37 protein-coding genes and 3 tRNA genes (1 of these 40 cut by a window edge) are annotated in these 42,825 nt (G+C 68.9%); 17 read left to right on the top strand and 23 right to left on the bottom strand.

What is annotated here, in order from left to right; translation table 11 throughout:
• Window positions 1-6: 6 nt before the first annotated feature.
• The 3 genes from K344_RS0116295 to clpB form a co-directional block, all read right to left on the bottom strand.
• Entirely contained in the window at window positions 7-249 is a 243-nt protein-coding gene (locus tag K344_RS0116295; protein WP_028081564.1) for a FeoA family protein, read from the bottom strand.
• 110 nt (window positions 250-359) lie between these two features.
• Window positions 360-2,759: a TonB-dependent receptor gene (locus tag K344_RS0116290; RefSeq protein ID WP_028081563.1), complete on the bottom strand. Its 2,400-nt coding sequence runs from the start codon at window positions 2,757-2,759 to the stop codon at window positions 360-362.
• A 116-nt stretch (window positions 2,760-2,875) separates the two neighbouring features.
• Complete coding sequence (gene clpB, locus K344_RS0116285; protein WP_028081562.1) at window positions 2,876-5,473, bottom strand: ATP-dependent chaperone ClpB; 2,598 nt, start codon at window positions 5,471-5,473, stop codon at window positions 2,876-2,878.
• A gap of 241 nt (window positions 5,474-5,714) precedes the next feature.
• On the opposite strand from clpB, the gene K344_RS0116280 reads away from it, so the two are divergent.
• The 3 genes from K344_RS0116280 to K344_RS0116270 all read left to right on the top strand — a co-directional run bounded on the left by K344_RS0116280 (window position 5,715) and on the right by K344_RS0116270 (window position 9,441).
• On the top strand, window positions 5,715-6,278 hold the full coding sequence (locus K344_RS0116280; RefSeq protein WP_043114726.1) for an HNH endonuclease: 564 nt from the start codon (window positions 5,715-5,717) through the stop codon (window positions 6,276-6,278).
• A gap of 155 nt (window positions 6,279-6,433) precedes the next feature.
• On the top strand, window positions 6,434-8,656 hold the full coding sequence (locus tag K344_RS0116275) for a DUF1631 family protein (protein WP_169729311.1): 2,223 nt from the start codon (window positions 6,434-6,436) through the stop codon (window positions 8,654-8,656).
• Window positions 8,657-8,700: 44 nt separating this feature from the next.
• Window positions 8,701-9,441, top strand: coding sequence for an LOG family protein (locus K344_RS0116270; RefSeq protein WP_028081559.1), 741 nt, complete (start codon window positions 8,701-8,703; stop codon window positions 9,439-9,441).
• 18 nt (window positions 9,442-9,459) lie between these two features.
• On the opposite strand, the gene K344_RS0116265 is transcribed toward K344_RS0116270, so the two are convergent.
• Complete coding sequence (locus K344_RS0116265; RefSeq protein WP_028081558.1) at window positions 9,460-9,681, bottom strand: hypothetical protein; 222 nt, start codon at window positions 9,679-9,681, stop codon at window positions 9,460-9,462.
• A gap of 176 nt (window positions 9,682-9,857) precedes the next feature.
• Between K344_RS0116265 and K344_RS0116260 the strand changes: the two genes are divergently transcribed.
• The 6 genes from K344_RS0116260 to K344_RS0116235 all read left to right on the top strand — a co-directional run bounded on the left by K344_RS0116260 (window position 9,858) and on the right by K344_RS0116235 (window position 14,504).
• Complete coding sequence (locus tag K344_RS0116260) at window positions 9,858-10,271, top strand: secondary thiamine-phosphate synthase enzyme YjbQ (protein ID WP_028081557.1); 414 nt, start codon at window positions 9,858-9,860, stop codon at window positions 10,269-10,271.
• Window positions 10,272-10,332: 61 nt separating this feature from the next.
• Window positions 10,333-10,408: transfer RNA gene (locus tag K344_RS0116255), tRNA-Ala, on the top strand.
• A 148-nt stretch (window positions 10,409-10,556) separates the two neighbouring features.
• Complete coding sequence (locus K344_RS0116250; protein WP_028081556.1) at window positions 10,557-11,417, top strand: alpha/beta fold hydrolase; 861 nt, start codon at window positions 10,557-10,559, stop codon at window positions 11,415-11,417.
• A gap of 266 nt (window positions 11,418-11,683) precedes the next feature.
• Entirely contained in the window at window positions 11,684-12,895 is a 1,212-nt protein-coding gene (locus K344_RS0116245) for a GTP-binding protein (protein WP_043114794.1), read from the top strand.
• A gap of 132 nt (window positions 12,896-13,027) precedes the next feature.
• Complete coding sequence (locus tag K344_RS0116240; RefSeq protein ID WP_043114724.1) at window positions 13,028-13,432, top strand: MerC domain-containing protein; 405 nt, start codon at window positions 13,028-13,030, stop codon at window positions 13,430-13,432.
• Entirely contained in the window at window positions 13,425-14,504 is a 1,080-nt protein-coding gene (locus K344_RS0116235) for a CobW family GTP-binding protein (RefSeq protein WP_028081553.1), read from the top strand. The genes K344_RS0116240 and K344_RS0116235 overlap by 8 nt, the downstream gene beginning before the upstream one ends.
• Here the strand turns inward: K344_RS0116235 and K344_RS0116230 are convergent.
• From K344_RS0116230 to K344_RS0116195, 8 genes are read right to left on the bottom strand one after another with little or no spacing between them, the layout of a single operon-like run.
• Window positions 14,494-14,769 carry a hypothetical protein gene (locus K344_RS0116230; RefSeq protein ID WP_028081552.1) on the bottom strand — a complete coding sequence of 92 codons (276 nt, stop codon included), beginning with the start codon at window positions 14,767-14,769 and terminating at the stop codon, window positions 14,494-14,496. The two genes, K344_RS0116235 and K344_RS0116230, sit on opposite strands and share 11 nt — an antisense overlap.
• Before the next feature lie 54 nt (window positions 14,770-14,823).
• Window positions 14,824-16,743, bottom strand: coding sequence for a heavy metal translocating P-type ATPase (locus K344_RS0116225; RefSeq protein WP_028081551.1), 1,920 nt, complete (start codon window positions 16,741-16,743; stop codon window positions 14,824-14,826).
• Complete coding sequence (locus tag K344_RS0116220) at window positions 16,740-17,747, bottom strand: SPFH domain-containing protein (protein ID WP_028081550.1); 1,008 nt, start codon at window positions 17,745-17,747, stop codon at window positions 16,740-16,742. Before K344_RS0116220 ends, K344_RS0116225 begins: the two co-directional genes overlap by 4 nt.
• Window positions 17,744-18,742 (bottom strand): protease modulator HflC, encoded by a 999-nt coding sequence (gene hflC, locus K344_RS22140; RefSeq protein ID WP_051362314.1) that lies wholly within the window; start codon window positions 18,740-18,742, stop codon window positions 17,744-17,746. Before hflC ends, K344_RS0116220 begins: the two co-directional genes overlap by 4 nt.
• Entirely contained in the window at window positions 18,739-20,694 is a 1,956-nt protein-coding gene (locus K344_RS0116210; RefSeq protein ID WP_028081549.1) for an SPFH domain-containing protein, read from the bottom strand. The genes hflC and K344_RS0116210 overlap by 4 nt, the downstream gene beginning before the upstream one ends.
• Before the next feature lie 7 nt (window positions 20,695-20,701).
• Window positions 20,702-21,673 carry a DUF3299 domain-containing protein gene (locus K344_RS23185; RefSeq protein ID WP_051362313.1) on the bottom strand — a complete coding sequence of 324 codons (972 nt, stop codon included), beginning with the start codon at window positions 21,671-21,673 and terminating at the stop codon, window positions 20,702-20,704.
• Window positions 21,673-22,917: an FtsX-like permease family protein gene (locus tag K344_RS0116200; protein ID WP_028081548.1), complete on the bottom strand. Its 1,245-nt coding sequence runs from the start codon at window positions 22,915-22,917 to the stop codon at window positions 21,673-21,675. Before K344_RS0116200 ends, K344_RS23185 begins: the two co-directional genes overlap by 1 nt.
• Window positions 22,914-23,804, bottom strand: a complete 891-nt coding sequence (locus K344_RS0116195; protein WP_211234563.1) for an ABC transporter ATP-binding protein — start codon at window positions 23,802-23,804, stop codon at window positions 22,914-22,916. The genes K344_RS0116200 and K344_RS0116195 overlap by 4 nt, the downstream gene beginning before the upstream one ends.
• 41 nt (window positions 23,805-23,845) lie before the next feature.
• Between K344_RS0116195 and K344_RS22130 the strand changes: the two genes are divergently transcribed.
• The 3 genes from K344_RS22130 (at window position 23,846) to K344_RS0116180 (ending at window position 26,791) form a co-directional block, all read left to right on the top strand.
• The gene (locus K344_RS22130; protein ID WP_084197549.1) at window positions 23,846-24,331 is read left to right on the top strand and encodes a Fur family transcriptional regulator; all 486 of its coding nucleotides are present in this window, start codon (window positions 23,846-23,848) and stop codon (window positions 24,329-24,331) included.
• 61 nt (window positions 24,332-24,392) lie between these two features.
• On the top strand, window positions 24,393-24,692 hold the full coding sequence (locus K344_RS24195) for a hypothetical protein (RefSeq protein ID WP_157623026.1): 300 nt from the start codon (window positions 24,393-24,395) through the stop codon (window positions 24,690-24,692).
• 56 nt (window positions 24,693-24,748) lie between these two features.
• On the top strand, window positions 24,749-26,791 hold the full coding sequence (locus tag K344_RS0116180) for a TonB-dependent receptor (protein WP_051362311.1): 2,043 nt from the start codon (window positions 24,749-24,751) through the stop codon (window positions 26,789-26,791).
• 330 nt (window positions 26,792-27,121) lie between these two features.
• Here K344_RS0116180 and K344_RS0116175 read toward each other — a convergent pair.
• From K344_RS0116175 to K344_RS0116130, 10 genes are all read right to left on the bottom strand, one after another.
• Window positions 27,122-27,198, bottom strand: a tRNA-Met gene (locus tag K344_RS0116175).
• Between the two features lie 50 nt (window positions 27,199-27,248).
• The gene (locus tag K344_RS0116170) at window positions 27,249-28,442 is read right to left on the bottom strand and encodes an SAM-dependent methyltransferase (protein ID WP_211234562.1); all 1,194 of its coding nucleotides are present in this window, start codon (window positions 28,440-28,442) and stop codon (window positions 27,249-27,251) included.
• A gap of 199 nt (window positions 28,443-28,641) precedes the next feature.
• A complete protein-coding gene (gene ychF / locus K344_RS0116165; RefSeq protein ID WP_028081543.1) occupies window positions 28,642-29,736 on the bottom strand; it encodes a redox-regulated ATPase YchF in 1,095 nt (364 codons plus the stop codon).
• Window positions 29,737-29,745: 9 nt separating this feature from the next.
• On the bottom strand, window positions 29,746-30,348 hold the full coding sequence (gene pth, locus K344_RS0116160) for an aminoacyl-tRNA hydrolase (protein WP_028081542.1): 603 nt from the start codon (window positions 30,346-30,348) through the stop codon (window positions 29,746-29,748).
• Window positions 30,349-30,496: 148 nt separating this feature from the next.
• Window positions 30,497-31,186, bottom strand: a complete 690-nt coding sequence (locus K344_RS0116155) for a 50S ribosomal protein L25/general stress protein Ctc (protein ID WP_028081541.1) — start codon at window positions 31,184-31,186, stop codon at window positions 30,497-30,499.
• A 182-nt stretch (window positions 31,187-31,368) separates the two neighbouring features.
• Window positions 31,369-32,322: a ribose-phosphate diphosphokinase gene (locus K344_RS0116150; protein ID WP_028081540.1), complete on the bottom strand. Its 954-nt coding sequence runs from the start codon at window positions 32,320-32,322 to the stop codon at window positions 31,369-31,371.
• Between the two features lie 145 nt (window positions 32,323-32,467).
• A tRNA-Gln gene (locus tag K344_RS0116145) sits at window positions 32,468-32,542 on the bottom strand.
• A 119-nt stretch (window positions 32,543-32,661) separates the two neighbouring features.
• Window positions 32,662-33,537 (bottom strand): 4-(cytidine 5'-diphospho)-2-C-methyl-D-erythritol kinase, encoded by an 876-nt coding sequence (gene ispE / locus K344_RS0116140; protein ID WP_028081539.1) that lies wholly within the window; start codon window positions 33,535-33,537, stop codon window positions 32,662-32,664.
• A 46-nt stretch (window positions 33,538-33,583) separates the two neighbouring features.
• The gene (lolB, locus tag K344_RS0116135) at window positions 33,584-34,192 is read right to left on the bottom strand and encodes a lipoprotein insertase outer membrane protein LolB (protein WP_028081538.1); all 609 of its coding nucleotides are present in this window, start codon (window positions 34,190-34,192) and stop codon (window positions 33,584-33,586) included.
• Window positions 34,193-34,209: 17 nt separating this feature from the next.
• Entirely contained in the window at window positions 34,210-35,901 is a 1,692-nt protein-coding gene (locus tag K344_RS0116130; RefSeq protein WP_028081537.1) for a tetratricopeptide repeat protein, read from the bottom strand.
• A 149-nt stretch (window positions 35,902-36,050) separates the two neighbouring features.
• Between K344_RS0116130 and hemA the strand changes: the two genes are divergently transcribed.
• From hemA to K344_RS0116105, 5 genes are all read left to right on the top strand, one after another.
• Window positions 36,051-37,313 (top strand): glutamyl-tRNA reductase, encoded by a 1,263-nt coding sequence (gene hemA, locus K344_RS0116125; RefSeq protein WP_028081536.1) that lies wholly within the window; start codon window positions 36,051-36,053, stop codon window positions 37,311-37,313.
• Window positions 37,314-37,391: 78 nt separating this feature from the next.
• Window positions 37,392-38,474, top strand: a complete 1,083-nt coding sequence (gene prfA, locus K344_RS0116120; RefSeq protein WP_028081535.1) for a peptide chain release factor 1 — start codon at window positions 37,392-37,394, stop codon at window positions 38,472-38,474.
• 2 nt (window positions 38,475-38,476) lie between these two features.
• A complete protein-coding gene (gene prmC, locus K344_RS0116115; protein WP_157623024.1) occupies window positions 38,477-39,304 on the top strand; it encodes a peptide chain release factor N(5)-glutamine methyltransferase in 828 nt (275 codons plus the stop codon).
• Between the two features lie 6 nt (window positions 39,305-39,310).
• Complete coding sequence (locus K344_RS0116110) at window positions 39,311-40,051, top strand: HesA/MoeB/ThiF family protein (RefSeq protein ID WP_028081533.1); 741 nt, start codon at window positions 39,311-39,313, stop codon at window positions 40,049-40,051.
• Complete coding sequence (locus K344_RS0116105; RefSeq protein ID WP_028081532.1) at window positions 40,048-40,383, top strand: MPN domain-containing protein; 336 nt, start codon at window positions 40,048-40,050, stop codon at window positions 40,381-40,383. Before K344_RS0116110 ends, K344_RS0116105 begins: the two co-directional genes overlap by 4 nt.
• A 14-nt stretch (window positions 40,384-40,397) precedes the next feature.
• Here K344_RS0116105 and K344_RS0116100 read toward each other — a convergent pair whose 3' ends face one another.
• Window positions 40,398-42,825 carry the 3' portion of a TRAFs-binding domain-containing protein gene (locus K344_RS0116100; RefSeq protein WP_028081531.1) on the bottom strand. The gene runs 8 nt beyond the window's last position, so only the last 2,428 of its 2,436 coding nucleotides appear in the window; its start codon lies off the right edge, out of view; the stop codon is at window positions 40,398-40,400.

Raw genomic sequence — 42,825 nt, 5'->3', positions numbered from 1 at the left:
GCGCGTTCATGCGGCTTCCTGCGCAACCCGCACCCGCGCCGCCTCGGCGCGGCGCAGGGCGAAGCGCGTATAGCCGATCTGCACGAGCAGCGGATCGCCCTGCACCGGTCCGTGCGCGACGATGCGCACCGGCTCGCCGTCGACGAAGCCGAGGTCGCGCAGACGCCGCGCGATGACATCGCCGGGGCCAGCGTCCTCGACCGCGCGAACGATCGCGGCGACGTTGTGCGGGAGTTCGGACAGGCGCATCGAAATGGGAACGGACACTCGGCGTAGATAAGAATCGTTATCGTATCACGCCGGCCACGCGCCGGCCGCCGTGGCGACCGGCGCGTGGCCTGGCGCGCCGGGCGGTCGGTCTAGAGGTCGAGGATCAGGTTCGCCGACAGCACGCGACCGCGATCGGCGCGCGCCGCCGCGTAATTGCCGGGCGCCAGCGGCTCGTCGAGGACCTGGTCGGTCGAGGCTTCGTGGGTCAGATTGCGGGCTGCGAAGGCCAGCGTCCAGCCGCCGCGCTGCGAACCGAGCACGATGCGCGCGTTGACCTCGGTGGTCTGCGGCTGCAGCTTTTCCGGCGCGAGATCGACGTCGACATAGCGCTGGCTGCGGTAGAGCACGTCGAGCGCCACGGTCATCAAGGTGCCGCCGGGCAGGATCGTGGTGAAGGACGGGATCGCCGCCGCCGTCCACTTCGGCGCGTTCGACAGCGTCTTGCCGGACAGGTCCTGCGTCGACTGGTCCGAGGTGGCCGGCGCCGGCGCGTCGGGATAGCTCGTGTAGTAGGCGTTGGCGTAGCCGGCCGAGCCGTAGAAGGCGACGCCCGGAATCGGCGTCAGCCAGTGCACTTCGAGCTCGCCGCCGCGCGAGCGCGCGCTCGCCGCGTTGAGGAAGACCGGCGCGGCGGCGCCGTTGCCGCTGCTGAACGTCGAAACCTGCAGATTGTCGAAGTCGGTCGAGAACAGCGCGGCGCTGACGCGCATCGAACCCTGCAGCAGGCGCGCCTTGGCGCCCAGTTCGAGGCTGGTCGCGCGTTCGGGTTCGAACTCGAGGTTCTTGTCGTTGAGCGGCAGCGCATTGAAGCCGCCGCTCTTGTAGCCGCGCGTCCACGTCAGGTAGACGTTGGTGTCGGTCTGCGGCTGCCACTTGATGCCGGCCTTCGGCGAGAACTCGTTTTCGCTGTGGTTGCGGCTCTCGCTGAAATCGTTCTGGTCGGCGACCAGCGGGATCAGCGCGCCCTCGGCCTGGCTGGAGAACTGGCCCTGCTTGTGCTCGTAGCCGACGCGGCCGCCGAGGATCAGCGCCCAGCGCTCGATGATGAAATATTCGATCTGCCCGAACAGCGCCGCCGTGCTGGTGCGCTGGTCCAGCGTCACCGTCGCCGCCTGGCGCTCGCCGATCACCGGGCGCAGCGCCGGTTCGAGCAGGTCGGCGAGGCGGCCGACCGGAATCGCCAGCCGCGTCAGCGGCACGCCGCCGATGCGCAGCAGGGCGTTGCCGTTCGGATTGCCGGCCTGCGCGGCGGTGAGGTAGGCGAGCGCGGCGCCGAGGTCTTCGAGCTGGAACAGGTCATTGGCGTTGAAGGTCGAGTCGTAGTAGTAGGCGCCGAGCACGAAGTCGAGGCCGGCGCCGAAGCCGGCGATGCTGTCGTCGTGGCCGGCGAGGCGGATTTCCTGGCTGTACTGGTCGAAGGGCGCCGGCCGGCTCAGGGTGTCGCGGATCACCGGCACCGGCGAGAAGTCACCGTCGATGTCGCGCGCCTTCAGCAGCTGCCGCGCCCAGGCGCTGACCGAGGTGAGGGCGACGCTGTCGATGTCCCACAGGCCGTCGAGCTTGTAGTCGACCGTGAGGTTGGCGCCGGAGAAGTCGGTCTCGCCGCGCGAGGGTACGTTGGCCGAGTTGCGGAAGTCGAAGCGATCCTCGAAGTCGGGGTCGTAGTGCTGCATGACCACGCGCATCGGCTCGGAGACGTGCGTGAGCTGGAAGTTGTTGGCGTTGAGGCTCTGCTCGGAATAGAAGCCGCCGAGGTCGACGCGCAGCGGGCCGCCGTCGTAGCGCAGGCGCAGGCGCAGGGTGTCCTGGTCGACGTCGACTTCCGGGCGGTCGAGATCGGTATTGGTGAGCTGGCCATCGTCGCGCGAGAAATTGCCGACCAGGCGCGCCGACCAGCGCTCGCCGAGCGCGAGATTCAGCGTCGGCCGCGCGGCGCGCTCGCCGTCGTCGGCGACGTAAAGCTCGCCGCCGAAGCCGAAGCGGTCGGCCGGCGCGCGGGTGACGAGATTGAACACGCCGGCCGTGCTGTTCTTGCCGAACAGCGTGCCCTGCGGGCCGCGCAGCACTTCCATGCGCTGCACGTCGTTGAAGAACACGGAGAGGAAATTCGAGCGGCCGTAGAACACGCCGTCGACGACGGTGCCGACCGAAGGTTCGAAGCCGGCATTGGTCGACAGCGTGCCGAAACCGCGGATGAAGAAATCGCCGCCGGTCGGCGAGATCGACAGGCTGACGTTGCCGACGTAGGTCTGCAGGTCCTGGAAATTGGTGGCGCCGCTCTGCTGCATCAGCTCGCCGTCGATCGTGCCGACCGAGACCGGCACCTGCTCGACGGATTGCGCGAACTTCTGCGCGGTGACGATCACTTCGGGAAGCACGTCGGGCAGCGACTCCTCGTCCTCGGCGCGGGCTGGCGCCGGCGACACGGCGCCGAGCGCGAGCAGAGCCAGTGCGACGATGCGCGACGATGCCGGTCGCGTACGATCCATGCGCAATCCTCAAGTTGTTTTAATTGTCGGCGCATTCTACGCGCCGCCCCGCGCGAACTGCGGCGCCGCCATGCCATCGCCGGCCGGCGCGCGGGCCAGCCGGCGATGGCCGCATCTCAGCGCTTGTCGAACTGCAGCGCGCCGTCGCGCACGTCGATGCGCACGCTGTCGCCGGCCGCGAAACGGCCGTCGAGGATCAGGCGCGCCAGCGGGTTCTCGACCAGCGACTGGATCGCGCGCTTCAGCGGCCGCGCGCCGTAGATCGGATCGAAGCCGGCTTCCGCCAGCTTGTCGAGCGCCGCGTCGCTGAACTCGACGGCGATGCCGCGCTCGACGAGGCGCTTGACGACGTGCTGCGTCTGGATGCGCGCGATCGAACGGATCTGCGTCGAGCCGAGCGGATGGAAGACCACGGCCTCGTCGATGCGGTTGATGAACTCCGGGCGGAAGTGCTGGCCGACCACGGCCATCACCGCTTCCTTGATCGCGCCGTAGTCCTCGCGCGTCGCCGAGTCCTTGCTCATCATGTCCTGGATCAGCGAGCTGCCGAGGTTGGAGGTCATGACCACGACCGTGTTGCGGAAGTCGACGGTGCGGCCCTGGCCATCGGTGAGGCGGCCGTCGTCGAGTACCTGCAGCAGGATGTTGAAGACCTCGGGGTGCGCCTTCTCGACCTCGTCCATGAGGATCACCGAGTACGGCCGGCGGCGCACGGCTTCGGTCAGATAGCCGCCTTCGTCGTAGCCGACGTAACCCGGCGGCGCGCCGATCAGGCGGCTCACGGAATGACGTTCCATGAACTCGCTCATGTCGATGCGCACCATCGCCTCTTCGGTATCGAACAGGAACGCGGCGAGCGCCTTGCACAGCTCGGTCTTGCCGACGCCGGTCGGGCCGAGGAACAGGAACGAGCCGATCGGCCGGTTCGGATCGGAGAGGCCGGCGCGCGAGCGGCGGATGGCGTTCGAGACGGCGCTGATCGCCTCGTCCTGCGAGATCACGCGCTGATGCAGCGCGTCTTCCATGCGCAGCAGCTTCTCGCGCTCGCCTTCCAGCAGCTTGGAGACCGGAATGCCGGTCCAGCGCGCCACGACTTCGGCGATTTCGTCCTCGCCGACGCTGGTGCGCAGCAGCTCGAACTTCTGCGGCGTGGCGCTGCTGGTCGGCGTCTGCGCGAGCTTCTTCTCCAGCTCGGGAATCTTGCCGTACTGCAGCTCGGCCATGCGCGCGAGATCGCCGGCGCGGCGCGCGCCCTCGAGCTCGATGCGCACGCGATCGAGTTCTTCCTTGATGCCGGCGCTGCCGGCGACCGAGGCCTTCTCGGCTTTCCACTTCTCTTCGAGATCGGCGTATTCCTTCTCGAGCCTGGCGATCTCGTCCTCGAGCGCGGCGAGCGACTTCCTGGCGCCTTCGTCCTCTTCCTTCTTCAGCGCCTCGCGCTCGATCTTCAGCTGGATCAGGCGACGGTGCAGGCGATCGAGCGCCTCCGGCTTGGAGTCGATTTCGATGCTGATTCGAGACGCTGCTTCATCGACGAGGTCGATCGCCTTGTCGGGCAGGTTGCGGTCGGTGATGTAGCGGTGCGAGAGCTTGGCGGCCGCGATCAGCGCGCCGTCGGTGATGTCGACGCCGTGGTGGACCTCGTAGCGCTCCTTGAGGCCGCGCAGGATGGCGATGGTGTCCTCGACGCTCGGTTCGCCGACCAGCACCTTCTGGAAGCGGCGCTCGAGTGCGGCGTCCTTCTCGATGTACTTGCGGTACTCGTCGAGCGTGGTGGCGCCGACGCAGTGCAGCTCGCCGCGCGCCAGGGCCGGCTTGAGCATGTTGCCGGCGTCCATCGCGCCGTCGGCCTTGCCGGCGCCGACCAGGGTGTGGATCTCGTCGATGAACAGGATGATGTTGCCTTGCTGCTTGGCGAGGTCGGTCAGCACCGCTTTCAGGCGCTCCTCGAACTCGCCGCGGAACTTGGCGCCGGCGATCAGGCTGCCCAAGTCGAGCGAGAGCACGCGCTTGTCCTTCAGCGACTCCGGCACCTCGCCGTTGACGATGCGCTGCGCGAGACCCTCGACGATCGCCGTCTTGCCGACGCCGGGCTCGCCGATCAGGGCCGGATTGTTCTTGGTGCGGCGCGAGAGCACCTGGATGACGCGGCGGATTTCCTCGTCGCGGCCGATCACCGGATCGAGCTTGCCGGCGCGCGCGCGCTCGGTGAGATCGATCGTGTACTTCTCCAGCGCCTGGCGGTTCTCCTCGGCATTCGCCGAATCGACCTTGGCGCCGCCGCGCACGGCGTCGATGGCTTTCTCCAGCAGTTCCTTGCGCGCGCCGGCGGCGCGCAGCGCGTCGCCGGCGGCGCCTTTCTCGTCGACCGCGGCGAGCACGAACAGCTCGGTGGAGATGAACTGGTCCTTCTTCTGCTGGGCCAGCTTGTCGGTGAGGTTGAGCAGCTTGGCGAGATCGGGCGAGACGTTGACCTCGCCGGTCGCATCCTTGAGCTTCGGCAGGCGGTCGAGCGCCTGGGCGAGCCTCGAGCGCAGCAGGTCGATGTTGACGCCGGCGTTCTGCAGCAGCGGCTGCGTCGAGCCGCCGTCCTGGTCGAGCAGGGCCGCGAGCAGGTGGGCCGGCTCGATCGCCGGATGGTCGCGGCCGACCGCCAGCGACTGGGCGTCGGCCAGCGCCTGCTGAAAGCGGCTCGTCAGTTTGTCCATGCGCATGGCGTTGGTCCTTGGATGAAGCGGGGCAGTGGGATTTGCTGCTCAAGTGCGGCCGCGGGCTTCCGATTCAAGCGCGCCAAGCGTTTCACAGGGGCAGTTCACGGAATCGAGAGTGGCTCAGAAAAGCACCCTAAGTCACTGACCGGACAGGCTTGCGCCGAACGCCTTCGGCGAGATATCGTCCAAATGTTGTCATCTTTGCGCGGTTCAATGGGCTCAAGGGCTCCAGTTGCACGGACGCATGGAAAACATTCCGGCCATCCTCAAAGTGGATTCCGGCGGGCTGCCGGTTTCCTGGATTCACTGGCACACGGCGGTGACGCTGTATGCGCGCGGTCGCGTGCGCTGGGAGGCCGGTGCCGAGCGTTTCCTGATTCGCGGCGGCGTCAATGCCAGGAGCGGCGAGCGCTCGCAGATCGAGATCGGCTCCATCATCGCCGTCACCGATCGCTCGAAGAGCCATGCCCGCGGCGTGCCGCTGCTGACCAACCGCACGCTGTTCCAGCGCGACCGCAATCTCTGCCTGTACTGCGGCGACCAGTTCCCGGCGCATCTGCTGACGCGGGATCACATCATCCCGGCCTCGCGCGGCGGCGCCTCGGCCTGGGAGAACTGCGTGACGGCCTGCCGCAGCTGCAACCAGCGCAAGGACGACCGCACGCCGGAAGAGGCGAACATGCGCCTGCTGGCGGTGCCGTACACGCCGAATCTGGCCGAATATCTGATCTTGTCGAATCGGCGCATCCTCGCCGACCAGATGGAGTTTCTGCTCGCGCATGCCGGCCGGCGGCGCGGTTTGCAGTAGTATCGAAGCGTTACGCCCGGGGGGGCTTTGCGGCACATGGTTCAGATGCGGCTTGCGCATGTCGTGGCGGGGCGCTTGGGCTACACTGGCCCGGCAGCCGCATGGCCGTGGCTGTGTTCCTTCTCCCGCAGAAGATCGTTCCGGACCGATTCCCCATGAGTGCCCAGAGCCACGCCAGCGCGCGTGCCGCCAACCCGTCTGCACCGGCGGCGGGTGGCAACCCCGTGGTGGCCGCCCTGCACCAGATGGCGATCAGCGTGCTGGCCGAGCAGCTCAACGCCATGTTCGAGAAGGCCGACGACATCCTGTTCGATTCGGCCGAGAAGGCGCGCTCCAGCGACGAACAGCGCCTCTATCTCGACACCATGCGCATCGTGCGCATGCAGCGCGCGCAGATCATCAAGGCTTTCGAGCATTCGCTGCAGGATGCGCTGTCGCGCATCGGCACGGAGGCGCCCGGCGACAACGTCGATCTCAGCGACATGACGCAGTGGTCGCTGCAGGACGGCGACCAGCTCGAGGAGCGCATCGCCGTTTCCAACATGGAAAGCAAGGCCACCTCGCTGCACGCGCACGAGCTGGTCGAACTGCAGCGGCGTATGGCGCGCCTGGCCGACATGACCGGCGGGCAGCTGTCGCCGGACGCCATCTCGCCGGCGCGCATCATCCGCGCCTTCCAGAATTCCGTGCAGAACCTGCAGGTCGATTTCCCGATCAAGCTGGTCATCTACAAGCTGTTCGACCGCGTCGTCGTCGGCAACATGTCGGCGGTCTTCGTGCACGCCAACCAGCTGCTGGCCGGGCATGGCGTCGAACCCAAGGACGGCGCCGTGCCGCCGCCGAAGCGCCATCCGGCCATGCCCGGCATGCCGGGCGCCGCCGCGACCTTGCCGGGCGCCGACAGCGGCGCCATGCCGAGCTGGGTCAGCGGCGTCGACACGCAGCGCTTCGCCCAGTACATGGGCGTGCCGCCGCCTTCGCCGGCGCCATACGGCGTCGCCAGCCCCAATCCGCCGCCTTACGGCGGCGCTGGCTTCGGCGCCATGCCGGGGCCGGCGGCCGGCTATCCGCCGTCCTGGCCGGCCTATGCCGGCGCCTACGCGGCGGCCGGCGGCGCCGCACCGTCCTACAACGATGCCTGGCTGGCGCACGACATCAGCCACATCCTGCAGTCGTACTCGCACGGCCAGCAGCCGCAGGCGCCGGCCTGGCTGCCGCCGCAGAACGTCGGCCTGGTGGCGCGCATGTTCGACGGCTACTACAACGATCCGCGCCTGCCGGAGGCGATGAAGCCCTTGCTCGCGAAACTGCAGCTGCCGGTGATGAAGGCGGCGCTCGCCGACCCGCAGTTCTTCGCCAGCAGCACCCATCCGGCGCGGCGCGCGACCAATGATCTCTACGAGCTGGCGCTGCAGCTCGGTGCCGGCGGCGCGCCGGTGCCCGAGCAGATCGTCAGCGAGCTGCAGGGCCTGGTCGACGAAATCGCGCGCAGCTTCCACCTCGATCCGGCCAAGCTGAAGAGCGCGCCGGGCATCGCCGTCGACGAACACACCGCCGACAGCTTCCTGCGCCAGCAGGACGAGACGCAGCAGAACCGCAATCGCCAGCAGATCGAACGCATCCGCCGCATCGTCGCCCACGAGCTGAAGATGCGCGTCGGCGAGCGCGTGCTGCCGACCGGCGCCATGCGCCTGATGCTGTCCGGCTTCGGGCCGCGGCTCTGCGTCGACTACATCCGCGACGGCATCGAGGGTCGCAGCTGGGTGGCGACGATGGATCTCGTCGACCGCGTGCTGCACAGCCTCGGCCCCGATCGCCGCAGTGCTGAGGAGCGCGTCGCGCTCGAGGCGGAACTGGTCGCCGAGGTGACGAACCGCCTCGCGGAAGTGGGTTTCGCAAGGCAGAAGCTCGAAGACGTCGTCGCCGGCCTGCTGCAGGCATACCTGGAGCGCAAGCTCGAGGTTTCGCTGAACGACGCGCTCATCGAGGAAGGCCTCGGCGACGTGGCGACGCGCCCCGACGCGCCGCCGCAGCGGCAGCCCACGCCCGAGCAGGAACTGCAGGGCCTGCTGTCGATCGTGCTGCTGCCGGGCGCCTGGTTTACGCTGTACGAGTCGGGCGCGCAGACCAAGCACTGGGTGCGGGTCAAGGCGTATTACCCGGCGCAGCAATCGGTCCTGCTGGGCCACTACATGGAAGAGCGCTTCATCAGCATGCGCGCCCTGGTGTTTGCGACCGAGCTTGCCGAAGGCCGCCTCGCGGCGATCGACCCGGCGCCGGAGCTGCAGACGGCGATCGCGCGCATCGCGGCGCTTCCGTTCACACGCGAGCCGGCGTCGGCTCTGGGCTGGCTGCAGAATCCTCCTGCCAGCGCCTGAGTTCGAGCGCGGCGCTGGCGCCGCATCGCGACAGAGGAGCTGGCATGCCGGACAAGGCATACAAGAACGAACAATTCCTGATGAGCGAGGAGGCGCGCGGCGTGCGCATCCTCTGCGAGTATGTCGAACCCGAGCAGCGCTTCCGGCGCACCGGCGTGCGCAACACGGTGGCATTCTTCGGTTCGGCGCGCCTGCGGCTCGGACGCGGCAGCGACGGCCGCGACTGGTACGCCGAGGCGGCGCAACTGGCCGAAAAACTGGCGCGCTGGACGCTCGAGACGCATACCGTGCAGGAGCGCTTCTACGTCTGCACCGGCGGCGGTCCGGGCATCATGGAGGCCGCGCATGTCGGCGGCGGGCGCGTCGACCAGGGGCTCAACGTCGGCCTCAACATCTCGCTGCCGTTCGAGCCGCAGCGTCTGAACGAGCATATCGACGACGCGCACGCCTTCCAGTTCCACTACTTCTTCATGCGCAAGTTCTGGCTCGTCAAGCTGGCGCGCGGCGCGGTGTTCTTCCCCGGCGGCTTCGGAACGCTCGATGAGCTGTTCGAACTGCTGACGCTGACCCAGACGCACAAGGTCTCGCGCATCCCGATCCTGCTGTACGGGCGCTCGTTCTGGGAGGGGTTGATCGATTTCGGACGCCTCGTCGAGCGAGGCCTGATCTCGCCGGAGGACGTCGAGCTGTTCCGCTACTGCGACGACGCCGATGCCGCTTTCGAGCTTTTGCGCAGCGAGCTGCGGCCGCACCCGCCGGAGGAAAGCATCGCCGCCTCGCCGTAGGCGGGCGGCGCAGGCGTTCTACAGATCGAAGTCGAGATCGTCGGCGATCAGCTTGCGCAGCCGCCGTTCCTCCTGCAGCTTCTCGACGTCGCGCCAGTCCCGCGATTTGGCGGGCAGCCCGGTCGGCCCGTCGGCAGCGGCCACGCTGTCGTCTTCGATGGCATCGGCCTCGTCGACGAACTCGTCGTAGTTCTTGCTGGCGTCGTTCGGTGCAGCTTGCTTCTTCGGCTTGCGCGGCATACCCATCTCGGCGTGGAGCCTGACAACAAATCGGGATCACTTGGCGCGCGTTTTTAGCAGGCTTTTTTTGCGCCGGAAAGGGCTGCGGACATGAGCTTTAGAATCAAACCGTTAAGTTCATTCCGCAGGTCCGGGCGCGGTGTCCCGCGCAAACCATCGGGCAGGAGAGGAGCGACATGCAGCAACAGATCATCGAACTTCGTACCGCGGGGCGCGGCTTCAGCGAGATCACCCGGACCGTGCGCCAGATCACCGCTGCCAGCGGCATCCGCACGGGACTCTGCCATCTGTTCCTGCAGCACACCTCGGCTTCGCTGTGCATCACCGAGAACGCCGCGCCGGCCGTGCGCGATGACCTGCAGGCTTGGGCAGCACATCTGGCGCCGGACAGCGCGACCGCCTATCGCCACGACGACGAGGGCGCGGACGACATGCCGGCGCACATTCGCAGCCTGGTGGCCGGCGTCGAGCTGACGGTGCCGATCGGGGATGGCGCGTTGCTGCTCGGCACCTGGCAGGGCCTCTACGTCTGGGAACACCGTCGCAGCGCGCATCACCGCCGCGTGGTCGTGACGCTCGGCGGCAGCTGAGCCGCCGCGGCGGCGGCGCTGGTGTTTTGGGTGCCGATCAGTACAATACGCGTCCTCGTGTGGGGCGGTAGCTCAGCTGGGAGAGCGTCGCGTTCGCAATGCGAAGGTCGGGAGTTCGATCCTCCTCCGCTCCACCATCCGGGATCTGAGACGTAACAGGAACCGCGCCAGGTGCGCGGTTTTTTGTTGGGCGATGCGGCCGCTTGTCCGGCGTTCTTCAGGCATGATCGAATGCGAGCCGCCCTGACGCCGCCGCGCGTCGAGACAATAGACCGGAACCTTCGAATGAGTTTGCCGCTTGAAGTACGCCGCTACGTCGTGCCAAGTGGTCTGCACATCAGCGCCGACGTTGGCGGCGATCCCGCGGCACCGCCGGTCCTGCTGCTGCACGGCGGTGGACAGACGCGGCATTCCTGGGGCGGCGCGATGCGCGAGCTGCTGCGGCGCGGCTATCACGTCATCAACCTGGACGCGCGCGGACACGGCGACAGCGACTGGGCGCCAGATGGCGACTATTCGCTCGACGCCATGGTCGGCGACCTGCGCGCCGTGATCGCGACGCTCACCCGCCCGCCGGCCCTGGTCGGCGCGTCGATGGGCGGCGCGACGATTCTCTATGCGGCGGGCGGCGCGGCGCAGCCGATCGCCACGGCGCTGGTGCTCGTCGACATCGTGCCGCGCGTCAACCAGAGCGGCGGCAAGAAGATCGCCGAATTCATGCAGAGCGGACGCGCCGGTTTCGCGACGCTGGAGGAGGCGGCCGATGCGGTCAGCGCGTACAACCCGCACCGCCCGCGCCCGAAGGACATCTCCGGCCTGATGAAGAACCTGCGCCGCCGCGACGACGGCCGGCTCTACTGGCACTGGGATCCGCGGTTCGTCGACAATCCGCGCCGCTCCGAGCCGCCGCAGTTCGCCGACCTGATGCTGCGCGCCGCCTCGCACATTCGCACGCCGACCCTGCTCGTGCGCGGCACCCAGAGTGACATCGTCACCGAGGACGGCATCAATGAATTCCGCGCGCATCTTCCCGGCCTCGAAGTATTCGACGTGCCGGGCGCGGGGCACATGGTCGCCGGTGATCGCAACGACGCCTTCAACGAGGGCGTGATCGGCTTCCTCGAACGCCACCACCCGCTCGGTTGAACCGCGCCGGCGCGCCCGGACTACGGCTCGAGCTGACGCGCGCCGCGATGTGCGCCATCGCGGTACTCGCGCTCGATCATTCGCTGTCCGTCATCATCCTGTCGGCACTCGTCGTGCCGCGCATCCGCCGCGCGCCCGCAAGGAGCGACGGCGTCGCTTCGCGGTCGATGCCGTCGATCGCCGGGCAGGGCTGCGTTCAAGCGGGCGGCGAAGTGCGGCGCGATGCCGTGTTATTGTTACAATGTAACATCAACGCGGAGATTCCCATGTCGCTCGCCCGTCTGCCCGTCACGGTGCTGTCCGGCTATCTCGGTGCCGGCAAAACCACCTTGCTCAATCACCTGCTCGCCAATCGCGAAGGCCGCCGCGTCGCGGTGATCGTCAACGACATGAGCGAGATCAACATCGACGCGGCGCTGGTCGACGGCCGGGCGGCGCTGTCGCGTACCGAGGAGAAGCTGGTCGAATTCAGCAATGGCTGCATCTGTTGCACGCTGCGCGACGACCTGCTCAAGGAAGTCACGCGGCTCGCGGGCGAGGGCCGCTTCGATCATCTGCTGATCGAATCGACGGGCATTTCCGAGCCGATGCCGGTGGCCGCCACCTTCGCGGTGCGCGACGAAGCCGGCTTTTCGCTCGCCGATCTGACGCGCATCAATTCGATGCTGACCGTTGTCGACGCCAGGAACCTGTTGCGCGACTACAGCTCCACGGATTTTCTGCGCGACCGCAGCCAGTCGCTGGGCGAGGATGACGAGCGCAACGTCGTCGATCTGCTCGTCGACCAGATCGAATTCGCCGATACCATCGTCATCAACAAGTTCTCCGAGATCGACGAGGCGCAACGGCGCGATGTGCTCGCCGTGGTCAGGGGACTGAATCCCGGTGCGCACGTCGTGACCACCGATTTCGGGCGCGCGCCGGTCGCCGAACTGCTCGATGGTTTTCGCTTCGATCCCGAGCAGGCCGAGCGCAATCCGGGCTGGGCCAGGGAACTGCGCGGCGAGCACACGCCGGAAACCGAGCAGTACGGCATCACCAGCTTCGTCTATCGCGAGCGCCGGCCGTTCCACCCGCAGCGCCTGCACGATTTCTTCCAGTCGAGCTGGCAGGGCGTCATCCGCTCCAAAGGCTGGTTCTGGATTGCCAGCCGGCCGGACTTCGTCGGCCAGATGTCACAGGCCGGCGGCATGCTGCAGCAGGGTGCGATCGGCCTGTGGTGGGCCAGCCCGCGTGCCGACCGTGCACGGCCCGAGGTGATGGATCGCCTGCGCGAAGTCTGGGATGAAACCTATGGCGACCGCCGGCAGGAACTGGTGTTCATCGGCATCGGCGCGGACGAGGCGGCGCTGCGCGCGCGGCTCGATGCCTGCCTGCTCGACGACGCCGAAATCGCCCAGGGACCTGCGGCCTGGCGTTCCTTCCCCGATCCGTTTCCGGCGTGGCGCATGGAGGCCGAGGCGACGGACGACGCATGAGCGAGGAGACGTTCGCCGAGGCGGGCCTTGCGAGCGTGCTGTCGCTCGATCGTGCGCTGCTCTTTCACGCCTGGGCCGCCGTGAACTGTTCTCCACCGGCGCGCGCGCGTCGGCGTCCGTCTGAGGTCTTGCATGTCGACATCGACTCCCGTGCGCGCCGCCGGCGATCGCACCGCCATTCTGCTGTCCGCCCTGTGCCTCGTGCACTGCCTGGTGCTGCCGATGTTCATCGCCCTGCTGCCGTGGCTGGCCTGGCTGGTGACCAACGACGATGTGGTGCATCGCTGGCTGCTGGCGGCGATCGTGCCGGTGAGTGCCTACGCGCTGATCGGCGGCTGCGTGCGCCATCGTCGGTTCGCGCCCGTGTGGCTGGGTCTCACCGCGTTCGGGCTGCTGATCGTCGCGGCCACCGCCGAGACGGTGAGAGCCCGGGAATCGTGGCTGACGGTGCTCGGCAGCGTGACGCTGTCGGGCGCCCACCTGCTGAATCTGTGGTCCTTGCGTCGCGGCAAAGAAAGGAAAGACGCCGATGAGTGATCCCGCGCATGCACCAACGGCCCGGCTGCCGGTCTGTCTGCTGACCGGCTTTCTCGGCGCCGGCAAAAGCACGCTGCTGAACTTCGTGCTGCGCCATCCGGAGATGACCGGCACGGCGGTGGTCATCAACGAGTACGGCGCGGTCGGCGTCGACCATCATCTGGTCGAGTCGGCGCCGGACGACACCGAGCTGATCGCCGACGGCTGCCTGTGCTGCACCGCGAGCGGGCGGCTCGGCGAAGCGCTGATGAGCCTGTTCCAGCGCGCCGCGCAGCGCAATGTCGCGCTCAAGCGCGTGATCATCGAGACGACGGGGCTCGCCGAGCCCGGGCCGATCGTCTCGCAGCTGCTCCATGATCCGCAGCTGTCCGCGCACTTCGCGCTCGACAGCGTGGTGACGCTGGTGGATGCCCTGAACGCAGCCTCGACCCTGGACAAGCACGACATCGCCGTGCAGCAGATCACGGCCGCCGATCGCCTGCTCTTGAGCAAGACCGATCTCGTCGGCGCCGCGACGGCGGCCGCCTTGACGCAGCGCCTGCGCGCGATGAACCCCGATGCCGGCGTCGACGTGATCCGCCACGGTGCCGCGCGCCCCGAGCAACTGTTCAGCGGCGGCCGCGACCATCCGGGCTCGGCGCGCTATCAGCTCGGCGATTGGTTCGGCCGGGCCGAGTCGATGCGCTTCACGCCGGTGATCGCCGTGCAGCCGAGCGGCCTGCTCGGCCGGTCGGCACCGGCGCGCACGCCGGCGGAGCAGGAGATCCAGACCTTCAGCCTCATTTTCGAAGAGCCGCTGCCGCCGGGGCGCCTGCTCGGCTGGATCAGCTTTCTGCGCTCGCTGTGCGGGCCGACGCTGCTGCGCGTCAAGGGCCTCGTGCATGTCGAGGGACAGGCCGGACCGACAGTCGTGCACGGCGTGCAGAGCGCCCTGCATCCGCTGCGCGAGCTGGCGGCCTGGCCGGATGCCGACCGCCGCTCGCGACTGGTCTTCATCACGCGCGGCTGGGGCCAGGACGTCGTCGCCTCGACGCTCGCCTACCTGCACACGCCGTCGCGGCCTATTTCGTGAGGATTTCGCCGCTGATGGGATCGATGCTGAGCGGCAGGCTGCGGCCGTCCGGCGTCTGCTCCGAGAACGTGACGGCGCCGTCGCCGCCGCTGCCGGCGGCGCGCGCGCTGCTGCGGTCGGCGAAGCCCTGCACGAGCTGCTGCTCCACGTAAGGCGCGAGTGCCGGTCCGTCGCTGACGCCGGGCACGTTCTCGATATCGCCGCGGGCCTGCGCGACCGCCGGCAGCAGCGCCGCGGCGAGCAGGATGATCGTTGATTTGCGCATGGTGACACTCCAGGGAGAAGAGGCCTTTCGGCGGCTCGGAAGATGGGCGATGGCTCAGGCTTTCATGTCCGCCGCCTCGTGAAATTTCAGCAGGCGGCCGGCGTTGACGATGACGATCACGCTGCTGGCCTGCTGCGCGAGTGCGGCGACCAGCGCGCCATAGGCGCCGAGCACGCCGGCGGCGGCCAGGATCAGCACGACCAGCGTCCAGATCAGGCCGACGGCCACGTTGACGTAGATCGTGCGGCGGCAAAGCCGGCTGAGCCGCACGCAGGTGCCGAGCCGCCGCAGATCCGCCGTCATCAGCACGACGTCGGCCGAGGCGAGGGCGACGTCGGTGCCCTGCGCGCCCATCGCCACGCCGATGGCACCGGCCTTGAGCGCCAGCGCATCATTGATGCCGTCGCCGACGACCAGCGGCCGATGGCCTTGCGCGGCGAGGTCGAGCACGCACTGCATTTTCTGCGCGGGCAGCAGCTCGGCCTGCACTTCCGTCAGGCCGACCAGATGGGCGACGCGCTGCGCCGCCGGCCAGCGATCGCCGCTGATCAGCATCTGGCGGCCCAGCCCGAGCCCGCGCAGATCGGCGGCGGCACGCGCGGCTTCGGGACGCGGTTCGTCGTTGAGCAGCAGCCAGCCGAGGAATCTCGCGCCGCGCGCGACACCCGAAATGGGTCCGTCATGCGCCGGCGCCGCCGGCACGGCAATGCCAAGCTGGTCGAACAGGGCGGCACGGCCCATGGCCAGCGCGTCGCCGCCGGAGCGTGCGCAGATGCCGAGGCCGCGCAGTTCGCGGATGTCGGTCAAGGGCAGACGTCCGCTTTCCGGCAGCTCGGCGGCGACCGCGCGGCTGACCGGATGGCTGCTGGCGCTGCCAAGATTGGCGGCGAGGTTGAGCAGATCGGCACGCGCCACGCCGGGCTGCGGCAGCACACCGACCAGGCGCAGCTCGCCGAGCGTCAAGGTGCCGGTCTTGTCGAACGCGACCGCATCGACGGTGGCGAGCGTCTCGAGAAAGGCCGCGCCTTTGACGAGGATGCCGTGGCGGCTCGCCACCGACAGGGCGGCGATCGAGGTTGCCGGCGCGGCGAGCACCAGCGCGCAGGGGCAGGACGCCACCATCACGGCCAGCATGATGGCGGTCGATCCGGTCGCGAACCAGCAGCCGGCCGCGAGCAGCAGGACCAGCACGAGGTACTGCTGCGCGTAGCGCTCGAGCAGGCGCGTCACCGGCGGCTTGGCCTGCTCGGCTTCGCGCAGCAGGGCGACGACGCGGCCCAGCGTGGTCTCCGCGCCGACGCGCGTGACGCGCACGATCAGCTGGCCGTCGACGTTGATCGAGCCGTTGAAGACATCGGCGCCGGGCTGCACATCGACGGGCACCGACTCGCCGGTGATCGACGCGGTGTCGAGGCTCGAGTTGCCCGATTCGACGACGCCATCGGCCGGCACGCGATCGCCGGCGCGCAGTTCGACGCGATCGCCGATGCGCAGTTCGCTCGCGGCGATCTCGGCGATGCCGCCGTCGGCTTCCAGGCGGCGCGCCTTGGTCTGCGTCAGGCGACTCAAGGCGCGGATCGCCTCGTGCGAGCCCAGCAAGGAGCGCTCTTCGAGGATGTGCCCGAGCATCATGACCAGCGGCAAGAGCGCGGCCACCACGAGGTCGCCGGCCGCCCAGGCGGCCAGCAGGGCCGCGGCGATCAGCAGGTCCATGATCCCGTGCAGGCTCGGCTGGCGCAGGCTGCGCCAGGCCGCGGCCAGCGAAGGGACGGCCACCAGCGCCGCGCCGACGCCCGCGATCAGCTCGGCGATCGCCTGCTGGTCGGGGCGCAGCAGCCAGACGATCAGGGCCACGACGAGGCAGCCGGCGGTCGCCAGCGAGAGGCTGAGGCGCACGCCCAGCGACCATTGCTCCTCGAGCCCCAGCAGCGGCGCCTCGGGCGCGGCGCCGGCCGTATTCGCGGTGCCATTCATGGAGCGGAACTCCCGGACAGGATCAGGCGCGGTTCGCCGTTCGTGGTCTGCACCGCCGCGGCCTTGCCGAGCAGCGGACCGATGCGATCGGCATAGATCTGCCGGGCCAGCGCCGGTCCGCGCAGGCCCGGCGCGCCGGCGGCGAGGGCGGCGATCGCCGCCGTTCGCGCGCGCGCGGTGGTGACATGCTCGGCGGCCTGCGCCTGCGCATCGGCGACCAGTCGATCCTTTTTCTGGTCGGCCTGTTGCGCGGTCTTCTCCGCCGCCGTGCGCGCGTTGGCGACCGCGGTTTCGGCCCCCTGTATCGCCACCGTCACCGAATCGAACGCCGCCTTGGCGTCCTGCGGAATCGACGGCCAGAGATCGACGCGCTCGATCGTCACGCCGAGGCCTGCGCCCTGGCGTTCGAGATCCGCCAGGCGTGCGTTGATGGCATTGGCGAGATCGACCCGGAAACGCTCGCGGCCGGCACGGGCGCTGCCCTCGGCGGTCTCCAGTTCCGGGCGCGCGACCAGCATGGTGTCGAGATCGCGGCTGCCGCAGACCGCCACGGCGCTCGCCATGAACAAGCGATCGAGCGCGGGTTCCACGTGGTCGGACGACAGCACATAGGCGCGCGCATCGACGATGCGATAGAACAGCGTGGCGCTCAGATGCACCACGCTCATGTCGCCCGACAGCAACAAGCCGGCGTTCAGGCGCGGATCGCGCAGCACGCCCGACTGCGCGGCGAGCGTGGTGACGATGTGCTGGTTCTGACGGTCGGCGGAAGGCAGCACGATGACGCGCTCGACCGGCTGCGGGAAGGCGAACAGCAGGCCCGGTCCGCTCACGCGCGCGACGCTGCCGAAACGCAGCACCACGGCCCGGCTGTCGGTGGGAATGACGCGCAGATTGGATGCGAACCAGCCGGCGCCGAGCAGGAACACGATGAGGAACATGAAACGGAACGCGAGCCGCAGCGACTGCGCCCAGGGGCTGTCCGGCTCGCGACGCGCATTCACGGCGCCTTCTCCACGGATTTTTTCGACGGCAGAACGGCCGCGCCCTGGCTAGGACCGTCGACCAGAACCCGGAACGGTGCGGCGTCGGTGCGCAGGATCAGGCGCGTGTTGCTGCCGATCACCGAGTCGAGCGTGTCGAGCGAACGCAGCAGCGTGTAGAGCTCGCGGTTGTCGTTGTAGGCCTTGCCGTAGATGTCCGCGGCCTCGACGCGCGACTTCGCGTCGATCGCCGCGGCGTCGGCCTTGGCCTGCGCGACGAGGACGCGCGCATCGCGGTCGGCATTGGACTGGATTTCCTTGGCCCGCCGCTGGCCGTCCGCTTCGCGCTGCGCCGCCACGGTCTCGCGTTCGGCGCGCATGCGCGCGACGGTGGCATCGAGCGTCTCCGAGGGCAGCGTCAGGCGTTCGATGCCGACCTGGCGCACGCTGACGCCGTAGACCTTGAGCGCTTCCTCGTCGATGCGCCGGCGCAGGCGCTCTTCCAGCCCCGTCAGCCTGATCGCCTTGGGATCGGTGTTGACCAGCGCGGCAAGATCGAAGCTGCTGACCGTGATCTCGAGGGACGAGCCGACGAAGCTGCGCAGCTGTTCGGCGGCGATGTCGGGTTCGTTCTGCACGGCGCGCAGGAACTGGCGCACATGGTCCGGATCGTCGGGCACCTGCCAGGCGACATAGGCCTGCACGAGGATGCGCAGGCCGTCGCGCGTGCCGACATCCTGCAGGCCGCTCGACGTCGTGCGCAGCTTCAGATCGACGGGGATGGTGTGCTCGATGGGCGCCGGAATCTTCCAGGCCAGGCCGGGCTGCGTGATGACCCGCACCGGATCGCCGAGGCGGGTCACGACGACGGCCTGTCCGGGCACCACCATGAACAGGCAGGCCGCGGCGACGGCGGCGAAGACGATCACGGCGGCCGCGGCGTAGCGCGCCTTGCGCAGCAGCGCCGCCGCCGCCGGCGAAGCGTCTTCGGACGATGGCGTGGACAAGGAGGTCATGGCTCGTCTCCGATGTAATTCGAATAAGCGCGATCGCGATCCTTGCCGGACGGCCGCAGGTCCAGGGTCGGCGTCTGCTCGTTCTTCAGGCGATGATCGACGATCACCAGCTGGCTCTTGTCGAGCGCGCGGACCACATCATCGAACCAGCGTTCGAGCAGGAAGGCCTTGCCGTCGCGTGCCGCCGCCTCGCGGTCGCCGCCGAACAGCACCGCGTCGGTGCGCGCCGTGCCGACGCGCTCGGCCGCCGCTGCGTCGGCATCGTTGCGCAGGGCGGTGACCTGCTCCTGCGCCTGCTGCTGCGAGCGCGCCGCATCGGCGTGGCTCTGCGCGACGTGGATGCCGGCGCGGATCTCGGCGGCCTGCACGTCGTGATAGGCCGAAGCGGCGCCGGGCGGCGGATGGATCGCCTCGATCGAGATCGACAGCACGTCGATGCCGCTGGCAAAGCGATCGAGCTGCGTCTGGAGGCGCTGGCGGAATTCGGACGACAGGGTCTCGCGGTTCTCGCCGAGCAGCCCGAGCAACTGATGCTCCGCCAGAAAGCGCACGAGGATCTGCCCCGACAGCGCTTGGATCAGGCTGTCGGCGTCGCTGACGCGGTAGGCCGCATCGCGGGCCGCCTGATCGGAGACGCCGACCTGATAGACCACGGCCATGTCGATGTCGACGAGCTGGAAGCTCTGCCGGCCGTTTTCCTCGCTGGCGATGAGATAGCTGCCTTCGTAGGGATGTGCGTCGTCCCACAGACGGTCGGCGCTCTCCGGCGCCGGCCCTTCCGCGAGAGCCGGCATCTCCGGTTCTTCGGTCGGCACGTCGCCGTTCTGGTCCGGCAGCATGAATTCGATCGGCAGCTGATGGACGACGCCGATCTCGACGGTCCGCAAGCTGCCGAACGGCCACGGCAGATGCACATGCAGGCCCGGACCCAGCACGCCCGACGGCACGCCCAGCCGCTGGTAGATGCCGCGCTGGTCGATGCGCAGCGTCGTCAAGCCGGTACTGAGCCAGGCGACGATGAGGATGCCGGCCGCCAGCGGCAACAACGCTTTCTGCAGGAAGGCCAGCGCCCAGCTGCGCGACAGATTGATGCCGAGCCGGTGGCGCGCCGCGACATTGATGGTGCGCCAGCTGGGCGGTCGCAGCCGCAACGCGAAACCGGCGATCGTGCTGTCCGCCAGGCCGCGGCGCTCGGCGATGGCGGGCCACGGCAGGAACAGCATCGCCATGCCGCGCAGCACGAACTCGACGGCGGCGAGAACGACGACGGCCGCCATCAGGCGTTCGATCTGCAAGGCGGCCGGCAGGCCGCTGGCCGCGGCGATGAGAGCGACCCCGGTGGCGATGCAGCTGGCCAGCGGCAGGCGCAACAGGCGTTCGAGCGCCGGCGCTTCCGGCAGCAGATCGGCCGACAGGGCGGCGTAGGTACGCTGCAGGACGACCAGCGCGAAGGCGCTGGCCAGGACGAGCGCGCCGCTGATGCGCATGGCGGCCGCCTCGCCGGCCTGCTCGCCGAGCAGCGGCCACCAGCGCACGATCTCGACGATCGCGCCGCCACCGGCGACGACGATGAGCAGCGCCTGCGGCCAGCTGCCGAGCGAGCCGACATCCGGCAGCCGCGACTGCAGGACCGGAATCAGCTGCTGGAAGTCGGCCGGCCATCGCCGCGGCGCGGCCGTGTCTTTCGCGGTCGGGCGCTGTGCGCGCCGGGGCGCGCCGGCCGCACTCAGGGCGTGGACGCGCGCGGCCGCCGTCATGGCCGCCGACAGAAAGCCGGCGACCGCCAGCCAGAGCGCCGCGGCGATCTGCGCGAAGGACGCTGCCGTCGCGATGACGGCGAGGACCGCGAGCATGGCGGCAATGGCCAGCAGGCGTTCGCGATAGCGATGCGCGAGGTTGAAGCGCGGCAGCCGTTTCAGCTCCGTCGAATCCGTGCCTGTCTGCGTGCTCATGGGCGGATCAGCTCTTGATGGTCGAAACCAGGCGCGCCGCTTTCAGGCGATAGAGAATGCCGCCGGCGTCCTTGGTGCTGAGCTCGAAGCGTCCCTCGAGCACGATCGGCGCATCGGTCATCGTCACGCCGCGCTCGGCGAACACTTCCATCGCCGTGGCCGGGCCGCCGGGCGGGTGAAAGAAACAGCTGGGCGGATTCGCCGAGAGCAGGAAGTGCGTCTGCTTTTCGTCCAGGCCGAGCGGCAACATGAATCCGGCGATGCGCACGGTCTTGCGGTCGAGCGCCTGCAGCGGCGGCGAGAAGGTCGCCGCCACCGAATCGCGCTGCACGTCGAGCCGCGCCGACATCAGCAGGTTCCAGGACGTCGTGCCCTTGAGGTCGAGCCCGCTCAGCCATTGGTCGCGCGTAGGCGCCGTGACTTCGAGGTAGAAGTCGCGCTGTATGCCGGCGCCGCTGACGGTGATGAGGTCTTCGCCGAGGCGGTCGGCGATCAAATGGAATTCGATGCCGCCGTTCTCGTCCGTGTGATCGGCCATCAGCAGATGGCTGTTGCCGAGTTTCGATTCGACCTTCACCGCGACGCCCTTGAGCGGCGTGCCCGCCTCGCTCTGCAGCGTTGCCCAGAGATAGACGACATCGCCCGGAAAGGCCGGCACGGCGAGCTTGCCGTGCTTGCGATCTTCGAACTCGGAGGTGATCTCGAGGACCGGAGGCGAATGATCCTCGACGAGCTTGCCGTTCTCGTAGCGCACCATCGGCCGCTTCGCCGACGGCGCCGATGATTCGTCCGCTGCATTGGCGGCCGCCGGCGTCGTGCTGTCGGTCGTCGACGTGTCTTCTTCGGGCACGGATGCGGCAGAGGGCGGCGCCGCGTTCGCCGCCGCCGTGGCCGTGTCATCCGGCGCCGGGGCGTCCGGGCGGCCGCAGGCCGCCACCGCCAGGGCGAGCATGCAGATGGTGATGCGGATGGATGGCATCAATGGGCCTGCGCCAGCGTCACGGCCGGATCATTGCGATAGGCGCGCCAGGCCGGCAGCAGCGCCGCCAGCGTCCCGACCAGCAGCGGCAGCACGAGCAGCCACGCCTCGTCCGGTGCCGCCGTGAGACCCGTGAGCTTGATGCCGCTCGCCTTCGGCGACAGCAGGCCGAGCGCCTCGACCGCGGCATGGCCGAGCGCGAGACCGAGCAAGGCGCCGGCACCGCTCAGCAGCATCGCCTGCAGCCACAGCAGGGCGACGAGCTTCCACCGCGAAGCGCCAAAGCTGCGCAGGACGGCGAGATCGTACTGGCGTGCCTCCATCGCCGTGTAGAGCGCGATGAAGACCGACAGCGTCGCCGCCGCGATCAGCACGCCGGCCAGTGCCTTGAGCGTCGCGAAGCCGAGGCCCATCAGTTGCATCAGCCGCGCCGTCTCGAAGGCCGGCGAAGCGGCCTGCAGCTTCGACTGCATGTTGATCATGCGCGGCAGCGACACCGCGGCGAGCGGCGTGCGGTACTTCAGCAGCAGCGCGGTGATCTCCTGCCGGGGCTGATAGCCGTCGGCGCCGGCCGCCCCTTCATCATCGTCATCGTCATCGTCGTCGTGATCGCCGTCATCGTGGTGATGGTGGGCGGCATGAATTTCCCAGACGCTTTCCAGGCTGGTGAGGACCAGGCGGTCGAGCACCGTGTGCGTCGGCGCCAGCACGCCGACGACGTGGTACGGATGATCGGCATGCGCGTGTCCGCCGGCGGTGAGTCCGTGCGCGCCGACAAAGTTGGCGCCGTCCTTGAGCCCGGCCTGCGCCACGTCGGCACCGATCACCGCTTCCATCGGCGCCTTCCAGACGCGGCCGGAGGCCAGGCGGGCGTCGTAGCGTTCGATCATCGCCGGCGTGGTGCCGACGATGCGAAAGCCGCGCACATTGTCGCCGAGCGACAGGGGAATGGCGCTGGCCACCATGGCGTTCGAGCCCCAGCGCCGGGCTTCGTCGAGCGGAATGTTGCCGGTCGGGATATCGAGGTGATAGACCGTTGACAGGATCAGCTGCAAGGGGCTTCCCTTGGCGCCGAGCACGAGGTCGACGTCCCTGGCGTCGCGGGTGAAGCGGCCGGCGATCTGGCTCGCCAGCAGCAGCAGGGCGGCGATCAGCGCCACGCCGAGCGCCATCAGCAGCAGATGCAGGCTGTTGCTGAGGCGATGCCGGCGCAGATCGGCGAGCGCAAGCGTCCAGAGATTCATGCCGCCGCCGCCAGCGTGACATGGCGTGCGATGCGCGCCTTGGCGCGGCCGTCATGCGTGGCGATCAGCAGCACCGCCTCGCAGGCCCGCGCGTGTTCCTGCAGCAGGGCGAGCACGGCGTCGGCATTGCCGTCGTCGAGGCTTGCCGTCGGTTCGTCGGCCACCAGGAGCCGTGGTCTGTTGACGATGGCCCGCGCGACGGCGGTGCGCTGTGCCTGCCCCTGGCTCAGCTGTCCCGGCAGCATCCCGGCGAGCGCGCCGATGCCCAGCGCATCGAGCGCGGCGCGCGCGCGCCGGGCATCGACCGGCAGGCCGGCGCCGTATTGCGCGGCGAGCAGATTCTGCAGCACGGTGAGCGAGCCGATCAGATGGAGCCGCTGGAAGACGATGCCGACATGGCGGCCACGGAAAGCGTCGAGCTGGCGCGCATCGAGCGCCGACAGTACCTGCCCATCGAGCCGCACCTCGCCTTCGCTCGGCCGCAGCAGCGCCGTGGCGACATGCAGCAGCGTGGTCTTGCCGCTGCCGGAAGGGCCGAGCACGAGCGCCTGCTCGCCGGCGCCGAGTTCAAGATGATCAAGATCGAGAACCGGACGGTTCCCGTAGCGATGGCGCACGGCGCGCAGACTCAGCATGATGGACGTCGCAGGGTTGCTATGTAATAACGTAACATGACGGTGCTGACAGAATCCAACGCGTGAAAGTTCAATGTCGCCGCCAGATCGCTTGTCCACTCGCACCGCCGCCGGCAGCGTGCCGTTGTCCGGGCCGCGTCTTCGCGCGGCGGCGCGCAGGGGCCGCGGCGGCCGGGCGGGGCTGAGCTTGATCGGCGCGACGATGCCGGCGGTCACCCGCATCGGCGCGACTCGCATCGGCACGCCGTACATTCGATAATGGTGGCTACCGATGGGTGAGGTGGAGGCGAGCGATGGCGGCAAAAGCGAGTGCGGCGGCGAAGCATGCCGGGGCGACGGTCGTCGCCAGGGCCGTTCAGCACGCCGCGGAGTTGTGCGAAGCGCGAGGCATGCGTTTCACGCCGATCCGTCGCGACGTTTATTCCATCATGCTGCGCCAGCGGCGCCCCCTGAGTGCCTACCAGTTGCTCGAGCTGATGCAGGCGCAGCAGAAGCGCCAGCTGGCGCCGCTGACCGTCTATCGCGCCCTGGACTTTCTCGTCGAAAGCGGTCTCGTGCACAAGCTCGAGACGGCACACAGCTTCGTCGCCTGCGAACATCCCGACGAGACACATCAGAGCCTCTATCTGTTGTGCACCGATTGCGGCAGCACGGAAGAAGTGGCGACCGACAAGCTCGCGAAGCTGATCGATCGCGAAGCCAACCAGCGTCAATTCCAGCCGAGCCGGCAGGTCGTCGAGATCGAAGGGGTGTGCTCGGACTGCTCGGCCAAGAGCTGAGTCTTCTGCCGACGCTCTGCGGACTACGGTTGGCGTTCACATCGCCTTGATGACCCGGCCATTGCTCGAGCGACTTCGCGAGAACCGGGCCGTCTGGCTGCTCGTCGCCTTTTTGGTGGTCGGTCGCGTCGGTGCGGCCGCACACGATGCACTGCACTGGCAAGTGCCGGCTGCAGATGAAGACGTCTGTCCCCTGTGCCTGGACCATGTCGACGGCGGCGCGCTGCCTGTCGAGATGCCGTTGCTGTCGTTCGGAATCGCTGCGCCGCCAGGCGCATCGCTGCCGTTCGTCGAGGCTGTTTCGGCGCTTCCGCACCGCCGACATCCCATTCGCGGTCCGCCGCAATCACTCCGGATCTGAGCCTCGTCACCACCGGTCGCAGGATCGGCTGCAGTTCATTTTCCCCGGAGTCTTCTATGCCTCGCCTTTTTCGTCCGCGCCCCTTGCGCGCGGTGTCTTGCCTTGCCTTGTTTCTCGCCGGTGCGCCGGTCTATGCCGATCAGCCGGATGAAGCCGCCACGGCCGCCGATGCCGGCCGGTCTTCGGCCGAGCCGTCGACCGTTGTCGTCACGGGTTCGCCGCTGACCAACGATCCCGATGCGCTTTCGACGGTCGTCGACAGCGTGAACCGGCAGCAGATTCTGCTGTCGGGCGGTTCCCAGCTTTCCGACGCGCTGTCGCGGGTGCCCGGCGTCACCGGAACCGGCTTCGCGTCCGGCGCGAGCCGGCCGGTGATCCGCGGCTTCGACGCCAATCGCGTGCGTGTCCTGGAAGACGGCATCGGCAGCTTCGACGTCTCCGACGTCGGTCCCGACCACGGCGTGCCGATCGACCCTCTTGCCGCCGATCGCATCGAGGTGGTCCGCGGGGCGGGGACGCTGCGCTACGGTAGCCAGGCGATCGGCGGCGTCGTCAACGCCATCAACAATCGCGTTCCGCTGGTTCTTCCGGATGCGCCGATCAGCGGTGAAGTGACGGGCAGCTATGGCAGCGCCGCCGATACGCGGCAGGGAAGCGGTGAAATCGATGGACGGATCGGGCAGCTCGCCCTGCACGCCGACGGCTTCGGCCGCCATGCCGACGACTACGACATTCCGCATGGGACACAGGACAATTCATTCTTCCGTGGCGACGGCGTATCGGGTGGCGGCTCGTACTTCTTCGGCGACGACAACGCCAGCCATATCGGCGGTGCCGTCATTCACTACGGCGCGAAATACGGCATTCCGAGCGACGACACCTATATCGACATGCATCAGACCAAGGAGCTGCTGCGTTCGTCGTTCGCGATCGGTGCAGGTCCGCTCGAAACGCTGACGGTCGACGGCGGCCACGCCGACTACAAGCACAGCGAAATTGATCCTGCAACCGGCGAGGCGGCGTCGACGTTCCGCGATGACGAATGGGATTCCCGTGCGGAGGCCTTGTTCGGCGCGATCGGCCCCCTCTCGCGTTCGGCCGTGGGCGTACAGATCCAGCATCGCGATTTCTCGGCGCTCGGCGAAGGCAATGACTATCTGCTGCCGACGTCGACGAAGTCCTATGCCGCGTTCGCGTTCTCCGAAGCGCCGCTCAGCGACGTGCTGCGCCTGCAGGCCGGTGTTCGCGCCGAGCAGGTGCAGATCGACGGAACGCCGGCATCCGAGGTGCCGACGACGAGAAATTTCACGCCCCTCAGCGGCTCGCTGGGATTGGTATTCGATGCATCCTCGGCGCTGCGCTTCGGCCTGACGCTGTCGAGCACCGGCCGCGCACCGGCGCAGACCGAGCTGTTCGCGCGCGGCCCCCACGATGGCCCGGGGACTTTCGAGACCGGCGATCCGTCGCTCGATATCGAGCGTTCGAACTCACTGGAAGGCACCGTTCGCTTCCGCGCCGATGGCGTGAAAGTCGAAGGCTCGGTGTGGGCCGCGAAATTCCAGAACTATATCTACGGAGACCTGACCGGCGCGTACTGCGACGACGACGGCGTGTGCAGCATGGACAGCGACGGTGAGTTGCGCGAACTCAACTACACGCAGCTTGACGCGACGTTCCGCGGCGCCGAGCTGAAAGGCAGCGTGGCGCTGTATCGCGGCCGCGCCGGAACGCTGGGGGCCGACGCGCTCGCCGACTATGTGCGTGCGACGCTCGATCACGGCGGCAACGTGCCGCGCATACCGCCTTATCACCTTGGTGGTGGCCTCAGCTGGGAGCGCGATGTGTTCAATGCCGATGTCTTCGTCAAATACTCCGGTGCGCAGCACGATACGGCGACGGCCGAAACCGATACGAAGGCGTTCACATCGCTGGACGCTTCGCTGGGTTGGCATCCCTTCATGGGCACGCCGGGCCTGCAGTTCGCGGTGGTCGGGCATAACTTGACGAACTCCGTGCAGCGCGATGCCGTGGCGCTCAACAAGGACGACGTTGAAATGCCGGGACGCGACATCCGCCTGCTGGTCCAGGCGTCGTTCTGAGCGAACGGCCGAGCGGGGGGGATTTGCCACCCCCGCTCGGGCCGTTGCGGAACGCGCGAATGTCGGTCCGGTCGTGGTCTTGATGCGCCACTCGCGGTAATCCCGTGTGTCTGATCGGCTCTCCAAGATGAGGAACCGGAGACGCCCGTTTGCGCGAGGCCGATGTCAGCTACCCGTCGGGGACGCGCCCGCCCGAAAGTACCCGCCTTGGTACCCGCCGCAAGCGGCGACCGCCCTGCGCCCTTGACGGCGGCAGCAAATCGAAAACCAGCAAAAACCGCGCTATTGCGCGGTGATCTGGATGGCCCTGGCGGCCTTTGGAAGGGGAAATGGTGGTGATGAGTGGAATCGAACCACCGACCTCAGCATTATGAGTGCCGCGCTCTAACCGTCTGAGCTACATCACCACGGTGGGCCGCGCATTGTAGGGAAAACCGTTCGTCGCGTCGAGGCGGCTTTACGGTCTCGCGTACAGGTAATTGCGCGTCAGCGGCAGGCGTTCCAGGCGGCGGGTCATCTGTACGTGGAAGACGCAGAGATTGCCCCAGCGGAAAGCGGCTTCGCTGCCCAGCAGGTAGAACTCCCACATGCGGCAGAAGCGTTCGCCGAGCGTCGCGGCGAAGTGCGCGCGCTGCGCCTGGAAGCGGCGGTTCCACTCGCGCAGGGTCAGGGCGTAGTGCAGGCGCCAGATCTCGAAATCGGTAACCAGCAGGCCGGTCGGTTCGATGGTCGAGAACAGCTCCGAGGCGGCGGGGATGTAGCCGCCGGGGAAGATGTACTTGCGGATCCACGGATTGCCGGTGCCGGGCGGCGTGAGGCGGCCGATGGTGTGCAGGAGCGCGGTGCCGTCGGGCGCCAGCAGTTCGTGGACGTCCTTGAAGAAGGTCGAATACTGCGGCCGCCCGACGTGCTCGAACATGCCGACGCTGACGATGGCGTCGAAGGTGCCGTTGGTATCGCGGTAGTCCTCGAGACGGAATTCGATCTTGTCAGTGAGCCCGAGGGCCTCGATGCGCTGCTGCGCGACGGCGAGCTGCTCGCTGGACAGCGTGATGCCGGTGACGTGGGCGTCGTGGTGCTGCGCGAGGTGTATGGCGAGGCCGCCCCAGCCGCATCCGATGTCGAGCACGCGCGCGCCGGGCCTGAGATCGAGCTTGCGCGCGATGTGCGCACACTTGGCCTGCTGCGCTTCCTCGAGCGTCATGTCCGGCCGCGCGAAGTAGGCGCAGGAATAGAACATGCTCTCGTCGAGAAAGCGCCGGTAGAGGTCGGCGTCGAGATTGTAGTGATGCTCGACGTTGTGACGGCTGGCGAGCGGATTGTTGAGTTCGAGCACCTGCGACAGCAGCGCGCGCACGCGGCGGCCGCGCATGCGGTGATCGAGGTCCTCTTCGAACTTGACGCCGACCTCGAGCACGCGCAGCAGGTCGCCGTCCTCCGGCTGCCAGCCTTGATCCATGTACGTTTCGCCGAACTTCAATGCCGGGCGGAGGAGGATTTCGCGCAGCACCGCGGCATCGCGCAGATGCAGCGTGGCGACCGGTTCGCCGTCGCCGAGCGTGTAGACGTCTCCGCCGTCGATGACGAAGCGCAGGGTGCCGGCGTGAAAGCCGTGGCCGAGCGCGTCGAGCAGCAGCTGTATGGATTTCAAACGAACCTCCGCTTGGAGCGCCGGGCTCCTTCGTCACGTGCCTCTGAATCGCTGGCGCGGCGGATCGCGGCGTCAGGCCGCGATCACGCGATTGTCAGCGCCGGGGATCGATGATACGGAAAGTCCGTGACGCGTCCAGCGCGTGCGACGCCATCATTGCGCGGCGCTGAACGCGGCCGGTTCGCGGCGGAACGACGAGCTAGACGTTGAAGCGGAAGTGCATGACGTCGCCTTCCTGCACGATGTATTCCTTGCCTTCGAGCCGCCACTTGCCGGCTTCCTTGGCGCCGGCTTCGCCCTTGTACTGGATGTAGTCGGCGTAGCCGATGACCTCGGCGCGGATGAAGCCCTTCTCGAAATCGGTGTGGATCACGCCGGCCGCCTGCGGCGCGGTGGCGCCGACCTTGACCGTCCACGCGCGCACTTCCTGCACGCCGGCGGTGAAGTAGGTCTGCAGGCCGAGCAGCGCATAGGCGGCGCGGATCACGCGGTTGAGGCCGGGCTCGGCGAGGCCCAGATCCTTGAGGAATTCAGTCTTGTCGGCATCGTCGAGCTGGGCGATTTCCGCTTCGATGGCCGCGCACACGGCGACCACCTGCGCGCCCTCGGCTGCGGCGTAGTCCTGCACGCGCTTCAGGTATTCGTTGCCGTTCTTGAGGCCCGCCTCGTCGACGTTGGCCACGTAGAGCGCCGGCTTGGCGGTGATCAGGTGCAGATCGCGCAGCTGTGCCTTGTCGTCCGCGTCGAGCGCCATCGAGCGGACCGGCTTGCCGGCGTCGAGGTGCGCCTGCACGCGCTTGAGCACTTCGAGCCTGGCGAGCACTTCCTTGTTGCCGGACTTCGCGGTCTTGGCGGTGCGCTCGACGGCCTTCGTGACGCTGTCGAGATCGGCGAGGGCGAGCTCGGTGTTGATGATCTCGATGTCGCGGATCGGGTCCGGCGAGCCGGCGACGTGGATGACGTCCGGATCGTCGAAGCAGCGCGTCACGTGCGCGATGGCGTCGGTCTCGCGGATGTGCCCCAGGAACTGGTTGCCGAGGCCTTCGCCCTGCGAGGCGCCGGCGACCAGGCCGGCGATGTCGACGAACTCCACCGCCGCCGGCAGGATGCGCTGCGGCTTGACGATCGCGGCGAGCGCATCGAGGCGCGCGTCCGGCACGCCGACGATGCCGACGTTCGGCTCGATCGTGCAGAACGGATAGTTCTCGGCGGCGATCTGCGCCTTGGTCAGCGCGTTGAAGAGAGTCGACTTGCCGACGTTTGGCAGGCCGACGATGCCGCATTGAATGCCCATGGTGGTTTCCTACTTCGTCGCGCCGGCGGGCGGCGCGGGTTTGGTATGGAGCTGCGTCAGCGCGCGTTCCCAGCCGCGCGTCAGCCAGGTCTCGACCGCATTCGCCGCGTCGATCAGCGATGCGCGGATCGCCTCGTCGTCGTCGCGGCTCGGCCTGCCGAGCACGTAGTTCAGGACCAGATTCTTGTCGCCCGGATGGCCGATGCCGATGCGCAGGCGCAAATAGCCTTCGCCCAGCACCTTGTGGATGTCGCGCAGGCCGTTGTGGCCGCCATGGCCGCCGCCGAGCTTGAGGCGCACGGTGCCGGCGGGCAGATCGAGCTCGTCGTGCGCGACGAGCATCGCCCCCGGGGCCAGCTTGTAGAACTGCGCGAGCGCCTGCACCGCCTGGCCGCTGCGGTTCATGAACGTGCCGGGCTTGAGCAGCAGCACGTCGCGGCCGCCGAGCTTGATGCGCGCCAGCTGGCCGTGGAACTTCGATTCGCTGCGGAACGGCACGCGCGCCGCGTCGGCGAGCTGGTCGACGAACCAGAAGCCCGCGTTGTGGCGCGTGCGCTCGTATTCGCTACCCGGATTGCCGAGGCCGATGATGGCGTGGAGTTCGGACGTCATGATGCTCGTTCAAAGAAAAACCGCTCGTCCGGGGAGGACGAGCGGTTTCGCGCTCGGAAGAAGTGGGGCCGGCGGCAGCAGCGGAGAGCGCCCCCTCGCGACGCTAGATTCCGCGCTGCGCGCGGGGCCCTCCACGCTGCTCGGGGCGCTACTTCTTCTTCTCGTCCTTCTTCGCGGCGTCGGCGGCCGGTGCCTTCTGGGCGGTGGCCGGGACCTCGGCGGCCGGCGCGGCTTCGGCCGGAACTTCTTCCTCGACGGCGGCGCGCGGCAGATGGACCGAGGCAACCGACTGGTCATTGCCATGCTTGAGCTGCACGAGCGTCACGCCTGCCGGCAGCTGCAGCTGCGAGAGGTGGACCGATTCGTTGACGTTCAGGCCCGACAGATCGACCTCGATGTACTCCGGCAGATCCTTCGGCAGGCACTCGACTTCGACCTGGTTGAGCTGGTGCTCGACGATGCCGCCGCCGGTCTTGACGCCCGGCGCCACGTCCGAGCCCTTGAAGTGCAGCGGCACGTGCATGTGCAGCAGCTTGTCGGCGAGCACGCGCTGGAAGTCGGCGTGGATCGCGTAGCCGGTGACCGGGTGGCGCTGCAGGTCCTTGAGCACGACCTGCTGGCTGACGCCGTCGAGGTTCAGCGTCAGCAGGTGCGAGTAGAACGCCTCGACCTTCAGATGCTTGAACAGCTCGTTGTCCGACACGGCGATCGCCGTCGGCTCATCTTTGCCACCGTAGACGATGGCGGGGACCTTGCCCTCGCGACGCAGGCGGCGGCTCGCACCCTTGCCCTGATCGACGCGCGGTTCGGCGTTCACAACGAAATTTTCTTTAGCCATGGAAGCTCCAAAACAATGAACTGCCGTCCGCGACCAGACGGCAGGGGGCGCGAATTGTACAGAAATTCGTCAGCGGTGCCGAGTTGGCGGCGCGCATGGAACAGGCGGCCCCAGCCGCCCCTTCACGACGTCCGGGTGGGCGCCGTCCGGGCCGGGGCCGCGGCGCCCGCCCCGGGGCGCGGCTAGTCGACGTACAGCGAGCTGACCGATTCCTCGGCCGAGATGCGGCGGATCGTTTCGGCGAGCAGGCCGGCGATCGACAGCTGGCGGATCTTCGGGCAGGCCTTGGCGGCGGCCGACAGCGGGATGGTGTCGGTGACGACCATCTCGTCGAGCGCGGAATTGCTGATGTTGGTGATCGCCGGGCCGGACAGCACGGCGTGCGTGACGTAGGCGACGACCTTGATCGCGCCTTCATCCTTGAGCGCGGCGGCGGCCTTGCACAGGGTGCCGGCGGTGTCGACGAGGTCGTCGACGACCACGCAGGTCTTGCCTTCGACGTCGCCGATGATGTTCATGACGCGCGATTCGTTCGGCTTCGGACGGCGCTTGTCGATGATCGCCAGGTCGGCGTCGTCGAGGCGCTTGGCGACCGCGCGGGCGCGCACCACGCCGCCGACGTCCGGCGCGACGACGATCAGGTTCTCGTACTTGCGGCGCCAGATCTCGCCGAGCAGCACCGGGCTGGCGTAGACGTTGTCGACCGGGATGTCGAAGAAGCCCTGGATCTGGTCGGCGTGCAGGTCGACCGTCAGCACGCGGTCGGCGCCGCACTCGCCGATCATGTCGGCGACCACCTTGGCCGAGATCGGCACGCGCGCGCTGCGCGGACGGCGGTCCTGGCGGGCGTAGCCAAAGTACGGGATCACCGCCGTGACGCGGCTGGCCGACGAACGCTTCAGCGCGTCGAGCAGCATCAAGAGCTCCATGACGTTGTCGTTGGTCGGCGCGCAGGTCGGCTGCACGACGAAGACGTCCTTGCCGCGCACGTTCTCGAGGATCTCGATCTGGATTTCGCCGTCGGAGAACTTGCCGACCATGGCCTGGCCGAGCGAGGTCTTCAGATAGCCGGCGATGTCCTGCGAGAGCTTCGGGTTCGCGTTGCCCGAAAAGAGCATCAGCTTGGAGTCGGTCATGCGTGCGCCTGCGATCGTACTCGTGGGTGCTGCGGTGAAAATGGAACGGCGTACGGACGGTGCCGCAGGGCTACCGGCCCCGGGTCCCGCCGGCGCGGAGACACTCGAGTTTCCGAGCGCACTGCCTCTGCCAAGAAACTTTGAGTGGCTGGGGCGGATGGACTCGAACCACCGAATGGCGGGATCAAAACCCGCTGCCTTACCACTTGGCGACGCCCCAACGAAACCTGAACGCGAACCTCGGCCCTCTCGGCGGATGTCCAGGCGGCCTTCAAGCGGCGCGCATTATATCGGAAGCTTCGGCCCGCAACGGCCGCTGATTTCAGTCATTCGCGCTCTTCAGGAACGGGCCACGGCTTCGAGCAGCGGCGAGCGGTTGCGACCGCGCGCGACGATGTGCCGCCACTCCTTGTCGGTGGGCAGCTGCGCGGCGACCGCCTCGGCGTCGGCCCGCGTCGCGAAGGCGGCGAACACCGCGGCGCCGGTGCCGGACATGCGCGCGGTGCCGTGCTGCCGCAGCCAGGCGAGCGCTTCGGCGACCGCCGGATAGCGCGCCGTGGTCACCGGCTCGCAGTCGTTGCGTGTGCGGCCGGCGCGGAACTCCTCGAAATCGACGCGCGGATGGTCGCGCACCAGTTCCGGCGCGCCGAAGATTTCCGCGGTGCTGACCTTGACCGGCGGAATGACGATCAGGTACCAGGGCTCGTCGGCGACCACCGGCGTCAGCCGCTCGCCGACGCCTTCCGCCCAGGAGGTGAAGCCGCGCACGAAGACCGGCACGTCGGCGCCGAGCGACAGGCCGATCTGCGCGAGCTCGTCGGTCGGCATGCCGAGGTTCCACAGGCGGTTGAGCGCGACCAGCGTGGTCGCCGCATTGCTCGATCCGCCGCCGAGGCCGGCGCCCATCGGGATGCGCTTCTCGACGTGAATGTCGGCGCCGATCGGCACGCCGCTGGCCTGGCGCAGGGCCAGCGCCGCGCGCAGCACGAGGTCATCCTTGGCGGCGAGGCCGTCCGGGTCGCCGGTGCGCGTGAACTCGCCATCGCCGCGCGGCGTGAAGTAGAGGCTGTCGCTGAAGTCGACGAAGCGGAACAGCGTCTGCAGGTCGTGATAGCCGTCGGCGCGGCGGCCGGTGACGTGCAGGAACAGATTCAGCTTGGCCGGCGCGGGCCACGGAAAAGCAGCGGTGAAGGGCGGCGGTGATTTGGCTTGCATGGAGGTAGACGAAGCGCGGCGGAAACCGCGCGTCGGCGAATTCGGTTCAGGAGGCGCGCGGCGGCAATGAATCCCAGCGGTCGACGATCAGCTTGAGCGTGATGCGATCGCTGGCCGCCTGAAAGCGGCGCGGCAGCGCGATGCCCTGCACATCTTGATATTCGCTGTACTGGAAAGTCCAGCCGTCCTGCACGAGCGTGGCAAGACGGCCGTCGGCATCGAAGGTCGTTACCGCCGGCGCATCCGGCGCCGGCAGACCGCGCGCCCACCAGCTCAGGCCGCGAATCGGGAAGGTCCAGCCGGCCTGCTGCTGCATCCAGCCTTCCGGATCGGCGGTGCGCACGACGCCGTCCTTGGTACGGATCTCGACGAGTCCGGCGGTGCCGCTGATCGCCGCGGCGCCGGCGCCGAACGGCCCCGACACGCGGGCCTCGAAGCGGCCGTCCTCGAACTGCTGCCAGCGCAGATCGGCCTTGGCGCCCATCGCGCCGGACGCGGCGCGGCCGGTCAGCGCGAAATGCGTCAGGGCCGCGACCTCGGCGTAGTGCTGCCGCCACTTCTGCGCGGCGGCGTCCTGGTCGACGACCGGCGGCCCGACGGTCGCGCAGCCGCCGAGCAGCAGCGCGACGGCGAGCAGCAGGCTTGCGCGTTTCATGCGGCGGCGGCCTGCTTTTACTTGGCGAAGCGCTGCACGGTTTCCTTGAGCACCGGATGTTCCGGGCTCTGCCGAAGGGCATTGTCCCAGACGCTGCGCGCCTCATCCTTGCGGCCCATGCTCCACAGCACTTCGCCGAGATGCGCGGCGACTTCCGGATCGGGGAAATCGGCGAACGCGCGCGACAGCAGCTTGCTGGCCTGCTCGGTATTGCCGCGCTTGAATTCGACCCAGCCCATGCTGTCGATGATCGCCGGATCGTTCGGATCCAGCGTCAGTGCGCGGCCGACCAGCTCGTGCGCCTCGTCGAGGCGCTTGGTGTGCACGGCCAGCATGTAGCCCAGGGCGTTCAGTGAACGCGCGTCGTCCGGCGCCACGGCAAGCACGGCGCGCAGGTCTTTTTCGGCGGCGTCGATCTGGTTCATGCGCTCGAAAACCAGCGAGCGGCTGTAGAGCAGGTCCGCATTGTCGGGCTGCGCCTTGAGGGCGGCGTCGAGCAGCGCGCGCGAATCCTCGTAGCGGTTGGCATTGAGCAGCAGCTCGGCTTCGGCCAGGATGAAGCGCGTGGCGAACTGCGGATAGTCGTCGCGCAGCGCCTGCAGCTGCTTGCGGGCGTCGTCGAGACGACCGGCCTTGGCCAGCACGTTGGCCTGGCGCAGCGCGGCGTCGATCGCCTGCGGGCCGTCGCTGACGCGGCCGTAGTAGTCGATCGCGCTGGCGTAGTCGCCGCGCATCTCGTATAGCCGGCCGAGCTGGAAGGCGGCATCGTCGCTGCGTTCGCCATCGAGCAGCGGTTTCAGGTAGCTCTCGGCGGTCGCGTAGTCGCGATCGTTGGTCGCCATCACGGCGAGCGCGTACATCGCGTCGGCTTCGTTCGGCGTGCGCGCGAGAATCTTCTTCAGCTGCTGGCGCGCCGGCTCGCGCTGGTTGGATTCGAGCAGCAGCTTGGCGTAGGCCAGGCGCAGATCGTCCTGCTTGGGCTCGGTCTTGGCGATGGCGTCGATCGCCGCATTGGCCTCGTCCAGCTTGCCGAGCTTGACCATCACACCGACGCGCAGCAGCTTCTCGTCGCGGCTCTTCGGCGCCTGCGCCAGCGCCTGCCTGGAGGCCGCATCGGCGATGTCGAGCTTGTTGAAGCGCAGCGCCACGAGGGCGAGCGCGTGCGCCGCGCCGACCTGCTTCGGATACTTGCCGGACAGCTGCTGCATGACCGACAGCGCGCCGTCGGCATTGCTGTTGGCGGTCTGCGACAGGATGCTGGCGACGATGCCGAAGCCCTCGTCGACGCCGCCGGCGTGGCCTTCGACGATGGCCTGGCATTGCGTGGCCGTGGTCGCCAGATCGCCGCGCGACAGCGCGACGCGGGCGATCACCTCGCGCGCGTCCATCGCGCTCGGTTCGATCTGCAGCCAGCGCTGCGCGGCTTCGAGCGCCAGGTTCTCGTCGCGGCCGGCGATCGCCAGGCCGGTGGCGCGGCGCGCGAGATCGGCGTCGTCGACCTCCTTCAGGGCGGCGAGGAACTCGTGCGCGGCCACCAGCGGCTGCTGGCGCCCGGCCGCCATCTCGCCGGCCATCACGTGGAACTGGGTCTCCGGCGAAGCCGATGTCGCCGCCGCGGCGGCCGGCGCCGCGGGTTCGGCCGCCAGCACGCCATTTGCAACGAGCAGCAGGCCGAAAGCGGCGCAAGGGAAAAACAGGCGGAGGCGCATGAGATCGAATCGGGAGGGACAGATGTCTGTCGGACATTATGCGCGCATGGCGGTTCCCCGTCGCCGGCCGGCGAGCGCCCCTCGTCCGGCCTGCAGCGCCAGCCCGTGCCGCTGAAGTAAAATAACGTCGGATTTCCCACTGATAGCCAATGGCCCTCGTTACGCTTGGTCTCAGCCATCATCGTGCGCCGGTCGAGGCGCGCGAGCGGCTGGCTTTCACCGAAGCGGACCTCGCGGCGGCGATGCTGCGCCTGCGCGGCTTGCCGGAGGTGCAGGAGGCGGCCATCATCTCGACCTGCAATCGCACCGAACTGATGGCGGTGACCGGCCTCGACGCCGAGCCGCTGCTGCTCGAATGGTGGCGGCGCGAGCGGCAGGCGCCGGAAGGCTACATCGAGAAGTTCGCCTACGCGCACCGTGATCTCGGCAGCGTCAGGCACAGCCTGCGCGTCGCGTCGGGGCTCGACTCGATGATCGTCGGCGAGCCGCAGATCCTCGGCCAGATGAAGCAGTCCTACGCCCTGGCCAACGAGGTCCGCAGCATCGGCCCGGTGCTGTCGCGGCTGTTCCAGCACGCGTTTTCGGTGGCCAAACTGGTGCGTTCGCAGACCCAGGTCGGTGCGCACCCGGTATCGGTCGCCTACGCCGCGCTGCAGATGGCGCGCCGCATCTTCACCGATCTCAAGGGCCAGACCGCGCTGCTGATCGGCGCCGGCGAGATGATCCAGCTGGTCGCGCGGCATCTGCACCAGCACGGCATCGGCCGCATCGTCGTCGCCAACCGCTCGCTCGAACGCGCCGAGAAGCTGGCGCGCGAGGTGCACGGCTACGCGATCAGCCTCAACGACCTGCCGAGCTACCTGCCCGACGCCGACCTGGTGATCTCGTCGACGGCGGCGCGCGATTTCGTGCTCGGCCGGGCGGCGATGGAGCGCGCGGTGCGCTCGCGGCGGCGCAAGCCGGTGATCATGATCGACCTCGCCGTGCCGCGCGACATCGATCCGAAGATCGCCGAGCTGGAAGACATCTACCTCTACACGATCGACGACCTGCGCGCGGTGATCGCCGAAAACCTCAAGCTGCGCGAGGAGGCCGCGCGCCAGGCCGAAGTGCTGATCAGCACGCAGGCCGAGGCTTTCACGCGCTGGCTGGAAAGCCGCGACGCCGGCAGCACGATCGCCCAGCTGCGCGCCCGCGCGCGGCACAGCCGCGACGAGGTGCTGGAGAAGGCCCGGCGCAAGCTCGCCGCCGGCGAGAACGTCGACGACGTGCTCGGCTTCCTCGCCGACACGCTGAGCAACAAGATCCTGCACGCGCCCTCGCAGGTGCTGCGCAAGGCCGATGCCGTCGAGCAGGCCGTGCTGCTCAACGCCGCGCGCAAGCTGTTCGAGCTGCCGGACGACGAGCCTTAGCGGCGCGCGCGCCGTCCAGCGCCGTCGCGGCCTGCGCCAGCTTCCTGCGCCGCGTTCTTTCCATTCCTCCCTGAATTCATGAAACCGAGTCTTCTGGCCAAGCTCGAGCAGATGGCCGAGCGTCGGGAAGAGGTGGCCCACGAGCTGGGCGACCCGTCCGTCATTGCCGACAACGACAAGTTCCGCCGCCTGTCGCAGGAATACGCCCAGCTCGGCCCGCTGGCCGAGACCTTCGCCGCGCACCGCGAGGCGCTGAAGGCGCTCGACGATCTCGAGGCGATGAAGGGCGACAGCGACGCCGAGATGCGCGCGCTCGCCGAAGCCGAATGGCCGGACGTGCAGGCGCGCATCGAGGCGCTGGAGAAGGAACTGTATTCCTTCCTGGTGCCGAAGGACCCGCTCGACAACAACAATGTCTTCCTCGAAATCCGCGCCGGCACCGGCGGCGACGAGGCGGCGATCTTCGCCGGCGACCTGTTCCGCATGTACGCGAAGTACGCCGAGAACCGCGGCTGGCAGGTCGAGGTGCTGAGCGCGAGCGAAGGCGAGCACGGCGGCTTCAAGGAAATCATCTCGCGCATCATCGGCTTCGGCGCGTACTCGCAGCTCAAGTACGAGTCCGGCGCGCACCGCGTGCAGCGCGTGCCGGAGACCGAGGCGCAGGGCCGCATCCACACCTCGGCGGCGACCGTCGCCGTGCTGCCGGAAGTCGAGGAGTCGCAGATCACCATCAACCCGGCCGATCTCAAGTTCGACACCTTCCGCTCGAGCGGCGCCGGCGGCCAGCACGTCAACAAGACCGAGTCGGCGATCCGCGTCACGCACATCCCGACCGGCGTCGTCGTCGAGTGCCAGGAAGAACGCTCGCAGCACAAGAACCGCGCCAAGGCGCTGGCGCTGCTGCAGGCGCGCCTCTCGGAAGCCGAACGCGAGAAGAACGCCAGCCAGCGCGCCGCCGAGCGCAAGAAGCTGGTCGGTTCCGGCGATCGCTCCGAGCGCATCCGTACCTACAATTTCCCGCAGGGGCGCGTCACCGACCACCGCATCAATCTGACGCTGTACCAGCTCGAGCGCGTGATCGCCGGCGATCTCGATCCGGTCATCCAGCCCTTGCTCGCCGAAGCGCAGGCCGAGGCGCTGGCCGAGCTGGGCGAAGCCTGAGCATGAAGCTGGGCGCGGCACTGATGGATGCGCAGGCCGTGCTCGCCGCGGCGAGCGACAGCCCGCGCCTCGACGCGGAGCTGCTGCTCGGCGAGGTCCTGTCGCTGTCGCGCGCGCAGATCTTCTCGCGCCTGCACGACGAAATCGCCGAGGCCGACGCGCAGCGCTTCGCCGCGCTGGTGCGGCGCCGCCGGCGCGGCGAGCCGGTGGCCTATCTCAGCGGCAGGCAAGGCTTCTGGACGCTCGATCTCGAAGTGACGCCGGACGTGCTGGTGCCGCGCCCCGAGACCGAGCTGCTGGTCGCCTGGGCGCTGGAATGCCGGCCGCCGCAGGGCGAGGCGGATGTCGTCGATCTCGGCACCGGCAGCGGCGCGATCGCGCTGGCGCTGGCGAGCGCGCGGCCGGCGTGGCGGCTGACGGCGAGCGACGTCTCCGCCGCGGCGCTGGCGGTTGCGCGGCGCAACGCCCGGCATGCCGGGCTGCGCATCGAGTTCGCCGAAGGCAGCTGGTGGGCGCCGTTCGCCGGGCGCACGTTCGATCTGGCGGTCGCCAATCCGCCGTATATCGCGCGCCACGACCCGCATCTGCATGCGCTGCGTCACGAGCCGATGCTGGCGTTGACCGACGGCGCCGACGGCCTGCAGGCGCTGCGCGAGATCGTCGCCGGCGCCGGCGCGCATCTGCGCCCCGGCGCCTGGCTGCTGGTCGAACACGGCTACGATCAGGGCGAAGCGGTGCGCGCGCTGTTCGCCGCCGCCGGCTTCATCGACATCGGCACGCGCCGCGATCTCGAGAATCGCGAGCGCAGCAGCGGAGGACGCAGGCCGTGACCATCCATGAGTGATTTCGCCCGCTACAGCCGCCAGGTGGTGCTGCGCGAGGTCGGCGTCAACGGCCAGCAGCTGCTGCGCGATTCGACGGCGCTGGTCTTCGGCCTCGGCGGCCTCGGCTCGATCGCGGCCGCCTATCTGGCCGGCGCCGGCCTTGGCCGCCTGCTGCTCAGCGACCGCGATCGCGTCGAGCGCAGCAATCTGCAGCGTCAGGTGCTGTACCGGCAGACGGACGTCGGCCGCGCCAAGACCGAGGCGGCGGCGGCGCAGCTGTGCGCGCTCAATCCGGACGTCGAGATCGAGACCTTCGACGCCGACGCCGGCGTCGAGGCGATCCGCGCCGCCGACATCGTGCTCGACTGCACCGACAACTTCCCGGCGCGCTACACGATCAACGCCGCCTGCGTCGCGGCCCGCAAGCCGCTGGTGTCAGGCGCGGCGATCCGGTTCGAAGGCCAGCTCGCCGTGTTCGACACGGCGGGCGGCGGGCCCTGCTACCGCTGTCTCTACGCCGACGACGGCGAGGCGGCGGAGACCTGCGAGGAGGCCGGCATTCTCGGCCCGGTGGTCGGCACGGTCGGCGCGCTGCAGGCGCTGGTCGCGCTCAAATGGCTCGTCGGCCTGCGCGAGGACGCCGGCCGGCTGCACAGCTGGGACGCGCGCCGCCTGCAATGGCGCACACACACGATCAGCGCCGATCCGGACTGCCCGGTCTGCGCGGGCAAAAACCTGGGGATACACCGATGAGCGACGTACTGGTGATGCCGCGCTGTCTGGCGATCAGGATCCTGCACGAGGCGCAGATCGCGCAGCCCGAGGCGATCCGCGGCGTGGTCGGCGCGCGCGGCGGCGAGCCGGCCGCCTTCCACAAGGGCCGCGACGCGGTCGCGGCGGATGAGTCGCTGTGGGCGAACCTGTGGTCGCATCCGCAGGCCGAGGCGGTGCCGCGGGCGGGCGAGCTGCGCGAAGGCCTGCTGAGTCTCGTCGTCTCGCTCAACACCAAGGGTGTGCTGGAGATGCGTGCCTGGCGCCTGGTCGGCGGCGCCGTGCAGGAGCAGGTGCTGAAGATTCGCGACTGAGGCGGTGTGCGCGCTCAGCCTTGTTCCGGCATGCGCCGCAGCGAATACAGCCGGTAGGTGCCGAACTGCTTGGCGAGATCGACCTCGCCGGCGTAGTCGAGCAGGAAGCGCGTCGGCGCCTCCAGCGCAAGGCGCGCGGCGAAAGCCTCGGTCACATAGATCATGCCGGGCGGCACGACGGGCTCGATGCGCGCCGCGAACGACAGCTGTGTGCCGTAGTAGATCGGCTTCTGCTCGATCGGATCGTCGCCGGCGTAGGCCGGCGCGTAGTGCGCGGAAATGCGCAGCTCGAGATCGGCGAGGATGCCGTCGTGGCGCAGACGCCGCTTCTCGATGTACTGCTGGATGTCGGCGACGATGTGCGCGGCGCTCTCGGCGTCGTCGGTCACCACGTGCAGCGCATCGCCCCAGGTCTGCCGCACCAGCACGCGCGCGCCGTGGCGATCCAGCACCTGCGCCAGCCGCTGCATGATTTCGCGGTAGTAGCGCGGGAAGACCGCATCGCCGAGGCGGCGGAAGCTGGCGAAGTCGGCGAAGATCAGGCCGACCATGCGGCGGCCCGCCGGCGCGGCGCCGCTCGCGCCGGAGCGTGCCGCGGCGGTCTCCGCCGCCTGGTACCGGCGTTGCTGCAAGGGCAGGCCGAGGCGCTGGGCGTTGAGGCTGGCGAGACCGTGGCTCGCGTCCGCCGCCTCGCGCATCGCCCAGCCGCGCTCGGCGGCGAGAAAGCCGCGCAGCACGGCGACGCCGTCGGCGGCATCGAGCAGGCGCTGCAGGCGTTGCGCGATGCCGCTGTCGTGGCCGCGCCAGGAGCGGGCCAGCTCGGACGGCGGCGCCGGCAAGGTCAGGTACAGGCGCGCGCCGCGCGCGATGAGTTGTTCGCCGAGATGCACTTCGTAGGGCGCATGCAAGGCCAGATGCAGCAATGCACGCTGCGTTGCCAGCGCGCGCAGCGCGGCGGGCAGGCGTACCGGCGGCGGCGCGGCGGGCGCCTGCAGATCGCCGCGTTGCAGGAGCACGAGCGGAGGCAGCCGCAGCGCGTCGAGCAAACGCGGGTCGCGGCCGAGGCGCAGGCACAGGCTGCGCAGCTGCTGGCGCGTGCGGCTGCGCCGCGTGATGTCATCGCGCAGCAGATGGTTGGCCGCGGCCAGCGATTGCGCGCAGCGCTCGGGCTCGTCGAGCAGCAGCATCGCCTCGGCTTCGGTGGCGAGCCGGTAGAACTGCGCGATCTCGTCGCCGCCGCTCTGCCGCCCGACCAGCTCGTGCGCGATCCGCGCGTAGCGGCGCGCCGCCTTGCCGTTGCCGGCCAGCATCAGCATCGAGGCGGCGTTGATCGCGCTGTAGGAGCCGCCGTGCCGCTGGTAGGCGTCCAGATACGCCTGCGCGGCGCTTTCGTACTGGCCGGCGTCACCGCTGCCGTGCAGCGCGAGGTCCTTCTGCAGGCGGCCGTGCAGCGCCAGCCAGTCCTCGTCGAGCTCGTCGTCGGCGAGATCGAGGCCGCGGTAGTAGTTCAGCGCCATCTGCACGTTGCCGGTGTTGGCCAGCGCCTGTATGCGCAGATAGTCGAGGCGACGCGAGGAGAGACCATTCTTCAGGGCGCGATAGACGATGTCGTTGCACAGCAGTTCGTTGCCGGCGCGGCGCGCCGTCTCGGCGGCCTGCAGCACGCGACTCAGCTCGTCGTGCTCGGCCGGCGCCGGCGGCAGCTTGCCGGGGGCGTCGATGCGCGAAGGGTCGATCAGGTGCAGCTGCCCGTGCAGCGCGCAATGCGTCGCGTGCAGGCGCAGCTCGGACGGGATGCCGGCCGGCTGGCGCCGCCAGGCGACGACTTCCGCCGTGCTGCCCGGTTCTGTGGAGGCCAGCGGGCGCAGGATCGCGACGACGTGATCGGCGTGCTGCGCGACGATCGCGGCGAGACGCCGATACTGATGCTGGCGGAAAGCGCGCGAGCTCAGCGTCACCGCGTCGATCCGTTCCGGATACAAGGGCACGATCGCCGTGCAGTGCTGCAGCAGCGCATGGGCTTCGGCGGCGAGGCGCTTGCGTCCGGCGCGCGAGATCTGCAGCTGTGCGTCCTGCGCGCGCAGCACCCAGTCGTTGATCAGGTGCTCGACCGGCACGGGCAGGAGCGCGGTCATCGCGAACGGCAGGCCGCGCTCGCGCAGCCAGCGGCTCGCCGTCTCCAGAAACAGCATGTCGGCGCCGGGCGCCATGCCGACGAACAGCGACAGTCGCGGTTCGCCGTCGCCGACCAGTGCCGGCAGGACCTGCTCGATGAGTTGCCGGCGCGCCCGTCGCATCTCGCCGCGCGAAAGGAGCAGATGGCCGCAGGCGCCGACGGTGACGCTGCGCGTTCCGCTGCCGACGCGGCGATGGGCGGCCAGCCAGTCGCGCAGGCTCAGCGTGGTGATGCCGCTGGTGCCCAGTGCAGTGCCGCTCTCCCTG

The organism is Solimonas soli DSM 21787, assembly GCF_000474945.1.
Classification (GTDB): Bacteria; Pseudomonadota; Gammaproteobacteria; order Nevskiales; family Nevskiaceae; genus Solimonas; species Solimonas soli.
This window is presented reverse-complemented; position numbering and strand designations above follow the sequence as displayed.

What these genes read in the sequence shown, in the direction of transcription:
- K344_RS0116290 (WP_028081563.1), bottom strand. Translation starts at nt 2,759, where the DNA reads ATGGATCGTACGCGACCGGCATCGTCGCGCATCGTCGCACTGGCTCTG.
- K344_RS0116235 (WP_028081553.1), top strand. Translation starts at nt 13,425, where the DNA reads ATGAGTGATCCCGCGCATGCACCAACGGCCCGGCTGCCGGTCTGTCTG.
- K344_RS0116230 (WP_028081552.1), bottom strand. Translation starts at nt 14,769, where the DNA reads ATGCGCAAATCAACGATCATCCTGCTCGCCGCGGCGCTGCTGCCGGCG.
- pth (WP_028081542.1), bottom strand. Translation starts at nt 30,348, where the DNA reads ATGACGTCCGAACTCCACGCCATCATCGGCCTCGGCAATCCGGGTAGC.
- K344_RS0116250 (WP_028081556.1), top strand. Translation starts at nt 10,557, where the DNA reads ATGAGTTTGCCGCTTGAAGTACGCCGCTACGTCGTGCCAAGTGGTCTG.
- K344_RS0116200 (WP_028081548.1), bottom strand. Translation starts at nt 22,917, where the DNA reads ATGAATCTCTGGACGCTTGCGCTCGCCGATCTGCGCCGGCATCGCCTC.
- K344_RS0116240 (WP_043114724.1), top strand. Translation starts at nt 13,028, where the DNA reads ATGTCGACATCGACTCCCGTGCGCGCCGCCGGCGATCGCACCGCCATT.
- hemA (WP_028081536.1), top strand. Translation starts at nt 36,051, where the DNA reads ATGGCCCTCGTTACGCTTGGTCTCAGCCATCATCGTGCGCCGGTCGAG.
- K344_RS0116105 (WP_028081532.1), top strand. Translation starts at nt 40,048, where the DNA reads ATGAGCGACGTACTGGTGATGCCGCGCTGTCTGGCGATCAGGATCCTG.
- K344_RS0116265 (WP_028081558.1), bottom strand. Translation starts at nt 9,681, where the DNA reads ATGCCGCGCAAGCCGAAGAAGCAAGCTGCACCGAACGACGCCAGCAAG.
- K344_RS22130 (WP_084197549.1), top strand. Translation starts at nt 23,846, where the DNA reads ATGGCGGCAAAAGCGAGTGCGGCGGCGAAGCATGCCGGGGCGACGGTC.
- K344_RS0116210 (WP_028081549.1), bottom strand. Translation starts at nt 20,694, where the DNA reads ATGAGCACGCAGACAGGCACGGATTCGACGGAGCTGAAACGGCTGCCG.
- K344_RS0116280 (WP_043114726.1), top strand. Translation starts at nt 5,715, where the DNA reads ATGGAAAACATTCCGGCCATCCTCAAAGTGGATTCCGGCGGGCTGCCG.
- K344_RS0116150 (WP_028081540.1), bottom strand. Translation starts at nt 32,322, where the DNA reads ATGACCGACTCCAAGCTGATGCTCTTTTCGGGCAACGCGAACCCGAAG.
- clpB (WP_028081562.1), bottom strand. Translation starts at nt 5,473, where the DNA reads ATGCGCATGGACAAACTGACGAGCCGCTTTCAGCAGGCGCTGGCCGAC.
- K344_RS0116130 (WP_028081537.1), bottom strand. Translation starts at nt 35,901, where the DNA reads ATGCGCCTCCGCCTGTTTTTCCCTTGCGCCGCTTTCGGCCTGCTGCTC.
- K344_RS23185 (WP_051362313.1), bottom strand. Translation starts at nt 21,673, where the DNA reads ATGCCATCCATCCGCATCACCATCTGCATGCTCGCCCTGGCGGTGGCG.
- K344_RS0116245 (WP_043114794.1), top strand. Translation starts at nt 11,684, where the DNA reads ATGTCGCTCGCCCGTCTGCCCGTCACGGTGCTGTCCGGCTATCTCGGT.
- K344_RS0116225 (WP_028081551.1), bottom strand. Translation starts at nt 16,743, where the DNA reads ATGAATGGCACCGCGAATACGGCCGGCGCCGCGCCCGAGGCGCCGCTG.
- K344_RS0116275 (WP_169729311.1), top strand. Translation starts at nt 6,434, where the DNA reads ATGAGTGCCCAGAGCCACGCCAGCGCGCGTGCCGCCAACCCGTCTGCA.
- ychF (WP_028081543.1), bottom strand. Translation starts at nt 29,736, where the DNA reads ATGGGCATTCAATGCGGCATCGTCGGCCTGCCAAACGTCGGCAAGTCG.
- lolB (WP_028081538.1), bottom strand. Translation starts at nt 34,192, where the DNA reads ATGAAACGCGCAAGCCTGCTGCTCGCCGTCGCGCTGCTGCTCGGCGGC.
- ispE (WP_028081539.1), bottom strand. Translation starts at nt 33,537, where the DNA reads ATGCAAGCCAAATCACCGCCGCCCTTCACCGCTGCTTTTCCGTGGCCC.
- K344_RS0116295 (WP_028081564.1), bottom strand. Translation starts at nt 249, where the DNA reads ATGCGCCTGTCCGAACTCCCGCACAACGTCGCCGCGATCGTTCGCGCG.
- K344_RS0116180 (WP_051362311.1), top strand. Translation starts at nt 24,749, where the DNA reads ATGCCTCGCCTTTTTCGTCCGCGCCCCTTGCGCGCGGTGTCTTGCCTT.
- K344_RS0116110 (WP_028081533.1), top strand. Translation starts at nt 39,311, where the DNA reads ATGAGTGATTTCGCCCGCTACAGCCGCCAGGTGGTGCTGCGCGAGGTC.
- K344_RS0116195 (WP_211234563.1), bottom strand. Translation starts at nt 23,804, where the DNA reads ATGTACGGCGTGCCGATGCGAGTCGCGCCGATGCGGGTGACCGCCGGC.
- K344_RS0116260 (WP_028081557.1), top strand. Translation starts at nt 9,858, where the DNA reads ATGCAGCAACAGATCATCGAACTTCGTACCGCGGGGCGCGGCTTCAGC.
- prfA (WP_028081535.1), top strand. Translation starts at nt 37,392, where the DNA reads ATGAAACCGAGTCTTCTGGCCAAGCTCGAGCAGATGGCCGAGCGTCGG.
- prmC (WP_157623024.1), top strand. Translation starts at nt 38,477, where the DNA reads ATGAAGCTGGGCGCGGCACTGATGGATGCGCAGGCCGTGCTCGCCGCG.
- hflC (WP_051362314.1), bottom strand. Translation starts at nt 18,742, where the DNA reads ATGACCTCCTTGTCCACGCCATCGTCCGAAGACGCTTCGCCGGCGGCG.
- K344_RS0116155 (WP_028081541.1), bottom strand. Translation starts at nt 31,186, where the DNA reads ATGGCTAAAGAAAATTTCGTTGTGAACGCCGAACCGCGCGTCGATCAG.
- K344_RS0116270 (WP_028081559.1), top strand. Translation starts at nt 8,701, where the DNA reads ATGCCGGACAAGGCATACAAGAACGAACAATTCCTGATGAGCGAGGAG.